Consider the following 57671-nt stretch of genomic DNA (forward strand, 5'->3'; position numbering starts at 1 on the left):
CGGGTGCGGGTGCGGGTGCAGGTGCGGGTGCATTTTGCAAGGTTCAGGGTGCAAAAACCCTCATCGGTATGTGACATCTCATGTAATGTATTTGTTTAGATATGAAGCATTTCCGGCTTTTTGTATTAAAAAACCCTTGGGATTTCTCCCAAGGGTTTGACTGTGTAACTGAGCAAATTTTTAGAATCCTATACGTCGAAGTACAGGGAGTATTCATGCGGATGAATACGGATGGCAACTGCTTCAGCTTCGGAACGTTTCAAGCTGATGTAGTTATCGATGAAGTCTTTAGTGAATACGCCGCCTTCTGTCAGGAACTCATAGTCAGCTTCCAAAGCGTCAAGCGCTTCGTTCAAGCTGCCTGGAACGCTGCGGATTTTCTCTTTGTCTGCATCGGATAGTTCATAGATGTTTTTGTCGAGTGGACCGTAACCCATTTCTTCAGGGTTGATCTTCTTCTTAATTCCATCCAGACCAGCCATCAGCATTGCGGAGAATGCCAGGTAAGGGTTAGCTGTGGAGTCCGGAGTACGGAACTCGATGCGACAGCCCTTAGGTGTTACAGCAGCTACAGGGATACGAACTGCAGCAGAACGGTTACCTTTGGAGTATACAAGGTTAACTGGAGCTTCATATCCAGGAACCAGACGTTTGAAAGAGTTGGTACTTGGGTTTGTCAGCGCGATCAATGCTGGTGCATGATACAGGATACCGCCGATGTAGTGCAGAGCCATTTCGCTCAGGTTAGCATATGCGCCTTTTTCGTAGAACAAAGGAGAATCGCCATTGAAGATCGATTGGTGAACGTGCATGCCGCTACCGTTATCTCCGAACAATGGTTTTGGCATAAAGGTTGCTACCTTGCCATATTGGCGTGCAGTGTTATGCACAATATATTTATAAGTCAGAAGGTTGTCAGCTGTTTTCTTCAGGGTATCAAAACGGAAGTTGATCTCCGCTTGTCCTGCAGTAGCTACTTCGTGGTGATGACGCTCTACGCGCAGTCCTGCTTCACCAAGCAAACGGCACATTTCACTGCGGATATCCTGTTGGGAATCCACTGGTGCTACCGGCACGTAACCGCCTTTAACGCCTACTTTAAAGCCAAGGTTGCCGCCTTCTTCTTTGCGTCCAGTGTTCCATACAGCCTCTTCGGAATCAACGGAGTAGAAGGAGCTGTTCATGCCGCTCTCATAACGTACATCGTCAAAAATGAAGAACTCGGACTCAGGAGCGAAGAATGCTGCTGTACCTACACCGCTTGTTTGCAGGAACTCTTCAGCTTTTACTGCAATACCGCGCGGGTCGCGCTCATAACGTTCGCCGTCTGGAGTGAAGATATCACACATGATATTAAGCGTTGGGTGAGCCGTAAAAGGATCAATATATGTAGAACTTGGATCCGGCATCATAACCATGTCGGATTCTTCAATACCGCGGAACCCTGCAATGGAGGAACCGTCAAAAGCTACACCATTTACAAAAGTTTCATCTTCTACTTCAGTAGCCGGTACGGAGATATGGTGGGCACGACCCGCCAAATCAACAAAACGAAAATCCACCCACTCAATATTGTTTTCCTTAATCGTTTGCAACACTTTTTCAACCGACATGAATTTTTCCTCCCCAGGTTCTGAACATTTAGGCCGTTCACAGTATGCAATGTTCTTGTTTTGTAATGTTTTTGCTGTCGTCATTATAAATCCCAAACCTGACATCGTCAATCCTTATGTAAGGTATTTCTTGCTTCAATGTGAGATATTCTGACGCTTTGGTGAATTTCTCAGTCAAGCTCTGATTTACTTTCGTAATGTCCCTGTATGACAGCAAAAATAATCCTCTCCACCCGTTTGCTTTCGGATGAAGAGGCATTGAATTTAATGGAAAACGTCGTTTAGGCAGTAGGTACCGCCTGCTCAAATGAAGAGAATTTACGGCCGACAAGCGGCGCGAGCTTCTCCAGATCCCGCAATAAAGCATCGAATTGATCCGGGAACAGCGATTGCACTCCATCACCTGTCATGGAGTTGTCTGGATCGGTATGCATTTCAATAATGAGACCGTTGGCGCCTGCGGCTACCGAAGCTTTCGACATCGGAGCTACCAGCTCCCGGCGTCCAGTCCCGTGACTCGGATCAGAAATAACAGGAAGATGACTCAAGCTTTGAAGTACAGGGATTGCCGAAAGATCAAGTGTATTACGGGTGTAGGTCTCAAAAGTACGGATTCCGCGTTCGCAGAGCATGACATCACGGTTGCCGCCTGCCAAGATGTACTCTGCAGCATTCAGCAGTTCGTCATAGGTTGCACTGAAACCGCGCTTCAGCAGCACCGGCCGGCCACAGGTTCCAAGCTTACGCAGCAGATCAAAGTTCTGCATATTACGCGTGCCCACCTGTAAAATATCCGCGTGTTCAGCACAAATATCTACGTATTCCGGTGTCATAACCTCAGTAATGGTAAGTAACCCGTGACGTTTTCCAGCTTCCGCCATCATTGTCAGACCCTCTACCCCCACGCCTTGGAAGCTGTAAGGTCCGGTGCGGGGCTTAAATGCGCCGCCACGCAGTACCTGCGCTCCTGAAGCTTTGACCAGCCGTGCGATGTCATCGATTTGCTCCGGCGATTCAACAGCGCAAGGACCTCCCATAATGACAAGATTCTCTCCGCCGATCTTGACGCCGCGAATATCAATGATCGTATCCTCCGGGTGGAAGTCACGGCTTGCCAGCTTATAGGATTTAGAAATCTTAACGACATTCTCTACACCCTTCATTTGGCGCAAATGCTCGGCAAGCTGGGGAGGAACGCTTCCTACTAATCCGATAACTGTATGGTCTGCCCCGCGGGACAGATGCACCTGCAACCCTTCTCTTTCAATAACGGAGATAATCTCCTGTACACGTTCCTCCGGTAATTGGTTAGATGTAACAACGATCATATTTAATTCCTGCCTCTCTATACTGTATGATTTGTTGAGATTAATTATAGCTTTTGCTATTTCACTAAAACGCTTTTAAGCTTCTACGCTTTTAATCACTAAAGTAATTTTACCGCAAAACTTCCTTTTAGTCAACCGGAAATGTCCTGGCTAGCGCACGCATCCAGCTACCGAAACACTGTTTCGGAGCTGCATTTTATCGACAAACGGCCTAACGCAACATCTAAAAAGCACTCTCACCTCCCGGTATAGGGGGTGAAAGTGCTCTCTTGTTCAAATCGATGCAAATTATAAAGTGCTCTCGGATTTCACCTTGCTTTTGACCGGGGGAAGTAATTTAGACATGTTAACCGTACGTTTGATTTCCCATGTCTCTGGCAGCGCTGGATCATATTGCTCCAGATAAGCGATAACTTCCTTCGTAATCGGGGTAGGTGTGGATGCGCCCGACGTCACACCAACCTTGGTAACCCCTTGCAGCCATTCGATCTTCAGCTCTGACACATCGGCTATGCGGTGAGCGGGTACGCCTGCAATCTCTTCTGACACCTGCGCCAGACGATTGGAGTTGTTGCTGCGCGGATCGCCAACTACAATGACCAGGTCAGTCTGCCCCGCCTGCTCAGCTACAGCCTCCTGCCGCACCTGAGTCGCCATGCAGATTTCATTATGCACTTCAGCTCCCGGATAGGTCTCCAGCAATTTTTTCATGATATGCTTAATATCCCATTGGCTCATCGTCGTCTGATTGGTAATAACAATCCGGGATGAATGGATCGACAGCGTGCTGATCTCCTCTTCCTTCTCAATCAGATGTACATGCTCAGGAGCAATGCCAACAGCACCCTCAGGCTCAGGATGGCCTTTTTTGCCGATATAAATAATCTCGCAGCCTTCTTCAACCTTCTCTTTGATGAGATCATGCGTCTTGGTTACATCCGGACAAGTGGCATCCACTGTAGTCAGACCCTTCTGCCGGGCCAGCTTACGGACTTCCGGTGACACGCCGTGGGCGGTAAAAATAACAGTTCCGCTGTCCACTTTATCCAGAATATCCAGACGGTTGTGACCATCCAAGGTAATGATGCCATCGTCTTCAAAAGAATTAGTGACGTGGCTGTTATGGACAATCATGCCCAATATATAAATCGGCCGGGGCAAATCAAGATTCTGGGCCGCCTGTCTGGCCATAACCATGGCATCGACGACTCCGTAGCAATATCCCCGGGGAGAAATTTTGATGACTTCCATGACTTCACCCACTTTCTGCATTTCTAAGTTTGGAATAATAGAATTCGTCTAATTATACCCTACTCGAGCGGCGGAGCAAAGAGAAGCGGCAGCCAGATGACAAAAGTCGTACCCTCACCCTGACGGGTAAGCACCTCAACAGAACCTCCATGTTCATCAATAATCCATTTGGCTATCGACAATCCTAGACCGATTCCTTCCGTAATGCCACGCGACTCATCTGCCCGGTAGAACCGGTCGAAGATATGAGGAACCTCGTCTTTGTCCATACCAATGCCTGTATCGGAAATACGGATACCCACCTGGCTCTGATAAAATACCGCATTCAGGGAAACCTCGCCCGAAGGCGTGTATTTAAAAGCGTTATCGATGAAAATAAACAACATCTGCTGCAGATAATCCTTATTGCCGACGATATATTTGCCGTTCATATGCGACATATCGCCCACAATCCACTCCGCCTGATGCGGCAGGAATGAAGCGCGTCTTGCTACTTCTGTCATCAGCGGCTCCAAAGCCACCGGTTCCTTGTCAAAGGTGCGTCCGGTATCTGCACGGGCTAGGGACAACATGTCGGCCACCAGCCTGCTCATTCGTTTAGCTTCGTCCGCGATATCACGTACAGACTCTAAGGACATTTGACGGATGGCGGCATCGTCCAGCACAGGGTTCTGCCCCGGCTCAAGCTCCCACACCTTTTGCAGCAGGTCGATATTCCCGCGGATCGTTGTTAGCGGCGTCCGAAGCTCGTGGGAAGCATCCGATACGAAACGGCGCTGGGCCGCATACGAATCTTCAAGCTCCTTGTAAAAGCCCTCCATCCGCCCGAGCATGCTGTTCACCGTTTCAATCAACCGTCCAATCTCATCCGGCGGCCCATCATATTCGATCCGGGAGCTCAGGTCTGTCCCTGTCTGGATCCCGTTTGCCGCCTCAATAATATTACCGATTGGACTCATAGATTTCCGCGCCAGGAACAGGCCAAAGGTAAAAGCAGCCATAAGCGTTGCGAAGGAACCCACCAAAAGGATGTTTTTCAGCCTCTCCATCAGCATATCTTCCTGACTGGTAGGTGCCGCCACCTGCAGAACAGCTACTGGTTGTTTATCCAGGTTATAGAGTGGAATCTGATAAATCATGAAATGATATCCGCCTACGTTTGTTTGTACAAATCCCTTAGACTCCTCCAGATTTTTCAACTCTGGTACATCGAAGGTAATATCTGAATTTATCATATTATCTGTCTTCTGTGTAATCCCACTATCATAAATGTGAGTTTGTGCTACATAATTCGCTTCTTCCAAGCGGCTGGCCTGAGAGAAATTCATGGATACACTCTGCAACGTTCCGTCATATCCCCAACGTGGAACCAATTGAAGCTGTTCTGCCTGTGTTTGTACGCGGTCTTTTAAATCCCCATACGTATTAATGTATACAAAACCGTAAATCGCGGCTGATAAGGCCAGCAGCATAACGGCCACAATTCCTGAGTACCACGCGGTCAGCCGCAATCGTATGGACATATTAATTATCTCCTCTTAAAATATATCCGGCTCCCCGGATCGTCTGAATCAGCCGTTTACCTCCATGTTCCTCCGTTTTTTGGCGAAGCATGGCGATATAGACCTCAAGCACATTGGATTCTCCGCTATAATCGTAACCCCATATTTTGTCCATAATGAGATCGCGGGACAGCACTCTTTTCGGATTCTGCATGAACAAATGAAGCAGCTCAAACTCCTTGGCAGTCAGCTCCAGCCGTTTGCCCTGGCGGGTGACCTCACGCGAATCTACATCTAACGTAATATCCTCAAAGGAAACGGATTGATCGTGACTTCCGCTCTGTTCATTTTTTCGGCGGAGCAATGCCCGCACACGTGCGAGCAATTCTTCTAGTGCGAACGGCTTCACCAGATAATCGTCCGCCCCCATGTCGAGACCTTTTACCCGGTGCTCTACCTCGTCTTTAGCCGTGAGCATCAGCACAGGCACATTGCTTCCGCCTTCACGCAGCCGCCGGCAGACCTCGAACCCGTCTACCTGAGGCATCATCACATCGAGGATAACCACATCCGGATCGCCGCTGATAACTGCACGTAGTCCATCCGCTCCGTTAGCCGCTGTTTTGACGTCGTAACCTTCAAAAGCCAGGCCGCGTCGAAGCATGGAGATTATTTTTTCATCATCATCAATAATTAGTATATTTGGTCGCATCAAGCAGCCCCCATTGTCCTATTTAAGTTATCTCTATTGTACCAGTGAAATCAGCGATTATCATCCGCATGCACCAAAAACGGAAGGGTTGCCCCTTCCGCATCGGAGTTTGCTGCCGCCTTGTTTATTGCTGCTGAGTTTGGCTTGTATCAAAATCGTTCCGGTTGCCGATGGTAACAGGAAGATCCAGTGTTTTGCCATTGCGGACTACGTTAAGTGTTGCCTTATCGCCGATCTTAAGTGTTTTGATGAAATCGATCAAATCCTGGCTGGTTGCATATTTCGTACCGTTAATTCCTGTAATGATATCATAGGGGCGCAGATCGGCTACATACGCAGGAGATTTATAGATGATCTCGGCCACCACAGAACCTTCTTTAATATCGGTGCCCATTTGCTTGGCAACCTCGTCTGTAATCGTCATAAGGGATGCGCCAATGAATGGAACCGGTTCTTTCGGAATCTCCTGGTTTGCCTCAAGCTTCTCAACAACTTCTTTAATCGTATTCACAGCGATTGCGAAGCCAATCCCTTGTGAATCGGTACTTACAGCTACATTCATACCGATAACCTGACCATTCATGTTCAGCAGAGGGCCGCCGGAGTTACCAGGGTTAATGGAAGCATCGGTTTGCAGTAGGTTTTTATAATTGCGAGTTCCGCTGCCGTCTTCTTCATTAATATCGATGCTGCGTCCTTTGGCACTTAGTACACCCGCTGTTACGGTATGGTCAAAGCCCTGCGGATTCCCGATCGCAATGACTTCCGAGCCAACCTTCAGACTATCTGAATCACCCAGTGACACTACCGGGAAGTTATTGTCTCCTTCAATCTTCAGTACAGCCAAATCGAGGTCTTTGCTGGAACCCAGCAGTTTCGCTTCATATGGCTTGGTGCTGCCCTCCACCGTAACCTGTATCACATCCGCACCATTAACAACGTGTTGGTTGGTCAATATATATCCAGCTTTATCATAGATGAAACCTGTTCCGATTCCGTAAGGCACAAGCTGCTTATCCGAATTGGAAGGAGACTTGGTCTCCGGCTCAGTCTGCTCTGAACCACTTCCGCCGAACTGGTCACCGAAAAAGAATTGGGAGAATGGATCACTTAGATTCGGATTCGATTGTCCCCGTGAGTTCGAGTCAACCAATGTCTCGATTTTGACAACAGCCGGCCCCACACCGTCTACTACACTCGATACATCGCCGGAACCGGTTACCAGTGAAGTTGTACTCGCGGATGGCGTTACATTTGCACTTTCATTGGCAGTCTTGGCTGCAGCCGATATCGCCGGGCTGTCTGCAGTCTCAGAAGTGAACCAATTGCCCCGGTCGGCTGCGAACATCGATCCCGACAAAACGATCATCCCGGCGAGGAATGAGATCAGCACGGTCTTGAAGGAACTTTTAGGCTTACGGTTATACTGCCATCCGCCGTTCCCATCCGAGCCGTTCCCGCCGTTGCCATTACGTCCACCGCCATTGCCATCATAACCTGTGGTACGAATCGCTGTACTGTAGGGAATCGGCTTCACCGGCTGAGGAGGCGTAATCTCCACACGTTCCGGTTCCCGGCGGTTATAACCTTGAGGCCCTTCGGTTTCTTCACTATTAAAAGATTTAAATGGTCCATAAGAATAGTAGTATGATGAGCCTGATTCGGAAGATTGACCACTGCCATGTTGACTGTCATTTGCGTTGCTGTTCCAATCCCGATCCGGTGTCTGTTCGTTATCCCGAGTGAATCTGTTTTTGCTGTCGTCCATGTTCTTCATACCTCCTGCACCCTGTCTGCCTGACAAGGGATGATTTGTTTTCTTGTCTTTATTTTGTACTTTAAACCTTAAGGTCACCTTAAAAACAATTTAAGCTTAGATAAAAAGTAGGTGAATAAGATAGAATGCTGTTGAGCGGTCCGGGGGTTCGGGCTCCACCGCTGTTGAAATCGTGTTCCCTGAATTGACCCTGCGGGTGGAACACGATTTCAAAGGCGGCCGTAAACTTTCCGCCCCGAACCCCCTCCCCTTTATAGCTCAACTCAAAAAAGCCTGTCCGAGCGTGTTTGTAGCACGCCGGGCAAGCTCTATAAACTCGCGGCTCAAGGGAAGACAGGTCTTCCTTCAGCTCTGAGTGGATAATTAACTGCACTTTTACACCTTATTTCCGACATTCCATCCATGCTGCTTGATTCAACTACACTTTCATACTTTTTTCCGATATTTGCACGATCGGACGAGCACGGTCAGAACATACAGTTATTCGCGAGACAGATAACAGCGTAGCGGCTACACAAATAAAAATACGCCACCCCGGCACAATGGCTACTGGGGGGCGTATTAACAAAGCTGTTTAAGGTGCATGCAATTAATATCGCAGTTAACACATTAACCTTGCACCCAGCCTTTACGGTGGGCATAGATCGCCAGTTGGGTACGGTCGTCCAGCTCGCATTTCATCAAAAGGTTGCTGACATGCGTCTTCACGGTCTTGATGCTGATGTGCAGCTCTTCTCCGATATCCTTGTTGGTCTTGCCCTCGGCGATGAGCAGCAGCACCTCTTTCTCACGCTCGGTCAGTCCTGAGGAGTCACCCTGAACCGTCCGTTGACGGATTCCGCGGGTCAGCGCCTGAGACACATCACCCGTCATGACCGGCATTCCGCGATACGCGCCTTGCAGCGCATAGATAAGTTCCTCCGCCGATACGGTCTTCAGCACATAACTGACGGCTCCGGCTTCAATAGCATCGACCACGAGGTCATCTTCAAGGAAGCTGGTCAGGATAACGATCTTCAGAATCGGGAATTCCTTTAGTACCGCTCTTGTCGTCTCCACGCCGTTCATCACCGGCATCATCAAGTCCATAAGTACAAGATCAGGCATCCCATCCTCCCAGCCGGCGCGCAGCATTTCAAGTGCGTTCTGACCATTGGAGGCTTCCCCAATCACTTCAAAAGTAGGTTCGAGCATTAAGTATGTTTTGAGACCCATCCGGACCATATCATGATCGTCCACCAGCAGTATTTTAATTATACTCATTTATTCTGCCTCCTCTTCCCCGTCAATCTCCGTTTCTGTTACTTCCGTTTCTGTAACTTTCGTCCCTGCGTCCACGGATTTCCCGTTCTCCACGAACTTGGGAATATGTACGCGAATGGTTGTTCCGGCACCTTTTCGGCTGATGATCTCCACCTGTCCGCCCAGCTTCTCCGCACGTTCTCTCATTGTAATAAGGCCATAGGAGCCATGCTTATTCTGCATCAGCTCGAACCCTTGTCCGTCATCGCTGATGCTCAGCACAACCTGCCTTGACCCTTCGCGCAGCGAAAGAGATACGATCCTCGCTCCCGCATGCTTCACTATATTCGCCATCGCTTCTTGTATGATCAGGAACAGCTGGTGTTCGATCGCCTCTGACAGCTCACCCTTCAGTTCCATCTCCTTCATGCCCTTCAGGCCATTCTGGCGGCAATAATCAGGGAACCACTTCTCGAGTGCTTCAAAAAGATTCCTGCCCTCCAGCTCCACCGGACGTAGCTGCGCAATCAAAGCTCTCATCTGCTTCTGGGCCATCTGTGACATCGAAATCAGCTGTTCCATGACAACTTGTCCATGCTCCGCATTACGCTCTAGCACCTTGGGCAGCGAGGAGGCCGACATATGGATAGCGAAAAGCTGCTGGCTTACCGTATCATGAAGATCGCGGGCCATTCTCCGCCGTTCTTCAAGCACAGCACTTTCCGCAGCTTTCTCCTTCTCAATGACCTCCTGCTCTCCCAAACGCTGCAGCAGCTTCATCTTTTTCTCAACCGAATCCATCATAATGTTGAACTCGTGGTAGACCCGGGCAAAAGACGGATCGTCGCTGAGCGGCATGCGTACCGCCAAATTACCTTTAGCCACCTGTAGCATGTTCAGATCCAAGTGATCAATCGCACGCTGAATGCGCTGACCTGCCATGTATCCAAGCACGATCGTGAAGATGACAACGCCGAGGCACAGATACAGCCACATCCGGTAATCCACAACCTGTATATATCCCAGGCAACTCCCTGCATAAATCAATCCGGCCGTCACAACACCGCTTAGCAGGAAATAAATCAACAGCACCCATTTCGTATTTTTAAAAAGGTTCCCCATGCTAACCCACCGTTTTAACCTTTATATCACCGATGAATGCACTGACATTAATACGGACTTTTTTGCCGGCTTCTTTGTAGTAAGGCGTCTTGCATTGGACACTGCTCATAAATCCGCTGCGCGATTGATCCAGGATTTCCATATCCCCGATAAATGAACTGCTGTTCACCGAGATCCCAAGATCCATGTCATTCGGAACATAAACCTTGATATCCCCGATAAAAGCAGAAATGTTAATCTTGGTTTCACCATAAGGAATTTGAGCATTAGTCAGATCCAGTACCGTGTCCCCGATAAACTGCGAGAGATTCGTGTGTTTCAACTGGAAATGCTCCCGCCCCATATGGATATCTCCGATAAAAGCAGAACGATTCGTCGAATCACGATGACCATCGCTTTCTTCGTAATCGTTAAAACGTCCATGTCTGTGTGAATGCCTGTGGGCATGCCGCTCCATCCGCTCCCGGTGTCTGCGTTCATGTCGCTCCTGCTTCTCTTGCCAGCGGGATTGCGCTGTATAATGCGTACCGTGCTGCTCTGACGACTGCTCTTCAGGCTGGTCCTTGCTGAGATAGGATTCCCAATTGGTCTTTCTGCCGCTTACCGGTTCACTAGCTGAATTCTCTTGATCTCCAGGCAGCTTGCCAAACTTCTGTTCAAACTGTTCGTCCAGCGTAGATTCGAGTGGCTTCGGTGGCTGAACATGTAGATTTTCCTTATCCGAAGAATAGAACGGCGGTGTAGGCGGCATCGGTGGCATCGGTGGTACCGGTGGTGTTGGCGGTCCTGAATGACGCGGTTTAAAGATTACATAGAGCCCCCCGCCAATCAGCATGACTGGAAGGAACAGCTTGAAGAAATCCCCTGCTGAAAAATCAAACCATTCCAGATTCCGGCCCAGAAAATAAACGCCAATCGCCAGGAATATCATTCCACCAAAGAACGAGGAACCTTTAGAGCTATAATCCTCCGTCGCGAGCAAACGCTGCAGGCCCATTATAATGAGGATAGCCGGCCAGTAGGTAGTGAACACATAACCTATACTGAAATCCGCATATCCAATTTGTCTTAGCAAAAACATTACGCCTATCCCGATCAGAACTAATCCGCCGAAGATCTGGCTCGTTATTCGTCTCTTCATGTCCATTTCTCCTTAAATGTAATGTTACAGTCTCTTCTGCTATCTTATGTCCTTAGTGTACAGGATTTAAGGTACAAGAAACAGCGGCGTGAGAAGGAACCTCATCTCAGTCCCTGGACCGAGACCGGTGGAATAAATAGTATGATTCCTTAAAAATACCGTGCAACTGGCTGTTCAGCCGAAAAACGCCCTCACCTTATAAAAGGTGGGGCGCTTCTCTGACCAGTGATATCTGCAGCATTATTGCTGCGGTTTTTGGACCGGTTTAGCAAACGTATTTCCACTTTGCTTAGTTACACCATCATTCTCGACAGCAAACTCAGCATTGTATTTTTCATTTGGCGTTTTATAGTTTTCTTGAACCTTTGGTTTCTTGGCCACGGAGATCACCTCCCATCAATCCCATTCTTCGAGGGCATATCATTTGCCCCAGTCCGTATTATGGGAAGAGGAAGACAATATTATACACGGGCAAGTGAAATATATATCGATTGCCCCAAAGGCTGACGTCAGCCCGCTAAATGATATCCTCCAGTAAGGATTGCGGTACGGTCTTATAGGTCTTAATGGCCTTACTGAGATCCTTCAGCATTCCTTCGGTACATTTCCCGGTGCCCCGCTTAATCAGTTGGATCTCGACCGTTTTCTTGCCCCACTCCTTATATACCTGCTTCGTCGTGGAGAAATACAAATCGATTTTCCGGCCTTTGATGGCTGAGCCCGTATCCGCTACTACCGCGTATCCGTAGTCCGGTATATAAAGGATGCTGCCGAGCGGCAATACCTTGGGATCCGCAGCAATCGTCGAGAGGGAATTTTTGTCCCTCCGAACCTTGACTCCGGAATAGGTGATGCCGTATTCGGGATGATTAGGCTTTTTACCTGTTGATTCATAACCTGCGGTATACCCAGTTGCTGTTACCTTCAGTGTACGGATAATCTGCTCCGGTTCAGGTGCCATTACCGGGATGGACGCAGGCAGCTTCTCTTTTTTAGCCGAAGATGCTGCGGCAGGTTTTGGTGAGCTGCTGGGACGCGGCGTCTTCACCGTTATAGGCTTGTTCTTCTGAGCTGCTGGAGCTGGTGCCGGCTGCGGCGACGGAAACAGCCATAGCTCACCAGAAGCCGTGATTGCACGGCTTGTGAACGGGTTTTGCTCTTTTTTCCCGGATATCAATGTTCGTGCTGGTATAGTTGAAGTGGTTGCCTGATGGCCGGAATTCATGCCTGCCGCAAGCGCCTTATATTCCTTATTCTCCGATGTCCCGTAAATGCCTAGTAAAGACAGAAACAGCGTTATCGTCACGAAAACACACCAAAGCCTCTGCCATATACCAATTTTGTTCATTTGTTAAACCTCCCCCTACTAGCGAAGGTTTCCCGTTTCCCAAAATTTTATACATGAAGCGTTATTAAAAACACTTCACGGGTATAAGTCAGAGGCTATCTAATGCCGTTCATACTATAGAATTGTTGAGTTTAGATCACACGCGCTGCAATATCAGCAGTTAAGGCTTCAATAACCTCTTGCAGCGGTTTCGCACCGATGTCGCCTTCACCGCGTTTGCGGATCGACACTGTGCCTGCGTTCATTTCGTTCTCGCCGACTATGAACATATACGGAAGCTTCTCCAACTGGGCTTCGCGGATTTTGTAGCCCATCTTCTCGTTGCGAAGATCCGCTTCAACCCGGATACCACTGCGGAGCAGTTTATCAGTAATTTCCTTGGCGTAATCATCGAAGGCCGACGAAACCGGAATTACCTTCACTTGCTGCGGTGACAGCCAGAGCGGCAGAGAACCAGTAAAGTTCTCCAGCAGGAAGGCTACGAATCGCTCCATTGTTCCGAGAATACCGCGGTGCAATACTACAGGACGGTGTTTCTGTCCATCATCGCCTACGTATTCCAGCTCAAAGCGTTCTGGAAGCAGGAAGTCGATTTGTACAGTGGAAAGAGTCTCTTCCTTGCCGAGCGCAGTACGGATCTGAACATCAAGCTTTGGACCGTAGAATGCTGCTTCACCCTCTGCTTCGAAGAACGGCAGACCCGCTTCTTCGGCAACCTCGCGCAGCATCCGCTGTGCAGTCTCCCACATTTCATCATTCTGGAAGTATTTCTCAGTATCCTGCGGATCACGATAGGACAAGCGGAACCGGTAATCGTGTATGCCGAAATCACTGTATACCTGCTTAATCAAATCCAGAACCCGTTTGAACTCGCTTTTGATCTGATCCAGACGGCAGAAGATATGGGAATCATTCAGGGTCATGGAACGGACGCGGTGTAGACCGGTTAATGCACCAGACATTTCATAACGGTGCATGGTACCCAGCTCGGCAATACGGATTGGCAGATCGCGATAGCTGTGCATGCTGCTCTTGTAGATCATCATATGATGCGGACAGTTCATCGGACGAAGCACAAATTCCTCGTTGTCGATGGACATTTTAGGAAACATATCTTCCTGATAGTGCTCCCAGTGTCCGGAAGTTTTGTACAGTTCCACGTTACCGAGTACCGGAGTATATACATGCTGATATCCAAGACTTGCTTCCAGATCAACAATGTACCGCTCCAGAATGCTGCGCAGTTTAGCACCTTTAGGCAGCCAGATCGGCAATCCTTGGCCCACCAATTGGTTAAAAGTAAAGATCTCCAGCTCTTTGCCAAGCTTACGGTGATCGCGTTTCTTCGCTTCTTCGAGGAAATGCAGATATTCGTCAAGCTGTGCTTTTTTGATCCAGGCAGTTCCGTATACGCGCTGAAGCATTTTGTTCTTTGCGTCTCCGCGCCAGTATGCGCCAGCAACATTCATCAGTTTGAAGATTTTGATCTTGGAAGTGGATGGCAGATGCGGACCACGACACAGGTCAAAGAATTCACCCTGCTCATAAATCGAAATCACGCTATCCTCAGGCAAAGCTTCGATTAATTCCAGCTTATACGGATCGCCAAGTTCACCGAAAATGTCCAGAGCTTCCTTGCGGCTAACCTCTTTACGGACGATCGGCAGGTTCTCGGAGACAATGCGCTCCATTTCCTTCTCGATCTTCAGCAGATCCTCGGGATTCAGCGGGTGCTCCAAATCCATATCGTAGTAAAATCCATCCTCAATAACCGGGCCCACGCCAAGCTTAACCTCCTTGGCTCCGAATAATCTTCTAGTAGCCTGTGCCATAAGGTGAGCTGTACTATGACGCATAACCTCCAGGCCTTCAGGAGAGTCCAGGGTTACAATCTCGATCAAGGCGCCTTCCTCAACCGGAGTGGAGAGATCCACCACAACCCCGTTCATTTTTCCCGCTGCGGCATTCTTGCGAAGTCCGCTGCTGATAGAGGCTGCTACATCATCGATGCTGCTGCCCTCCGCGTATTCCCGGACCGATCCGTCCGGAAGCTTGATACTTACTGCCATGTAGAATTCCTCCTCTTATAGTCGCGCTTTATCGTCCAGCGCCGCTTTTTATTTTGCGGAAACGGTAAAATCCACGCATAAAAAACACCCGTCCCGCAAAAGGGACGAGTGATTGCACCCGTGGTTCCACCCAAATTCGATTCCTCCATGTACACCGTAAAGACGCACAGAGACAAAATCCTTCGTCAGCATGAGGATAACGGTCATGAACCGGCGGTTCTTACTGTCCCATAACCTTGGGAGTTCAAAACCGCAGCTACAAAGGGGTAAATCATCACCCGGATACCGGAGGAAATTTCAGCCTATCGTTTCCTCTCTCTGGACGGTCCTAATGTCGATTCATGTCTTTGTCGAAGCTGTTAACGTGAATTACGTGTAATTATAAATCTGTCCTTCGCTTCCGTCAAGTCGTAAGAACATCCATTGGTTAGCGCCAAGCCGCCGCCCACTGTCCCAAGTGTTACCTGGTTTATGCAAATAGATGGTTAATCCTCGCGGCGTTTCCTTTCAGGCAAGCGGCCTGCACGCTTCAATGACTCGCGCAGCAAGTACTCAATATGTCCGTTTACGCTGCGGAATTCCTCACCCGCCCAGCGCTCCAGCGCCTCATGCAGCTCGGGATCAATACGCAGCGGAAAGCTCTTCTTGGCCGCCATGATAAATCATCCTCAGTACAACGAGCCAGCGTTAATGACCGGGCTCGCTCCACGTTCGGATACGATGGCTACCATGAGATTGTTAATCATGGCTGCTTTGCGTTCTTCATCCAGTTCGACCACCCCATCTTCTTTCAGCTTCCGGATAGCCATATCCACCATCCCCACCGCACCTTCAACAATAATCTGGCGTGCGGACAGAATTGCGGAAGCCTGCTGCCGCTGAAGCATGGTGCTGGCGATTTCCGTCGAATAAGCAAGGTGTGTCAGACGGGCCTCAATAACCTCCACCCCCGATAAGGACAGGCGGTCCTGAAGTTCACCGGCCAATTCCTTAGCAATTTCGTCTGCATTCGCCCGCAGGGACATGCCAAGCTCATTGAAGTTGTCGTATGGATATTTACTGGCCACATGACGCAGCGCAGTCTCACTCTGAATCTCCACGAACTCCATGTATTTATCGACATCGAACAGTGCTTTAGCGGAGTTAATCACTTTGAAGACGATCACTGCTGCAATTTCAATCGGATTCCCTTCGACATCATTAACTTTAAGTTTAACACTGTTGAAGTTCCGAACTCTCAGTGAAACGGTTTTGCGTCCACTGAATGGAATAACCGCAAATATTCCGCTTGTTGAGATGGTACCGATATATTTTCCGAAAAAAGTAACAACTACCGATTTGTTGGGCTGCACTACGGTAATACTCGTAAGAAGGACGGATGCTGCCACAAACAGGATCGCTGGAACTGTGACATAATCCTGTACAGCGCCATAAATTCCGCCAGCTACCAGGATGGCAAACAAAGCAAGAACCCAGAAACCGCTGACCGGATGAAGTGTTTTCTCTTTCATCATAAACCCTCCAATAAGATATATATTTGATATGAATATGATATCACTTTTGGATATCATTGTAAATTGGTGAAACATTGAAGAACTCGTGAACATTCGAAAAAAATCACTGCATCTTTCAGGTATTCTTTTATACTAATAACCGTGCGGGAATCACAGATTCCCGAGTTTGAGAGGAGGAAGAAAAGCGATGAGCGTCAAGGAAGAAGTACTGGAATGCATGAAAAGCGCGGGTGTGCCTGTCAGCGCAGGCGAAGTGGAGAAGCTCTCCGGCCTGGACCGCAAAGCCATTGACAAAGCATTCACCGAATTGAAAAAGGAAAATGCTATTGTATCTCCAATCCGCTGCAAGTGGGAACCTGCGAACTAGAAGCGGATTACCTTCAATACGGATTTTGAACAAAATAACAGGCCGGCTCACCCTTTGCTGGGAGAGACCGGCCTGTTTTTCACTCTATGAAGTGTATTAGTTCTGCATAATGAAATCATGGTCAATCTTAACGTCCTTGTCGTCGAACGTCCGCAGGATATCATATCGTGTGTTGCGCTGCGCCGGGATTTTGCCAGCCTCGCGGATAAGCTGCAGGATGGATTCGATGTTAACCTTGTAGGTCGCGCCTGCCGAGGATACAACATTCTCCTCAATCATGGTGCTGCCGAAATCGTTGCATCCGTATTGTAATGAGAGCTTGCCGACCTCAGGTCCCATCGTTACCCAGGAGGACTGGAAGTTCTTGATATTATCCAGAACCAGACGGCTGACCGCAACGGTCTTCAAATATTCCTCTGGTGTCTGTCTGTCCAGTTTCAGATTGGTATTATCCGGCTGGAACGTCCATGAGATAAATGCCAGGAAGCCTTCGGAATCATATTTATTCGCGATGCATTCATCTTGGGCTTCACGTACACGCAGAAGATGCAGCGCTCGCTCTTCCATGCTCTCACCTAACCCGATAACCATGGTAGCGGTTGTGTTCATACCCACTTTATGCGCCATCTGCATAACATCCATCCACTCGCGCCAAGACCCTTTAAGACGGCTGATTTTGCGGCGAGTCCGGTCATCCAAGATTTCAGCGCCCCCACCCGGCAGTGAATCAAGGCCAGCAGCGTGAATCTCACGCATCACTTCCTCCAGGGAAAGGCCGGATACTTCCTTCATCTTCATAATCTCCGCAGGAGAGAAGGAATGCATCGTAATCTCAGGGAAACGCTGTTTGATGCCGCGCAGAATGTCGGTATAATAGCTGAACGGCAGATTCGGGTTCACCCCGCCCTGCATGAGGATTTCTGTACCGTTCACATCAATGGTTTCCTGAATCTTTTGATAAATCGTCTCATCCGGCAGCACATAGCCTTCTTCTGAACCCGGTCTGCGGTAAAAAGCACAGAAACGGCAATATACATCGCATACATTCGTATAATTAATATTCCGGCCGATAACAAAAGTCGCCAGCGGATCGGGATGCCAGCGTTTCATTATAATATTGGCCGCAGCACCCATCTTTTCAATTTCATTGCTCTCGAATAGCCTTACGGTATCTTCAAGTTGCAGGCGGTCGCCCCGCAGCGCTTTATCAAGAATAAGATCAATCGAACTCATCGCTCGCTGCCTCCTCTATGTCCATACTGTGTTTCATCGTAACACAATCTGTTCTTATTTTAAAATAAATTAAGAATTCCCAAGCCTATTACAAGCCCGGGAATTCTCTGAGTGATTCTCATTTGCGATTATTGCTGCGCGATAGCCTCTTCCACTTCAATCCTTGCGGCTTCCAGTGCATTGCCAAGATCGGCAATCAAATCCTTGATATGCTCAATGCCTACTGAGAAGCGCAGCAGTCGGTCATCTACACCCACTGCATCACGGATTTCCAATGGAATATCGGCATGAGTCTGCACAGCAGGATAGGTCATCAGCGATTCCACGCCGCCAAGACTCTCCGCGAACGCAATAAGCCGGATATTCCGGAGTACCGGGTCTACGTACCTGGCATCTTTCACTTTAAAGGAGAAGATCCCTGTGTTTCCTGAGGACTGGCTGTTCTGAATGTCATGGCCGGGGTGATCAGGGAATCCCGGATGGAACACTTCAGCAATCGCCGAATGATCTCTAAGGAACGTTGCGATAGCCAGCGCATTACTCTCATGCCGCTCCATGCGCAGCGCCAGTGTCTTCATCCCTCTCATCAGCTGGTAACTATCTGAAGGGCTAAGCACTGCTCCAATAGAATTATGCAGAATGGCCATCTCCGCCGATAAAGCTTCACCTTTGGTTACGATTAAACCTGCCAGCACATCATTGTGACCACCCAGGTATTTGGTTGCGCTGTGAACGACAATATCAGCTCCAAGCTCCAGCGGCCGCTGGAAGAAAGGGGTCAAAAGCGTGTTGTCCACAATGGTGAGCAGCTCGTGACGGCTGGCCCAGGTACAGACCGCGCGGATATCTGTAATCATCATCAGCGGGTTGGTCGGCGTCTCGATGAAGACCGCCTTGGTATTCGGGCGGCGAACGCTTTCCAGCGCATCCAGATCATTGGTATCTACATAAGAGGCGGTAACTCCGAAGCGCGAAAGTATACGTTCGAGTAGCCGGTATGTACCACCGTATAAATCAAGGGACACAATGAGATGATCCCCCTGGCTGAAGTAGGCGAATACCGTCTGTAGCGCTGCCATCCCTGAGCTGCAGGCAAATCCGGCATCACCAGATTCCAGCTCAGCCGCGGCTGTCTCAAGGATCGTACGCGTAGGATTCTTGGTGCGGATATAATCAAAGCCAGTGCTCTGCCCGAGCCGCGGATGGCGAAAGGCTGTGGATTGATAAATGGGATAATTCACTGCACCGGTAGCCGGATCATCCTGTGAACCGATTTGAGCCAATCTGCTTTCAATCTTCAATTTCTCGTCCATGTTAACCCTCCTGAAATGTGCGGATCGCGTAGTTTCTCTAAATCATGTGACCAATATCGTAAGGAGTCTCCTGATATACATAATAGTTCAGCCAATTGGCAAATAATAGGTTGGCATGAGCACGCCAGACTGCCGGAGGTGTCTTTGAAGGATCATCATTAGGATAGTAATGCTTCGGCAGTGCGATATCCATACCCTTGGCGATATCACGGTCATATTCCCATTTCAGGGAGAATGGATCATATTCAGAATGTCCGGTAACAAATATCTGTCTGCCGTCTTCTGTGGCTACCAGGTACACCCCGGCTTCCTCGGACTCCGCAAGGATACGAAGCTCCGGTGATGCCAGAATATCCTCCCGTGAAACATCGGTGTGCCGGGAATGAGGAACATGGAACACCTCATCAAAGCCGCGCAGCAGCTTAACATTACTGGAGCTTAAAGTATGAGGGAATACGCCGAAACATTTCTCTTCCAGACTGACCTTGCGGACGCCGAAGTGATGATAGAGACCCGCCTGTGCCGCCCAACAAATATGAATAGTTGAAGTCACATGATCCTTGCTCCACTCAAAAATCTCCTTCAGCTCTTCCCAGTAGGTGACATCCTCAAACTCCATCTGTTCCACGGGTGCACCGGTAACAATCAGCCCATCCAGACGGCGGTCCCTGATTTCATCGAAGGTTTTATAGAAGCTTTTCAGATGCTCCGCCGAGGTATTCTTGGAGGTGTGGGAAGAAGGATGGAGCAGCACCACATCCACCTGAATCAGCGAGTTCCCGATTAAGCGCAGCAGCTGCGTCTCCGTCGTCTCTTTCGTAGGCATCAAATTAAGAATCGCAATGCGCAGCGGACGAATGTCCTGATGGTACGCTCTGCTTTCATCCATCACAAAAATATTTTCTCCGGACAATATTTCTTTTGCCGGCAAGCTGTCGGGAATTTTAATCGGCACTGATACTCCACTCCTTCTTGGGATGTTTAATCGTACACTTTCACTTCCTGAATACTCAAAAAGACCCTTCCCGGTAACGAGAAAGGTCATATTGTACTGTCATATGCGCCTCTCTCATCTGCCAGAAAATCCCAGTCTGACGATTCACGTCAAACAAGGTTCCGCAAGAATTAGCACCGTGCGTTCACACGCCGGTTGCCGGGTTTCATCGGGCTAGTCCCTCCACCTGCTCTTGATAAGATTTAGCTTTATTTAATTGATTTTTCTTTAAAAATTACTTTAAATCATGAACCTAACTTTCGTCAAGTCCATACAATGATCTCGAGCCCTGAAAATGAAAAGAATTTGTCTTGAAAGGTGCATAACCCGGCGTTATACTAGACAAGTGTTTGCATACCTGAATAAACCAAAAGAGGTGAGATGAAGAATGGAAGGCGACCCGAGCTCGCATATAAGTGCCAAGAACGATCAACCGCATAGGATTAACATCAGCTTGCCGGCGGCCGGAATAACATTTCTTCATGCCCCTCAAAGTTTATTCTGCCCTGTCTCTCTTTAGTGACCCGGCCAAGCTGATTTTTTTCTGTGCTTTTATTAGCACTCCCTGGTAAAGACTAGGGACAGAAGGAGTGAAATCAGATGAAAATCCGGCTGGTTAACGCGGGAGTTTTTACACAAATTGATGACATTGAACAAACCCTGACCGCCCCGGCGGAAGGGTTCTATTGGATTGACGCCGATGTGGAGGATCTGGAATCCATTCAGCCCTTATTTAATCTTCATGATCTGGCCGTAGAGGACTGTCTAAGTGAAGAGGATCAGCGTCCAAAGATTGAGATTTATGAAAGCCATTATTTTATTGTGGTCAACAGCATCCGTTTTGACGATGAAGAAATTTTCCTTCGCGCGCTAAACGTCTTTCTTGGAAGACATTACATTATAACTGTAACCAAGCAGAAGATTCATGAACTACGCGTCCTGAAGCCAATGCTCTGGGAACAGGAGGTCAGTGAGCCTGACCGGTTCCTGTATCTGCTGATTGACCTTGTTGTCGATAACTTTTTCTCCGTCGGTGACCGGATTGAAGCCCGAATCGAGAAGCTCGAAGAAGATCTGCTCATGCACACCAAGAAATCACATCTCAGTGAAATCATCGGTCTGCGAAGTGAAATTCTGTGGCTGAAGAAGATGCTTGGGCCGCAGAAGGAAGTTATCAATACACTGAATAAAAAGGATCTTCGCCTCATCGACGATCAGCTGCAGAAATATTTCAGCGACATCTACGAGAATGCGGTCAAGATTTCTGAAACGTTTGAGACCTATCGCGATCTTATGGGAAACTTACGAGAGGCATACCAGTCCAGTATCGCCAACCGTGCCAATGAGATCATGAGAGTGTTTACGGCGATTACGACCATATTCATGCCGCTGACCGTCATTACAGGTATTTATGGCATGAACTTTGACAATATTCCCGAGACACATTCCCAATATGGATACTATGGCGTAATCGGCGTGATGGTAACGCTGGGCTGCGGAATGATGTATATATTCAAAAAGAAAGACTGGCTATGAACGGAGATATAGAACGATCCCTTATAAAAAGACGAAGGCGCCCGGTGCAGACTGCTGGGAAGACCTTCGTCTTTTTCGCATTTATCTATCCGCCCTGCCGCTCAAGATGCTAAGAGCTTGAGGCTATGTCCAAAGCTTCCGTATGGCTACGCCGGTAACGGATCCGGATCAGGCGCAGGCGCTCATAATAGAAATCAAGTCCTCCTGGAGCGGAGAAATCTTCTCCATACACTTTGAACAGCACAGGTTTCAAAAAAGTATCCCCTAGCTCCGTATATGCATTCCACACCTTATCCTTTTCACTCTGCGGCATTCCGGCAAGCTCATGGGATATCAGCTTCTCGGCGGTATAGCCTTCTCGCTCCAACTCCTCGACGGCTTCCAGCAGGTCGCGGCGGCTTACGCCACATTCTTCCTTGAGCTGCTCCATATTGAGACCCCGTTCGATGCCCTGCAGGAGTAGTCGCCGGAGCCGCAACCGTTCCAGCTGTTTCTTATATTTCAGCTCCTTCTGCCGGTACATCCAGGAGACGAAGGCTTCCTCATCCACCTCTTTATATACCCAGCCTAGCGGGAAACCATGCTCTCTTGGAGCTTCGGCGGTAATCGCCAGCCAATCGGCTCCGAACTGGGACGCTTTGCTTTCACCAACCCCAGGGATCTGAAGCAGCTCCTCCGGGGTCTTTGGTACAAATGCGCTGATCAGCTTCAACAACCGGTTGCTGGCCAGGATGTATGGTGCCTTCCGTTCACTGGATGCCCTGCCCCGCCGCCAGGCGCACAGCTCCTCATATACCTTCTCATTGCTGTGTTGTTCACTGTAATACTGCAGCTTCATATGCTCTATGTTCCGGCTGGGAAGACTGTCTTCTTCATGAAAAGTGCCGTCAAGCAATGGGCGGTAGCCCTCTCCCATCTTAACTGCAAGCTCATGCCGGTACACACAGATCATTTCACTCCAGGAGCCCCCTTCGTACCAGATGCTTCCCCGGCTCTCTCCGCTATCCCCGGTATCCGGAAAATCTCTCCAGCCCAGACTCCATACTTCATCTTCCTCGCCGATCCACAGCTGCGCGAACACCTCCTCATCTCTTCCAGCATTCTTCGACAAGCGGTTCATAAATACAATTTGCATATAACGATCCCTGCCTTCTATGGTCTTACAGTATAACTTCCGGATTTTTCGCACATAAAAAAAAGCACCCCTTTCACGTGAAACGCGAAAGAGGTGCTTCCTCAACAAACCGTTATACTGTTAAACCCTACAATACCATATATTACCGAACAGTCAATCCCTTTTAGACTATTTCGGACAAAGCCAGCTTGGCCAATCCTAGAGCTCCAGCAAGTCCCGCATTATCCCCGAGCTGAGGTGGAACCACATAGCTGTCAATATCAATATTCAGTGATGAATGCTGTACATAACCCTGAAGCAATTCCTGCAGCTTCTTGCGGATCAGCGGGAACAGATGGCTCTGTTTCATTACACCACCGCCCATGACGATCTTCTGCGGGGACAGGATCAGAACATAATTCATAAGCGCATGCGCCAGGTAGTGGGCTTCGATCTCCCAGGCCGGATGATCCGCTGGCAATTCGGCTGCCGGCTTGCCGAAACGTCCGCCGATGGCCGGACCTGCGGCAAGACCTTCCAGACAATCTCCGTGATATGGACAGAAGCCCTCATAAGCATCTTCCGGATGACGCCGTACCAGGATATGGCCCATCTCTGGGTGCGACAATCCATGGATCAGCTTCCCGCCTACTACAGCTCCTGCTCCGATTCCCGTGCCAACCGTAATATACAGACAGCTGTCTAAGCCTTGTGCAGCTCCCCATGTGTATTCTCCAAGGGCAGCTCCGTTCACGTCGGTATCAAAGCCGATGGGCACATTAAAATGTTCGGACATGGTACCAACTAGATTATATTGACCCCAATAGGGTTTCGGTGTTGTAGTGATATACCCGTAGGTTGGACTGCCCGGAACCGGATCGATAGGTCCAAAGGAACCGATTCCAATCGCTTCCAGATCCTTGCCCTTAAAATAATCCAAAACCTGTCCCATGGTTTCTTCCGGAGTTGTTGTCGGAAAGCTGATACGGTCTATGATGGTTCCGTCCTCTGTCCCGATTCCGCAGACAAATTTGGTTCCGCCGGCTTCAATTGCTCCAAGTAGTTTCATATACAAGTCATCCCTCCCGTATGTAGACGGGAAAGGTCGTTTCCCGCGATAGTAACCCATTTTACAATAGCATTTTTCCACGCGTCAGACTATTGTAACTTCCTCCGAAATACAGCTTCTCCCGACACATGTATTTCTTCCGAATCAAATGGCTCTCCCGTTCCGGTAAAGCCGGCAGGCTTCTACAAAACGGTATGCAGATGGAGCATGGGAAGCCAGATGGGCATGAAAATAAGCACCCAGCAGCTGTCCCTGCATGTAGCCTTCAGGCTCCTTGCCGCTTCTGCCTTGGCTTATATAGGCGAAGCTACGGGGTAATTTTTCCTCATAATGCATAACGGAATAATGAAACTCATGGCCGCGAAGCCGTTCCCCTTTGCGGAGCAACAGGCAGTCCTCCATGGCTGTGACTTCACGGTATCCAAGCGCAGCCCGACGCTGCTGCATGACAGCATGCGCCGGAATCAGACCGGCCATGTTATATGTGAGTCCATTTCTGTCGGTAAGTGTGCGGGCAAGCACCATATAGCCCCCACACTCCGCATAGATCGGCATGCCTTTATCCGCTGCTGTCTGCAATCCCTGCATAAAAACTGTATTTTCCGAGAGGGTTGCAGCGAATTCTTCCGGGAACCCTCCGCCCAAGTATAGGCCGTCGGTTTCTTCAGGCACACCATCACCGTTGAGAGGACTAAACTCTATAATCCGCGCTCCCGCCCGAACCAGTTGCTCCAGATTATCTTCATAATAGAAATTAAAGGCGGCATCACGGGCTACGGCAATCACAGGCGCAGCGGCAATATCAGGGGCAAGAATCGCTGGAGCATTCAATGCGGGAGGGGAAAGGGGCAGTTGCTCACTAGGAACTTCCTTAGTTCCAGGCCCGAAGTCAACTCCCGCGTAAGGAGACTTCATCGCCGGAGCAGAGCGGGCTATCTCAAGCAAAAGCTCCAGATCCGTGCCTTCAGCAAGACGCTCTGCGGCAAGCTCAAATAACGGTTCTAGCTCTCCGCGCTCAACTGCCGGAAGAAGACCCAGATGGCGTTCAGGAATATTCAGTTCAGATTCACGGCGCAGCCAACCAATGACAGGAACACCACAGGCAGACTCGATAGCTTGCTTCACCGTCTTGTAATGACTGCTACTTCCGCAGCGGTTAACAAATACGGCAGCAATATGAACACCGGGTTCAAGCTGCTGAAAACCGAGGACAATGGCTGCGGCGCTGCGGCCCATGCTACGAACGTCAACGACGAGAAGTACAGGACTACCTGTCGCGATGGCAATTTCGGCGGTAGAACCGAGCAATCCTTCTGCCTCCTTGCCGTCATACAAACCCATGACCCCTTCAATGATGGATATATCGGCAGATTCCGAATGCCGCAAAAAGCTCATCTGCATGTACGGAATATCCGTCATCCAGGAATCCAAATTGTATGAGGTACGGCCTGTTGCAGCAGCATGGTAAGCCGGATCAATATAATCCGGGCCGCATTTAAAGCCTTGGACTTGCAGCCCCCTCTTCGCAAAAGCCCTCATCAGGCCGAGTGTTACTGTGGTTTTTCCTGATCCGCTGCCTGTTCCGGCTATAATCAGGCGGCTTCTTCGCTGCTCATTGTTCATCGTTCTTGCTCCATTCCTCAGATGGAATTCGCGCTATAGAAAGGGTTACATTTCCACTCTTTCTCTTAGGTAGCAGCCATTCTTTCGCTCCGGAGAACAGTAGCGCCGCCGGTTCACACACTCCATAGGCTCCAGTGACTCTGAACACGGTCTCTGAGGGCTGTGGAACAGGTATAGTATTCAGCTGTTCCGCAGTATACACTGTCAGTTCCCAGCCGTGATTGCGGCATAAGGCCAGCAACCCCTGCTCATCTGCCTTGAGGTTAATAGTGGCAACGCCGAGGACACTTTCCAGTGCGAGATTAAGCTCGCTAAAAGTGTCCTCAAGGACGGCTTCCAATTCCTCAAGTGTTGTCCCCCGGTTGCACCCTATTCCCAGCACCAGACTTTTGGGCCGGTAAAGAACACCGTTTGTTAATAATCTGTCGTACTCTTTCTCCTCTAAAATCCGGTCGGTTACAAGAATTACTGCATGCAGCGGAATGCCTGCCGTTTCTTCAGCATGATTGTACAGCTTCACGTGCTCCGGCAGAGCAGAACCAGAGGGCAGCCAGTTTCTCTCCCCGCACTCCTGGATAAAAGCGACTTCTTCCCCGTTCACTATTGCAGAGCTCACCAACTTCATATGTTTATAGCTTTCAGCCGTCCAACCGAACTCCTGTCCAAGCAAATCGGCGGCAATCGTCCCTTGCACATCGGATGCTGTGGTGATCACCGGACGGCTGTTCAAGATTTCCGCGACACGCAGGGTCAGTGTATTCGCTCCGCCTAAATGTCCGGACAACACACTGATGGCATGCTCCCCGCGCTCATCAACGGCCACAATAGCGGGATCTGTACGTTTATCCTGGAGCAGCGGAGCAATAAGCCGAACCACCGCACCGAGCGAAAAGAACAGAATCAGTCCTTCATAACGGCTGAACAAAGCAGGCAGAAGTTCTTTAACTGGGCCGGAGAAGAAATGCCTGCCCTCCTCCTCACACAAACCGTCAGTGTATTTTGATAATAAGTAGAGATCCGTATGTTCCAGATGCTCCCCCAGACGTAAAGCTTGTGTTATGCCATTTCTGGTAATCGCGACGGCGGCATACTTCTTAGTCACGGTGATCGGTCCCTTCCAGGCTGCGGCTACCGCTCCCCTCCTCAACATTCATATCGGTTCCTTCCCGGCAGCCATGCGTAAAAGCTTTATCATAGAGCTTCGAGCGGTGGCTATCACGGTCAACCAGTGACGGATCAAGCGCCCAGCCAGCCAGTATCATCGCATGCATGGTAATCCCCGCAGACTTCAGATCATCTTCCAGCTTCTGTACCGTAGTCCGTATAATCTGCTGATCCGGCCAGGTAGCCCGTTTCACAACTGCGACCGGCGTATCCGGGCTCCAGCCTGCCGCAAGAAACTCGTCCGTGACATGACCAGCCAGCGAAGCGCTGAGAAAAAGTGCCACCGTGCAATGATGGGACGCCAAGTGGCGCAGCTGCTCGCGCTCCGGGACGGGAGTGCGTCCTTCGGCGCGGGTCAGAATAACGGTCTGGGTCAAATCAGGTACGGTCAGTTCCGCGCCAAGCGCAGCCGCCGAGGCGAATACAGAGCTGACACCCGGCACGATTTCATAGCTGATACCCGAAAGCTTCAACAAAGCCATCTGCTCCAGAATAGCCCCGTACATCGCGGGATCACCTGTATGGACGCGGGCCACGCTTTGGCCGGACCGGACAGCTGTGGCCATAATTTCTACCTGGCTCTCCAGATCCATTCCTGAGCTTTGTAGTACCTCCGCTCCGGGCTTGGCACTACGGATCAATTCCTCATTAACGAGAGAATCGGCGTACAATACAACATCTGCTGAACGCAGAATACGGCTTCCTTTTACCGTGATTAATTCCGGGTCACCAGGGCCTGCACCGACGATATAGACTTTCGCTTCCAGCTGCGCCGTCATTTGCTCACCACCATCAGACTTAAATATTCCAGGTCGGTCCCGCGCAGGCTGCGGGCATCCCGCCATACTTTTTCAGAAGATGAGGTCACTTTGGTGACGATAGAGGCTTGCCCGCTGAACTCCAGCTCGTCCAGTACGTCCAGCACAATATCCAGTACCTTAGCCACTTTTAGAAAAACAACCGTATCATGATTAAGCACCGCCGCCTTTAAGACCTCGCGGTCATCCGTAGCCGGGATAATTCCCACATGCTGGTTGCCATCCGCCAGAGGTGTCTCCAGTGCAGCAGCTGCGCCAAGTACAGAAGAAATACCGGGAACGGATATAATCTCAATATCCGGGTTCATTTCACGCATGAGCCGGGCAAGATGAATAAAAGTGCTGTACAAATTGGGATCGCCTTCCGTTACGAATGCAACATCCCTGCCCTCGTTCAGGTGAATAGCGCACAGTTCCACAGTCGTTCTCCAGCCATTCTCCAGAAGCTGAGGGTCCCGGGTCATTGGAAATACCAGATCCAGAAGTATTTTCTCATCGGCTTTCACATACCGCTCTACAATTTCATGCGCGTAGGATTTCGCGCCTTTGCGGGCAGCCGGATAAGCAATAACAGGACATTCCTGAAGCAGGCGGCAGGCTTTTACCGTGATCAGCTCCGGGTCACCCGGCCCGACACCCACACCATACAAGGTGCCTGTCTTCATGTGTGGTTTTCCTTCAGCAGTTGCGTCTTGCCCCGCCTGCCTGTACCGATGATCCTCTAATTTCAGTTGCTGATTCATAGTTTAAGTTCCCCCTGCTGTCCATCAAACTCTATTGGATTGTCATCTGTTGATCTGCCTGTAACGATATATACGGGATTCATCCCTTCAAAGCGGGTCATTCCAAGAATCGGTCTGCCGCGTGATGCCTGAAGCATAGTTACATCAACGTCAAGCCCTGACTGGCGAAGCCCCTCCATTCCTCCATGCAGCGTCTCAATCGTAATGGCGCCGATCACGATGCGTCCTCCCGGACGCAGGCGGGCGGCGCATCGCTTCAGCAATACGGACAGCTCCCCGCCGCTGCCGCCGATAAACACCGCATCGGGATCGGGAAGCTGCTCAAGCCCTTCCGGTGCCTTGGCATGCAGAATCTTGTAATCGGCGCGGAATTTGCGGCGGTTCGCTTCCATGTTACTCAGGTTCTCTTCGCTTTTCTCAATGGCATAGACCCTTCCACACCGGGCCAAGCGAGCACATTCCGCCGCCACCGCACCTGAGCCGGAGCCAATATCCCACACCACGGAATCCTCTGCCAGATTTAATTCCGACAGGACAAAAGCGCGTACCTCGCGTTTGGTGATCAGCCCCTTATCCGGCCGCCGCTGCATAAATTCTTCATCAGGGTAGGCGAACCCGCGGCGCTTCCCTCTTTCAGGCTTAAGTCGCATGATGATGACATTAAGCAGCGCAAACTCTCCGTGCTCCATGTCCGCAAGCTCCCAGAAGCGGCAGACCTCCTCCGGGCCACCCAGCCGTTCGCAAACAAAAATCTCATATTCCGTAATGCCGAAGTCCTGGAGATAGGCTGCGATGGCCTGCGGCGTATTCTTGTCGTCCGTTAAAAGTGCAACCTTACTCCTGCCGTCGATCCGCTGTGCCAGTCCGGCCAGCGGACGGCCGTGCAGGCTTACCAGCTCCGCATCATGCCAGCTGTCACCCAGACGTGCAAAAGCCAGCTGCACGCTGCTGTAATGAGGAATAACCTCAACCCGCCCCGCTCCAAACCGCTTGACCAGGTATCCGGCAATGCCGAAGAATAGCGGATCGCCCGAAGCCAATACGACGGCTCTGCGATGAGTCGCTACATCCGCCAGCTTGTCGGCAAAAGCTGCTAAGCCACCTTTCATGACAATCTTATCCCCTGTATATCCGCTGAAGAAGGCCAACTGCCGTTCTCCGCCTAGCAAGACATCGCTGTGCCCGATTCTTCGCAGACTTTCCGGCGACAGTCCTCCGGCTCCGTCCTCTCCGATCCCGATAATTACAATTGGATTATCCACTCACTTCCGCCCTTCCCAGCACTCTGCCTTTCATTGTGGTCAATATCATTTCTACCGTCATGCCTCCTCCCACATGATCCACGCAGTGGCGGCAGGCATACAGGCAGAGCAGCTCAAAAAACTCATCACAGCCTGCCTCTGTCATAAGATCCACCACCTGCGAAGCCGTGTTCGCGGCGCCCACAGCTTCAGCCAGTTCCTCGCCAGCACCCGCTTCCCGGGACAGTCTGGATAGAAACTGAAAGTCCACCGGCGCATTTTTGGAATGAATGAGCATGGCACCCTGGGCCACCTTCGAATATTTCCCAGCCATTCCAACCAGCGTAACCTTATGTATACCGAACGCCTTGGCATGCTCCAGAGAGAACCCGACATATTCACCCATCTGGACAAAAGCCTCCTCTGGAAGCTCCCTGAGCATAGCCATCGCGTATTTCTCGCTGCTGCCGCCTGTTGTGAACACAAGTTGTGTATTGCCGGAAGCAGCAGCAACGGAAATTGCCTGGCGCACGCTGGCTTTGTAGGCCTCCGTTGAGAACGGAGTCACTACACCGCGTGTTCCAAGTATAGAAATTCCCCCGATAATGCCGAGACGAGGGTTAAGCGTCTTCAGTGCAATGGTCTCACCCTCCGGCACGCTGATCACAACCTTGACTCCGCGTGCTGCACCATGCTCCGTCAGCACCTCTAATACGGCCTCCTGAATCATTGTTCGCGGAACAGGGTTAATGGCTGCCGCACCTACCGACATGGGTAGACCGGGTTTGGTTACCCGCCCTACACCGATGCCACCGTCAATTTCTACTCCCCCGCTACGGCTCCAACAGACTGTCGCTTCGATCCGCGCCTTGTGTGTGGCATCCGGGTCATCTCCGGCATCCTTAATCGTTGCACAGGTAGCTGATTCCGCGCCTTCCAGCCACCCTCCGGCCAGCTCAAAGGTGTGGGAGAATCCGGCGGGAAGCTGCAAGGTTACATGCTTGTGAAGCTCACCCGTCAGGAGCAGCAGCACTGCCCCTTTTGCCGCCGCAGCAGCACAGGCACCTGTCGTGTAACCCCGGCGTAAAGGAGCTTCGGTCTCCAATGCCGAATTTTCAAGGTCTGCACTGCCATTCCCGTCCTGTTCCGTTGTATCTGCCGACATACGCAGCCTCCTTATCCGGATAATTATTCGCCGCTATTTGCGGACAGCAAGCAGACTTAAGGCATTCACGGCAGCAACCACTACCGTACTTCCGCCTTTGCGCCCGATATTTGTGATATAAGGGATATCCAGCTTGCGCAGCTCATCCTTGGACTCTGCGGCGGATACGAAACCCACCGGCATACCAATAACGAGTCCAGGCGCTGCCGCACCTTCCTTGACCAGCCGGATGAGCTCCAGCAGCGCAGTTGGGGCATTGCCGATAACGTAGATGCCGCCCGGTGCTTCCGCGCAGGCTTTACGCATGGCAATAATAGCCCGCGTTGTTTCCAGCTTCTTCGCTTCCTCCACGACTTCTGGATCAGAGATATGTACCCGCACCTCTCCGCCAAAACGCTGAATCCGCTCTTTGGCGATCCCTGCCTCGACCATCCGTACATCGGCAATGATCGGTCGTCCTTGCAGAATAGCTGCTATACCTGACTCGATTGCACGGGGATGAAAAATAAGACTCCGTCCCAGCTCAAAATCGGCAGAAGCATGAATGATCCGCTGCACAATAGGGTACTGCTCTTCGCTGAAAGAATGACTGCCGAGTTCTTCCGTAATCATTGAGAAGCTGAGTCCTTCGATTTCCTGCGGCTGCACGGTCAGCGGCTTAAATTCGGTTCCGAAATCCATGTGTCGCCCTCTTTTCCAGATATATTAAAGTACGGTCTTCAATGCGGTTATTATCTCTCCGGCAGAGTGGTATACGTGGGTGCCCTCTACTTCCGGACGGGTGATCAGAATAACCTGAATCCCCATATCCAGCGCCGGGAGGAGCTTCTCATCCACTGAGCCTTCCGCTCCGCTCTCCTTGGTGATCATAACGGTAGTGCCGTACTGCCGGTATAAAGCTTCATTAAGCTCCCTCGAAAAAGGTCCCTGCATGGCGATAATATCGCGCTGCTCCATGCCCAGGGACAGGCATTTCTCCAGATTCTCCAGACAAGGCAGCAAGCGGACGGACATTCTGATCTCCGGGACTCCCAAAAGCTGCTCTGCAAAAATCTCCAGCGTCTTGCCACCGGTGGTCAGCATGATGGAACCCTTCAGTTCTTTAGCCCTCCGGGCTGCCTCTTCATAGGAATGAACAATCGTCAACAGTGGATGGTTCTCATAGGCAATGCTCGCCCGCTCGTAACGGATATACGGTAGGCCGAGAGCCCCGGCAGTTGCTATGGCAGTGGCATGAGCTTCCTCTGCAAAAGGATGGCTCGCATCAACAACCGCTCGGTAGTTTCCATCCCGCAGCACTTCCGTCATGCCTGCCAGATCCAGCCTGCCGACACGCGTTGCTACACCGGACTCTCTCAGGCGCTGTGCCGCACTTTCAGTAACGACGGATGCAAGCAGCGTCACATCCTGCTGCTGCAATTCAAGCGCCAAGCCCCTTGCATCGCTTGTACCACATAACATCAATATCATGGGAGCTGATGCTCTGAGGAACTGGCAGCCAAAGCGTTCCCCCCAGGGGGTTGCTTCTGCCTCGGCTCCGTCTGTGAACCGTCCATGTGTTCAGCTTCTATCTGATCACGCTGATGATGCCCATGATTATGATTATCGTGCTCGTGATGGTGATGCCCATGATTATGATTATCGTGCTCGTGATGGTGATGCACATGACTATGACTGTCATGATCATGCCCGTGATCATCATCCCCGTGATGGTGGTGATGATGGTGTCCGGCTGCATCTTGGCGATACTTGCAGCTGTCACAGTTAGCAAAAGATTGACCTGCCAGCGTCTCTTCGATCCGCTCGATCATCATATCTCCCAGCAGCGGGTGGAAGCCCAGATGACTGCCAATTGCCACCTCCACCTCCCGGTGGGCTGCTGCGAACTGGGATACCATTTCAGCGAACTGCTTGATTAGCACACCCGTAAACAGAAGATAGGGCAATACTATAATTTTGCGTGCCCCTAAAGAGAGACACCGCTCCAGTCCTTCTGTCAAAGATGGCTTAGCGATAGCGATGAAGCAGCTCTCCACGCTTTTATAAGGCGTTCTCTCCCAGAGAAGCCGGGTCATTTTGCAGAAATCGCTGTTCGCTGATGGATCACTGCCTCCGCGCCCCATAACAAGCACAATCGTATCTTTATCATCAATTCGGGATTGTCTGGCTTTAGCATCCGGGAGGTCAGGCTGGGTCAGCGGCACTGCCTCCGCAATGCGGTCGATCAGAATATCCACTGCTTTCTCATGAACTCCGATTGGGTTTCCGTAGATAAATTCAACCCACGGATACTTTTGTTTGGCACGGTCGATGGCACTTGGGATATCCAGCTTGGAGTGACCCGCGGCAAACAGGATAATCGGCACCACATACACCTTAGTCGCTCCTCCGTTAACGCAATTCGCAATGCCTTCTGCCATGGATGGCTGCGCCAGCTCGATAAAGCAGGTTTCAAACTTAATCTCAGGTTTGCGTGCTGCAAGCCTGTTCGCGAATTCCCTGAGCTGATCATTACCTTCCTGTACTCTGCTGCCATGTCCCACAAGCAATACGGTTTTCATTGTCTTTCCTCCTGCTGCCTGGTCATTGCTGTTTCTATGCCATATACCGCTATTCGCACCGCCGATCCGTTCAAAAAAGGCGTGAAACCGCTCATTAGCATATCCCTGTTCACGGTAATTCTCTACGATATTCAATACGGCTGTAAGTACCTCATGTTCATTCAGTCCTTGGTGGACAAGAATACCGGGATACGCAAGCTTACCTGTTCGTTTACCGCCTATATAAATCTCAAAACGTCCCTTTGAGAGGATTACACCGATATCCGCCAGCACAGCTCCACCGCAGGCCATTCCGCAGCCATTCACTTGAATGGAGAGCTCCCGCGGTACAGGCAGTCCTTCAAATTTCAATAGGAGACGCTCTGCTGCTCTGAGGCCTTCCTCTTTCTTCAGCTCGCAAAAATCACAGGTACTTACCCGCACAACCTTACCCGGGCGGCAGATACGGACTCCTGAGGCTTCCAGCCTCTCCAGCATTCCTTCGACTCTCGACGCCGTACTCCGAAGCAAATAATGTCCGTTACGCAGGCTTTGGAGCTGTCCGTTTGTACCTGCCCATTCTGCAATCAGCATCAGTTGTTCCCCGCTAAAAGAATGACTCCCCAGCGCAGGCGAAATTTCCACTTCAGCAGGTTCTTCATTTCCCTTAGCCGATCCTGTACTGATAATGGCAGAGGCGGCTAATGACCAAGGCTCCGACGATGTCCGCAGCCGTTCATGCGGCTTTAGAGCTTGGGTCTCTGCGGTTAGATTGTATTTGCGGTCATACCCGCGTGGGGTGACCATAATGCCTTCATATACTGCCGTTGCGGAATTACCTACGACTACAGTGGATAACATTCCGATCTCATGCTCCAGCATATCCTGAAGCGTGGTTACCACCGTATGCTGCCGGTCTCTGTAGGCGCTTTTGACGATACCAACGGGTGTAGAAGGATCACGGTAACGGAGCAATATCCGCCGTGCTTCTTCGATCTGCTGCGTGCGCTTTCCGCTGCGCGGATTATAAAAAGCAACCACGAAATCGGCGGAACCCGCCGCATCAATGCGTGCTGCAATGCTCTCCCACGGTGTCAGATGATCACTTAGACTAATTGTGCAGGCATCATGCATAATAGGTGCACCCAACAGCGAGGAGCAGGACTGGATCGCCGAAATGCCGGGAATCACCTCAACTTCCACACCTTCGTCACGCTTCCATCCGCGTTCAATCAGCACTTCATAGACCAGCCCTGCCATACCGTAGACTCCCGCGTCACCACTGGAGATTACGGCAACAATCTGCCCTGCTTCTGCTCTGCGTACGGCCTCCTGTGCCCGGCTAACCTCTTCAGTCATTCCTGTACCGACAATCTCCTGATGCCGCAAAAGCGGTTGAATCAGCTCAACATACGTGTTGTAGCCGATGACAGCTTCACTCTCGTCCAGCGCCGCCAGCGCCCGGCCGGTAATATGCTCCAGTGCACCAGGGCCAAAACCGATAATCAGCAGTTTTCCTCGTGTGTTCATATTTGTTCCCCTATCGTTTGTTTGCCGTTTCAGGCTATATTTGTCTGTTTATTCACAATGTCTCACTGCATCTCCGCCCAGTAGCACGTTCAACCGCACTTTGAACTCTCCGTTACTGCGTGGTGCAGGGATACCGGCTGTGAGCTGCTGCGGCAGACTTTGCCACAGATCAGCAAGCATCGGCAGCTCAAGCCCTAATGCTCTCAATTCTTCCGGTGAAGCAAAAATATCCTCCGGTGTTCCTGACGCCCGGCAGCTCCCCCGGTCCATTACAATGATCCAATCCGCCCATCGGTAGGCAAGATCCATATCATGGGTAGCCATCACGAGCGTAGTACCCTTCTGGTGTACGGCCTCCAGCCCTTTAAGCAGCAGCGCTTCCGATAAAGGATCCAAATACGAGGTCGGCTCATCGAGCAGGATCATTTCCGGCTCCATCGCCAGAATACCTGCAAGTGCGGTACGCTTCTTTTGCCCCAGGCTAAGCTGATGGATCGGCTGATCTCCGAATTCACTCATGTTAAGCATTTCAAGTGCCGCCGCACATTTCTCGCTAATGCTTGATTCATTCATTCCGGTGCCGCTCAGGCCAAAGGATACATCCTCCAGCGGCGTATTCAGAATGAGCTGCTGCTCCGGGTCCTGAAAGGCGAGACCGATTCTGCTGCGCAGCACAGCCAGCTCTTTTCGGGCATAGGACAGCTCTCTTCCATCCTTGATTACCACACCGTTCTGCGGCCGCAGAATTCCCACCATATGCAGGAACAATGTTGATTTGCCCGATCCGTTATGACCCAATACCGCCGTTTTGCAGCCTTTAGGAATCGATAAGGATAACCGGTCCAACGCAGGGTTCTTGGCATCGGGATATCGAAAAATCACATCTTTTAACTCCAGAATACTGTCCTTAATCATCTTGATCTCCTTGTCACAATCTGTGGCGCCAGATAAATAACTGTACCAACAGAAGCAGTAAAATTCCGCTGTAAGCCTCAATCCTATACCTGCGAGGAACCAGTCGGGCTTTATAAGGAGGCAGGATAATCTCACCCGTAAAACCCCTGGTTTCAAGTCCCTGTGAAAGCCCGTGATACCGGTGCATGGTCTTGGCGAACAAGCCGCCTGCCATTCCCGCCGTTTCCTTTAGCTTCATGGCAAATCCCCGCCTTCCCCCGCGCAGCTTCCGGGCAAGCAGCATTCCATGTGCCGTATCGCTAAGCAGGAACAAAAAACGGTACATGATTAGCATCAGCTCCAATACGATTTGGGGCACACGAAGCCTCCGGAGAACCTGCAAGAGTTCAGCGAAAGGAGTTGTGAAGATAATAAAGAACATACAGGTTAGGCATGCCGCCATCCGCGACAACAGCAGTCCCGCCGTGAACAATCCATCAAAGGATATATAAGCCGCCTGTGCTGTACCCGGAAGGGCAATGGAAATAACAGCTTCACCGGAGGAAGGACTCCCTACTTCAATGAGCAGCGCCGGAAGACTCATACCGTAGAACAATAGTGCTGCCCCGAGCAGCATGCCATAGGCACGTACCGGAATCCTGGCATAACCGACACTCCATACAATCATCCATAAGGCAATGACAAGCTGAAGGGCAGGATGAAGGATGTAGGAGAGCAGGAACATGGATGCTGCGAACATGCTTTTCCACATCGGTGATACCTGCCGGAACCGATTGCTATAGGCTAAAGCGTCAATCCTTCTGATCATGAGATTTCTTTCCGCCATGTCTTCCTCTGAGGAACCCGAGTGTATAGCCGATTACTCCAGCGCCGATGGCCGCCTGCAAAGCGAACAGCATGCTTTCTGTTTCCCCTGGCAGTTCAGCCAAAGGCTTAAACCAGGGTGAATACGAAGGATTAATGTCACTAATTGCACTTTCAGCCGCATCGTCGGCTCCGCCGAATTCACCCTTCACGAAGAGCAGCGGCAATACTACGAGCAGGATCACAGCGAGCAGCATCCATCCGTTTTTCCATTTGGTGCTCATTCCGGTCCCGCCCCTTTCATATTCCGTTTAAGCAGCGACAGCTCACCCGGGCTATAAGCCTTTAACCAGTTCCACAGCAGCACCGTCAGCAGTCCCTCACTGATCGCCAGCGGAATTTGTGTGATGGCAAAAATACCTCCGAACTTCAGAAAAGAAGCCAAGATCCCGCCATTCGCTGCCGGAAAAGCAACTGCGAGCTGGAGTGAAGTAACGACATAGGTCATCATGTCAGCGACGAACGCTGCACTGAATACCGCCCAGCTCTCGCGGCCCGTGAATTTCAATACCAGCTTATATGCTGCATATCCGGCAAAAGGACCTGCCACCGCCATCGAGAACGCGTTCGCTCCAAGTGTCGTAATCCCGCCGTGTGCTAACAGCAGCGCTTGAAACAGAAGCACGATGGAGCCGATAACGCTCATGGGCAGCGGCCCCAGCATCACTGCGCCAAGCCCCGTACCCGTAGGATGGGAGCTGCTGCCGGTGACCGACGGCATTTTCAGCGCTGACAGCACAAAGGTGAACGCGCCCGACAGGCCAAGCAGCAGCTTCAACTCCGGGTTCTCCTGGGTCATTCTTTTCAAGCGAACCATGCCAAGAAAGAACAACGGCAGAAATACCGCCCACCAGAAAGCAGCCCAGCCTACCGGCAGAAAACCTTCCATAATGTGCATGGCTTCAGCGGTTCCCGGCTCATTGAGCGAGAAATATACAGTAAATCCGCCAACCAAGGCAGTAAGCTTCAATATCCTTCGCCTGTTCATTACATCTCCTCCAGCTTTATCATTCGACATCCCGGAAACTGCAAAAAACCCACCCTGTATGGGTGGGAGGTATATGTACTCTTCATCCGCAAAAAAATCCCGGCGTTAAATCTGCCCGCAGGCACCGCCCAAGGAGCTGTAACATCCGAATTCCGCCTGGCTTCCGAATGGTTGCTGCACCTCTTCGCGGAAAGGACAGACTTTCCGCTTCTTTTGCTATGTTCGTACACCACTCCTATCCGCGTAGAGTCCTGGTGTGCGCCAACAAGGTAGGTCTCCTGGCTTGGGATGCTAACGCCCGTTCTTCGTCTTCCCCGGCAAATGCCAAGTGACATGTTGAAGACAAGCTCTCCATTACAGTGGCGGGACCGCTCGGGACTTTCACCCGATTCCCTGTTATCCCTTGGCTCATGCAAGGGCACCTTGTTGTTCGCTATTTTATCCTGTACATCATAGCGGACTTGGCATGGGGTGTCTGTGATAAAAGTGGGAACTGGACCTGTCTCTGGGCACTCCTTAAGCCGGGATGAATATACTGATTTCAAAATCTTAATCATGAAAGGAAAGAGAAATGAATCCACTTTACCCGTATATCGGCAAAGAAGTCCGCTGCGAAGAAGTGCCAATTGCTTTTCCCGTCCAGCATCAACCCGGGCAGCCGGGGCTGGAATATCTGGTTGTTCCGCGCCCCCTTTATGACAACCCTAATTACAGAGGCAGCGGCAAGCTGCTAAACAAGGTTGCAATTATTACCGGCGGTGATAGTGGAATTGGGCGGGCGGTGGCAGTCGCTTTTGCCAAGGAAGGCGCTGATGTAGCCATACCTTATCTCAACGAACACCGTGATGCGGAGGAGACCCGAGAGGCCATTCATAACTTGGGTCGCCGCTGCCTCCTGATTCCGGGGGATCTGAGAAGTAAGGAAGCTTGCTGCCGCGCCGTTCAAATGACAATAGATTGCTACGGTACAATTGATATCCTTGTCAACAACCACGGTATACAATTTGTCCGAAACTCATATCTGGAGATCAGCGATGAACAGCTGTACAACACATTTAATACGAACATTATCTCCTTCTTTCATCTGACGACCGCTGCCCTGCCTCATATGCGCGCAGGTGCAAGCATTGTCAATACAGCTTCTGTCACCGCTTATGTCGGAGAAGAAACACTCATTGATTATTCCGCTTCCAAAGGGGCAATTGTCAGCTTTACCCGCGCTCTGGCGAACAATGTCGTCGGGCAGGGCATCCGGGTGAACGCGGTCGCTCCCGGCCCGATCTGGACACCGCTGAACCCGGCAACACAACCGCCGGAAGCCATCCGCACGTTCGGAACGAATGTACCTATGAAGCGGGCAGGACAGCCCTATGAGCTGGCACCCGTCTACGTTCTACTTGCTTCGGATGACGGATCCTATATCACAGGCCAGACCATCCATGTTAATGGAGGACAAATGGTGGCCACCTGAATTAGCGGAGAAATAAAAAAAGAAGTACTCCTCAGGTCTGTATAACCCGAGGAATACTTCTATACCTATTCTTAACCCAAATCCCCCAGCTCGATCTGTACGATGCCTTCTTCTTCCTGCACCGCGGAGATCAAATACATCAGGCTGCCGAATTCCAGCTCCTTGAATTTACGTGCCGCTGAATCTCTTGGCAATGCCCAGAGGCATTCAGTCAAGGTGCACACAATCGGCACATCGCAGCGGATCGATGCAAGCTCGCGGGATAAATGCAGCATATCGATATCGGCCTCAATCTTGGCTCTTACACCTTTCGGCAGCAGGTGCAGGTTCTCGATGACACCTTCCACGGTGCCGTAATCGGTCAGCAGCTTCAGCGCCGTCTTCTCACCGATCCCGCGGACGCCGGGATAATTGTCACTTGTGTCCCCCATGAACCCTTTCAGGTCGATGACCTGTGCGGGAGTCAGACCCTTGTCCGCTAACAGCTCCGCCGGATCATACACTTTATAGTTGGAACGGCCTTTTTTCATAATAACGACCTTAACGGTATCATTGACGAGCTGCAGCATATCGTGGTCTCCGGTCAGAATATAGACCTCGGACTCTTCACTAAAGCAAGACGCCAGTGTGCCGATGCAATCATCAGCCTCATAACCAACAAGACCCACGTTGGGTATCCCGAGCTCAGCAACGACCTCTTTGACCAGATCGAACTGCGGGATCAATTCCAGCGGAGGCTCAGCACGGTTCGATTTATACCCGTCATATTTCTCGGTGCGGAACGTGCCTTTGCCCATATCCCAGCAGCACACCACATGAGAAGGCTCAAAGGTAGATACTGCGTCGAAAAAATACTGCAAAAATCCATACACCGCATTCGTCGGCAGTCCCGCACTGGTCTTACGGATGTATCCGCCGTAGGCGGTGGCATAATAGGCCCGGAACAGCAGCGCCATTCCGTCCACGATCATAATCCGGCCCGATGTTTCTGCTGCCATGTGCAACCTCTCCCTTAGTTGTGATTGGCCAGGTGCAACTCTCTGCTCCAGGCTCCAGTATACAAATCTTCCTTGAATCCAACAGTAACCTGTCTACCGTCAGTGACTACGGGACGTTTAATCAGCATGCCATGACTTGCCAGCAGCTCCAACTGCTCCTGCTCATTTAGTTCCGGCAGCTTGCTCTTCAGATCCAGAGCCTTATACACTTCGCCTGAGGTATTAAAAAACTTCTTCAGTTCCAGTCCGCTGTCCGCAACCAGCTTGCGCAGCTCTTCCACCGTTGGCGGCTGCTCGGCTATATTCTGCTGCTCAAGCTCATGCCCTTGGCTTTCAAGCCATTTCACGGCGCTGCGGCAGGTGCTGCATTTAGGATAAAGATATATTTTAAGTGTGGTCATAGTCTCTCCTTACTTAGTCGTGATACCGGCCGCTTCACCGGCGAATTATTCTTCCGATCGCTGTTATCCTCAGATTTCCTGATTTTAACCGCTCTCCGCGGTAGAAATCCGAGGATGGCTTATGCTTCCGATGCGAGCTTTCCTACGGAAAGCTTTCGGGCGAACGCTACGCTTCTCCAGTTCCAAAATTCCTCTTCGTTGTTTCATCGCCGTATTAAATAATAGCCTATTCCCGCTCTGTGTTGCGGGAAAGTAAGGCCTCCAGCGCTGCCATGTCGGGCGGCAGCGGGGCTTCGAAAGTGATCTCACGCTGCAGAATAGGGTGCTTCAGCGTCAGGCGCACGGCGTGCAATGCCTGGCGCGGGATGGCTGCGTCAAGGGCGGCTACGTTTTCCAGCTGGTGAGTTTCCGCTTCGGACAAATCCCCCCGGCCATAAAGCTCGTGGCGGTACATGCCATCTCCAATCAGCGGGCAGCCGATAGAGGTCATGTGAACGCGGATTTGATGTGTCCGGCCGCTCTCTAGCTTCAGCTCAACACGAGCTCCGTAAGCACCGAATTCTTCTTTGACCATATATCGAGTGAGTGAGGGATAGCCGCTTGGTGTTACGATGCGCCGATGCGGTTCTTCCGGGTCACGGTCAATCGGGCCGTCTATATCTCCAGAAGGGCTCGCGGGTACCCCGTGAACAAAGGCGGTGTAACGCTTATCTACAGTTCCGGCAATCATCTGCTCCGAGATGTGCTGATGAATATACGGATTCTTCGCAATCACTAATACGCCGGAAGTCTCCTGGTCCAGCCGGTGGACAGGGCGAAAGCGGTACTGTTTATTCTGCTGCTCCCAGTAATGAACGACCCCATTGGCAAGCGTGCCGGTATAATGTCCATGAGTGGGATGAACAATGATCCCTGCCGCTTTATTGACGACGAGCAAATGCTCATCTTCATAGAGGATTTCAATGGGAACCGGCTCAGGCAAAATATCTGCCGACGTCTCAATCTCCATACGGATCTGGACAGTATCTCCGGCGCGGACCCGTACACTGATATAGACCCGTTCACCATTCAGCGTAATTCCCTGCTCCGTCATTTTTATGCGGGACAGTAATTTGCGCGAAACGTCCATCCGCTTCTGCAGGATCGTCTTCAGAATCCAGTCGTCTTCTTCAGGCGGTACAATATAAGTAATGGGTGCATAGTAACTGCTCATCTCAGTTGCGGAACACCTTTTTGCTTCGTACATACTCTACGTCAGCAATTCCTTCGCGTGTATTGACTGCCCGGGCAAGGGCGAAGAAATAATCCGAAAGCCGGTTCAGATACACTACGGCCTCCCAGTTAATATCCGCACTACGCGAGAGTGTCACCGCGCGCCGCTCTGCGCGGCGGCAGACGGTGCGGCAGACATGTACCACTGAAGCAAGCTGACTGCCTCCCGGCAGGATAAAGCGCTCAAGCTTGGGATTTCCCTCCTGAAGACTGTCAATCCAGCCCTCCAGTCTCTCTGCCATTTCCGCTTTTACTTTATATTTGCTTTCACTGAGCTTCACAAATGCCAGGTCCGATCCGCAGTCGAACAGCTCATGCTGAATTTCCAGCAGCTGTTCACGCACATCCGCAAATTTGTCGTCATCCATTAGGCTATGGGCCTGCCCTACAAAGCTATTCAGTTCGTCGATTGTGCCATATGCCTCAACCCGTACATCATCCTTGCTTACCCGGCCGCCAATAACCGAGGTCTCCCCTTTATCACCTGTTCGTGTGTAGATCGCCATAGGTTCATCCTCCTGTGTATGAAAGTCTGGGCCTTATTCCATCATGGCCTTAATCGCCGCAGCGCTATGTTCCAGGCTGTCTGTGGATACAGCCACCGTGACAAATAAATCGTCAGGTGCGAATCCTGCGTCCTTGAACATTTTCAGCTTCGAGGCGGGTATGGCATAAAGATGCTTCTCCTGCCGCAGTTCTTCTTCACCCTCTACGCTAACTCCGCCTTCAAAGACGCCTTCCGGGAATTCTTCTGCGGAGAAATAATCATCGAGCGGCAAGTTCGCGCCACTTTTCCCGAAATTCATTACATCTTCTTTGTTTAAAATCATAATGTCGTTCATACCCGCAGCGTACTCCACAACTAACTTCGTATTGTTGTACATGGCGCTCTCGATAAATTCCACTTTCAAATCAGGGCCCAGCTTGTCCTTCAGTTGCTTCCCCAGCGTCTCCCCAATGGTTCCCGGGCTTCCCGCTTGGTCCATCATAAAGATCGTTACCGTATTCTTGTCATTGCCTCCGCTGCAGCCGGACAGCACCGCCACCAGCACCAGTAGCAGGGCAATACTCATTCCTTTCAACTTTCCGCTCAAACAGACTTCCCCCTTAAAAAATCACATAATAATAATGTACCATACTCGACTCTGTTTGTAAGGCAGTCTCTTCTTTCCAGCTTATATGTCCATACAAAAAAACCGGCTGAGTTGAGCTCAACCGGGTGTGAATTTACTTATTTATGTACGTACCTCTATACAATACGGGTATTGCCGCTGCTACAAGGATCATCCCCATAAAGGCTGGCGCGGAATGACCAACCGATACATAGATTTGACCTCCGATAATAGGCCCTATGATTCTTGCTAATGCCTGAATAGATTGGCTGCCTCCTTGAATCCTTCCTTGCTCACTGGAATCCGCAGACTTGGAGAGCATGCCATTAAATGAGGGTCCGAAGATCGAATCACCAAAACCAAAGATAAACATTCCGGCGATAACCAGAGGATAGAAAGAGAATAAAGCAGATAGCGCAATAAGAGTGTACCCTATAATCTCCGAAGCCATTCCAAGAATCGCTATCTGTGCATCACTCAGTTTCTTAAGTAGCTTGGGCATGATGAAGCCTTGGGAGATGATATCTTGGACGCCCATGATTGAGAACATAAGTCCGATTAGTGCCGGCGCCCACTTAAACGTATCTACTGTAAATTGTGAAAAAACCGCCTGTAAAGATCCGTTAGGTATCCAAAGCAGGAACGCCGAGACCAGCAGTCTCTTTAACTTTTTCACGGAGAGTACGTTTACAAGCTGTATGAATGGATTCAGTCTTACTAGGGTAATCTTCTTCAGTCTATGATTCTGATCAAGGCTCTCAGACATAAACAAGAATCCAAAAACAACATTCAATAAAGTTATGGCTGCTGCAACAAACATGGGTACTGAATAACCAAACTTGGCTAGTAATCCACCCATAGTTGGTCCAATGGCGGAGCCTACACCTGCAACCGCACTCATCCACCCAAAGTATTTGGTGCGCTGCTGGCTAGGAGTGATGTCTGCAAAATAGGCGAAGAGGGTGCTGATGACCCCGCCTGCTATCCCCTCTATGATGCGCCCGGCAAACAGTACCCATAGCGCTCCTCCGATACCGAAAACGATGTACCCGATTGCGGAACCCAAAAGGCACATTAAGAGCAACGGACGACGGCCATATCTGTCACTCAAAGCTCCAAGCCCGGGAGCCGCAAAAAACACGCAGAATGCATAAACAGAGGTCAGCAGTGTAACAACTACAGCTTGATTCCCCGGATTAGTATAAGGCTGCACCAGGAATGGGACGACAGGTGCTATGATACTGAAGCCTATTCCGCATAGAAATACAGACATAAGACCAAATATTAGAGCCTTTTTATCTACGGCTTGTTCTGTCTTCTGTTCATGATGTGATCTAGATTTAAACACTTGAATTCTCTCCTTACATCATCATTTTCCTTCCATGGAAACAAAAATATCATATCATCATTTTGTTTCCTTGGCAACAAAAAATGACCAAAAAAAATGCAGCCTTTCTCAAAAGAGCCTGGCTGCCTGTGGTTAATCTTCATTATTTACATTAATTTCAGACTTCAAATCAAGTCCCTGCTTCTTTATTTCTGCATCCAAGTGCCTGCTATACTTTTCTATGAAGCGAAGCATACTGTCATATTGTGCCTCGGTTACCTGCTCAAATACGGCTTTATCCCGCTCCCGAAACTCCCTGTGCAGATCATCATGGATTTGATAAATGACTTTCCCTTGCTCAGTTAGCCTAAAATAGATTTCTTTCTTGTTATCCGGCTTTTGGTAGCTTTCGATAATGCCTTTTTGTATCAGTTTTTTCGTTATTTTACTGATCGCACCACTGGTCATATAAAGGGACTCCGCCAGTTTCGTCACGTTGGAGTCTACATTTCGTTCAATGTATTCGATGCAATGTACTTCAGAAGACTTATAACCCTTAAGACTATCTTCCATCTTGTATTTATTAAGCCAAGCCATCTTGTTGAATAAGTCCCTGAAACTCGTCATGACCTGATCTTCTTTGTTCATGATCTGCCCTCCCGCCGCTGTCGCATTAACAAGATTATTGTTCTTATAAAAAAGAGGGCCCAGTGGACCCTCCCTGTCATCCCCAATTATTTATTACAGAAACGCAACTTCATATACTCATTTATTTTCAAATCCAAAAGACTGCTTATCTCAACGACGATGTCCGAAGTAAATGACTTTTCCTGTACAAATAATTGTTCCATTCTGCCTCGAAGTACCCTTATTTCATCTTCTAGAGAGGGACCGCGCAGAGGGGTGTCTCCCTTGGCAGTTCGTTTTCCGTTTCCCGAAAAATATTCCCTGCCAAATGAAGGTACATGATAATCGGCAATCAGCACAATCATCCCTCCTATAAAGTTTAAGAAGTACTTTCCGTCTCAATACTTTACACTAGTACAAGTCTGGACTTACTTCCGAAGTAAAATTATACCATAAAAAGTATAAATTCGCCACTGTTTAAAGGAAATTTATTCTCGCTCCAGCTTAAGCTGTTGTACGAAGCTGCCGATACGTTCCAAAGCCTCGTTCAATTGTGCGACAGAGGTGGCGTAGGAACAACGCAGGTATCCTTCGCCTCCCAAGCCGAATACACTTCCGGGAACTGCAGCCACTTTATATTCACGCAGCAGCCGCTGTGCGAATTCGTCAGAGGTTAGTCCTGTCGCCTGAATACTTGGAAATGCGTAGAACGCCCCCTGCGGCTCATGGCAGACCAATCCGGCATCCCGCAGCCCTTTAACGATCAGCCGCCGGCGCTGGTTATAGGAATCTGCCATCCGGTCCTTTTCTTCCAAGCCGTTAGTCAACGCTTCAAGTGCTGCCACTTGACCCATCGATGGTGCACACATAACAGTATATTGATGGATCTTGAGCATTGCTGAAATAATCTCCGGATGACCACAGGCATAACCCATTCTCCATCCTGTCATAGCAAAAGCTTTGGAGAACCCGCTGACCAGAATGGTACGGTCCATCATACCCGGCAGCGAGGCAAAACTCACATGGTTGCTGCCGTAGGTCAACTCCGCATAAATCTCATCGGAGATCACGATCAGATCATGCTTCTCGACCACTTTGGCAATCGGCTCCCAATCCTCCCGGGTCATGATCGCTCCTGTCGGATTGCTAGGATAACACAGGATCAGAATTTTGGAGCGAGGGGTAATCTTGGCTTCCAGCCCCTCGGCTGTCAGCTTGAAGTTATTCTCGCCAAACGTTTCAATACCTACCGGTACTCCTCCGCCTATGGATGTAATCGGTGAATAGGAGATATAACAAGGCTCCGGAATCAGGATCTCATCACCCGGGGCAATCAGCGCACGCAGGGCAAGGTCAATCGCCTCACTGCCGCCTACAGTAGCAATAATCTGATTGGCCGGATTATAATCTACTGCGAACCGGTTATGCAGATAATTGGCAATCCCTTCCCGAAGCTCCGGCATTCCCGCATTAGAGGTATATCCAGTGAATCCTTTTTCAAGTGAATACACACATGCTTCTCTGACATGCCAGGGTGTTTTGAAATCCGGTTCCCCTACACCCAGAGAAATAATATCTTTGCTGCCCACAGCCAAATCAAAAAACTTGCGGATACCTGAAGGCTGAATCTGCTGCACCAAGGGGGCCAAATAGGAATTCATCGATTTCGTATTCTCTCCGGCAAGCTGTCCTTTATTCGTGATCATCGTTCAACTTCCTTTACGGAGAGATCATCAGACGGTTGTCTTCCTCGTGTTCCTCGAAGATAATTCCGTCCTGTTTGTATTTTTTAAGCGTAAAATTCGTTTTGGTAGACAGCACTGAATCGATAGGCGACAACTTCTCGGAGACGAAGTTAGCGACCTCTCTCAGATTGCGGCCTTCCACTTCAACCAGCAGATCATATGCACCGGACATGAGATATACGGATTTCACCTGCGGGTACAAATAGATCCGCTCGGCAATCCCTTCAAAACCCCGTCCGCGTTCAGGTGTGATCTGAACTTCAATCAGTGCGGTTACTCTTTCATCGTCTACTTTATCCCAATTGACGACCGTCGCATATTTGACAATGACATGATCTTTCTCCATCTGTTCAATCACGGCTTTGACGTCGTCTACTTCCGCTCCCAGCAGGGTGGCCATCAGCTCCGCAGAGCTTCTCGCATCTTCCTTAAGCAGTTCCAGCACTTTCCTCTTCAACTCGTTCATATCTTCCATGCCTTCCCTCCGGGATAGTTCGCAGCTGCCGCAAATGCTTTTATGCCGCCCGCGAAAAGATTTAATACTAATATGACATGAAAATGGCAACTCTGCAAACAAGTTCTGTTTATAAATATGCAAAAAAACCGCCCGTTTTCCGCAGTATCCGGCATGAACGGGCGATTTATATCAGATGTCCTTAGGTTTGTGTAATTCTGACCGCAGACGGCAAGCCTGCCGGCTTCATCCGGTGCGGATCGGGGTTACATATAATAAGGGTTTTGCACGTTGGCCTGATGCAGCGGAACGTTGCTCTGTTGAGTGTACATACCGCTTCCGCCTGTTTTTTGCTGCACGAACTGCTGGCATTTTTGCTGAGTCTGCTGGGCGCTTTGAATTTGTTTGTCCACGTCCTGGCGAAGCGCCTTGCATGGAGCGGTATACATATTCATCTGCGACATATGGGTATACAGCTCCCCTTGAAGACGGAGAGTATCCATTGTCAGGTCATTGAATGCCCGGCGCACAGTCGGACAATTCGACTCCGTTGCAGCTGTAGTATACTCGCGGACTGTCCGCTTCAAATCAGCCAAAATAGTATTAAGCAAATCTTCATCCGGCATAAATGCCGATGTATTTTGTGCGTACACGGTTAATTACCTCCCTGAAGTATAATTTAATTCTATTTGTTGTATGGCCTATTGTTGCGGCTGTGTCGGAGCGTATTGCTGGTGGTGCTGGAGCAATTGGATCAATGTGCCCATATGGTGGGTATGGCTTTGAAGATGCTGCATACAGATCTGGCGCACTGCTGAATTCTGCGTGGTTCCCGCTGTTGCTGCAAGCTGTTTGATGAGAAGATCCTCGTTTGAAATGGAATCAGAGATATACTCCAGCTCTTTTCCGCTTAGCGGCTGCATTTGTGTAGATTGCATGTTTCTTGTTCCCTCCTTAGATTTCGTGGTCCAAACAAGGTTTAGTATGGCGCATTGTCCATTCGTTTATGTGTGATAATGCACAAGAGATATCGATGATTCTTAGTTCCCCGCACATCAGCAGCAGTATTCCTGCCCATACTAAAGGCCAGAGCCCATAAAGGAGAGTACCCATATGAACCTAATCAGCGGACAATCACCCTGGAGTCATACTTTGCCGAATCCCCCTGCCTATGGCACTTTACAAGCTGATGCATACTGTGATTGTCTTGTCATCGGTGGCGGAATGGGAGGTGCTATGGCCTCTTACCGGTTGTCCTCAAGCGGGGCCAATGTGATTCTTATTGATAAAAGAACCGTTGGCGGCGGCAGCACCCATGCCAATACCGGTCTGCTGCAAATCGCCAACGACAAATCGCTCACTTCCTGCATCAATACCTTCGGGAAAGAACATGGGGTATTGTTCTATAACCTTTGCCGCAAAGGGCTGCAAGCCATTCTTGAACTACCTGGCAAGCTGGATATGGATCCGCAGATCTTCCCGCGCAGCAGCTTGCTGTATGCGAGTGTGCCTGAAGATGTCCCTGTCTTGCGGATGGAATATGAGAATCTGGTGGCTAACGGCTTTGAGACCGCGTTTTGGGAGGAAAGTCAGGTAGCTGCTCATTATTCTTTTACTAGACCTGCAGCGCTCTATTCGAATGGTGATGCAGAGACCAATCCGTTCCGGACCGTACACAGCCTGATCCATAAGGCACACTCTCAAGGCCTACAAGTCTATGAGCACACAGAAGCGAAGCATTTGGAGTTTAAAGAGGACGAGGTAATCTGTCACACGGCGAATGGTCGGATCTTTGCAAAGAACATTATTTTTGCGATGGGCTATGAGACACAGGAGATGAAGAAAGACCGGGGGGCTGAGCTGATTAATACGTACGCCATAATGACCCGCCCTTTAAAGGTATTTCCCAAATGGCATGAACGAACCCTGATCTGGGAGACGGCACGGCCTTATCTGTATTTCCGGACGACTCCGGATGGACGTATTATCGCCGGAGGCAAGGACGAACCGCTGACCGATAAGGAACGCCGCGACGTAAGAGTTATTTCCCAGGGCCAGAAACTTCTGTTGGAAATAGAGAAATTATTCCCTGAAACCCGGGGGTTGGAGCTGGAATATGCCTGGGGGGCAGTGTTCGGTACATCCCGGGACGGGCTTCCGTTCATCGGGCCGCACCCGAAGTATCCGCATTGTTATTTTGTCGAGGGGTATGGCGGTAACGGCACTGTCTACAGTATGATCGCCGCCGAGCTGCTGGCAGATACACTAGCCGGTCGTCACAGGCCGGAGCTTGATTTGTTCTCACTGACCCGTTCCTCAAAGCCTTCACCAGCAGAATCGAATTCTTAACAAAAGGCACCCCCAAGTGATTTGGGGGTGCCTTATATTACGCCGGATCAATCCAGCGCCTGAATTATTTTGCTGTTACGAATTCAGCCGATTTAATCCCTGCTTGACGGCCGAAAATAATAATTTCTGCAACGGAGTTGCCTCCGATGCGGTTTTGACCGTGCAGTCCGCCAGTGATTTCTCCCGCCGCGAAAAGACCCGGAATAGGTTTGCCGTTCTTATCGAGAACTTCAGTATTCGTGTTAATCTTCACTCCACCCATGGTGTAGTGAACTCCGGGACCGATTTGAATGGCGTAATAAGGTGCGCCTGACAGATCGTTGTCCATCCCTGTTGTTCTGCCGAATTCGGCATCCTTTTTACCTGCCACACTGCTGTTCCATGTACCCAGTGTCGCTTTTAATTGATCCGCAGGAACATTCATTTCTGCAGCCAGCGCCTCAATCGTGTCGGCTGTTTTGACAAAGCCCATTTTCTCATATTGCAGAACGGCTTTAACACGGGATTTCACGCCGGAATCAAATACAAGATACGCTGATTTCTCAGGAAGTGTATTGATTGCAGCGGTAACTTTATCGCGGGTATCCAGTTCATTGGTGAAACGGGTGCCTTCACTGGAAACAAGGATTGCACCTTCTCCGCGGACAGCTTCCCCGATCAGATAAGATTTCTCCTGTTGCACGGTCGGGTGAACCTGGATTTGATCCATATCAACCGTTGTTCCACCTACTTGTTCGATCATCCGGATTCCGTCGCCGGTGCTACCGATCTGGTTGGTGGTTACGTACCCCTTCAAATCAGGTCTTACTGCCTCAATCATTTCCTTATTGGCACCGAAGCCGCCGGTAGTTACAACGACTGCTTTGGCTTCAATCGTTTTCTCATCAGTTTGGTTGAACAACACTTTGACGCCGTTCACTGTGCCGTCTTTTTGCGTGATTTCCTTCACGTCGGCATTTACAAACAGAGGAATACCTTTTTCTTGCAGGTTCTTAACCAGACCTTTAACCAGATATTGTCCAACCGCAGAGCCATCTTCAGGACGGTGTGTCCGTTTCTCGTTCATTCCGCCTGTGATGGTGATATTGTTCAAACGGATGCCGATGGAATCCAGCCAATCAATGGCGCTCGCTGAATTATCAACGAAGAAACGGAGCATTTCTGTGTCGTTCGTATCATGTCCGCCTTTTAAGGTCTCTTCATAAAACAAATCATTGCTGTCTTCAATGCCTTGTTTCTTCTGGAACTTCGTCTCCGATGCATTCATCCCCGAAGAAGATTTGGTCGTATTCCCGCCGGCAACCGGCATTTTCTCGAGAATAACCGGATTCAAGCCTTTGGCTTTGGCTTCGAGTGCGGCCGACATACCAGCACCGCCACCACCGACAATGATGATATCATATTTATCTTTAAGCTGATCATACGGAGTATAGCTTGCTTCGGATGCTCCCGAAACGGCTTCTGTTTTAGTCTCAGTTCCCTTGCTCTTGTTCTCATTGCTGCTGTTACTGTTGCTGCTGTTACTGGTGCTGTTGCCGCATCCTGCGATAACGAGCATAAATGTAAGAACGAGAATAAGAGCAGCTGCTGCTTTATTTTTCATGTTAAACCCTTGCCCCCTTGTGCATATTTTCACAATTATCATAGCGGCAAAGGCAGTACTCTTGGAAGTTTACGTAATTAAAGAAAACGTTTTGTAACTAAAGTAACTCATAAATATTTAGTGATGATTTCAGGACCCTCTGGGGTAATGCTGTATTTATATAGCGGCCTGCCTATCGCACCATAGTTAATATCCATGGCAAGAATTCCGGCATCACTTAAAAAAGCGAGATATTTGCGCACGGAAATACGAGAAATCGGCGCAACAGCAGAAATCTCCTCCGTGGAAAAGGAGTTCCCGGGCAAATTCCGGATCAGCTCCCACAGCGTGAGCAGCGTCTTTCCCGTCAAGCCCTTAGGAAGCTCGGGGCCAGGTGCCGGGCCATCGTCCCTGCGGTGTCCGACCAGCTTGTCCAGCTCTTCCTGCGAAAGATACTCCCTGCGGCTCATCATGGAATACTGCTCGCGATAAGCGGTCAAAGCCTCCTGAAAGCGTGAGAATTCGAACGGCTTAATGAGGTAATCCACCGCACCGAATTGCAGCGCCTTACGGATGCTCGCCTGGTCGCTGGCTGCCGATATGATAATCACATCTACAGTAGAACCGGACTCACGGATGTCTGCCAGCAGCTTCAAGCCATTGGTATGCTGCATGTATATATCCAGCAGAACGAGATCCACCGAATCTTTACGGAGCAGTTCTTCCGCTTCATCTCCTGAGGCCGCCCAGCCTGCATATTCAAAACCTTCAACCTGCTCCACATAATGCCTGTTGAACTTCGCAACCATTGGATCATCTTCAACAATCAGCACTCGGATACTCATCCCGTGTCCTCCTTTGCAGCATAAGGCACAACGGCCTGAAAATGTGTGCCGGATTCCGGTCCGGTGATAAGCGTTAGCGTTCCGTTCAAATGGTCTACACTTCGCTTCACCAGATACAATCCGATTCCCCGGTTCGTACCTTTCGTAGAGAAGCCATGCGTGAAGATATGCTCGCGCAACCTCTCCGGAACTCCGCCGCCTGAATCCTTAACGGTACAAGTCAACTGACCCTGCTCAACTTGAAATGACAATCTGATTTCTTTGAGCGCCCTGTCCTGCAGCGCTTCGATGGCATTATCTAATAAATTGCCCACAATGGTTATCAGCTCGTGGGTTATTTCAGGGTAATCTTCATCCGCTTCAGGCAGGAAGCTGTCCTCCTCCAGAATTAGCTGCACTCCGGCTTCACGGGCTCTGCTCAGCTTGCCGAGCAGAAATCCGGCCATTACCGGGTCCTTCACCTTACGTGTAAGGGAGCCGATATCCTCGTTGTAATGACCCACCGTCTCTGAAACATACTCTACCAGTTCATCATGTAATCCCATATGCGACATTCCCATCACAACATGCAGTTTGTTCATGAATTCATGCGTTTGGGCGCGGAGCGCCTCCGCATACAAGCTGACCCCGGACAGGCGCTGCGCGAGCTGGACCATTTCCGTCTTGTCACGGAATGTGATTACCGCGCCGCTGATAACTTCGTTCACGTGGATGGGCAGGCTATTGGCCAGCAGGCTAATACCGTTCAGGCTGATCTCCTCATCTTGCAAGGCCTGACCTCCCTCCAGTACGTCTCCCAGCCGCAGGTCCGGCCAATAATCCCTGATATCCTGATCTTTGAGGAATCCGCTGCTGTGGGCTCCATACCTCAGCAGCCGTTCGGCTTCCTGGTTCATCAGCGTTATTCTGCCTTGGTCATCCACAGCGATAATTCCCTCTCGCGTGGACTGCAGCATCGCACTCCGTTCTTCCAGCAGTTCCGATATCTGTACAGGTTCCAGTCCGAACATCAGATTCTTAATCTTGCGGGCCAGCAGCATGGCACCAAACGCACCAAGCACCGCACCTAGTGCGAGCGCAGCGGCAATAATCCATTTATTCTGCCCTACATTCTGTTCAACCTTGCTCAATGAGATACCTACTACTACTGCACCGAGCTGAACTCCCCGGCCCGAATAGACCGGCATAAAGGCCCGCACGGATTTACCGAGTACTCCTTCCCCCTCGGAGATGAACATTTCTCCGCGAAGAGCCGCTCCCTCATCACCGCCACGGAATCGCTTGCCGATCTCAGACGGATTCGGATGGGAATAACGGATGCCTTTCATATCGATGACGACGACAAACCGCACGTCGTTAATCCGCTGGATTTTGGCAGCGAACGTACTGATCTCACGGCTCTCCCCCGCTTGAAGACCTTCCTGGACTACAGGTGTGAGTGCTACCGTTCTCGCAATCGCAATCGCCTTGTCCTCCAGACTCCGCCGGGTCTGAGTACCGGTTCGAACACTGAAGATCACATATAACATGAGCAGGATAAGCACCAATACCGCGCAGAACATCAGCGTAATCACCGTACGCAGCCGGTATATCCGTTTTTTTCGATTCACAATAAGTTCTCTCCCAAGTTGTTCCCTATGCTTTAGCCCTTTTAATGCTGCGGTTGTTTCTTCTTGTTGTCAAGTAAAAGCCGGCGCATAAAGAACCATCCCCCAAGCGGCGCAGCCCCTAATCCCAGCATTAATAAGGTAATCGTAAGCGGTGTGCGGCTGAATGAAAGCACGGCAATAAAAATAAGCGTACCTGTGATTCTGCCTGTCATTAAACTGAGCTCACGCAGAACTACAAGCTCTACACGTTTATCTGCGCTTTCGTCGCTTTCCCCCATCAGGTCAAAACTCGCTGAAACCATCGGCAGCATGTATAACGGAATAAAGAGCGATGTGCCGATACCCATAATGAGCAAGGTGCCATAATTGACCTTCCACAGGAGAGGTGTAATGACAGCTACCAGCAATATGCTGCCCGTAAGCATCCCGGCCGAACGATATTTTGGTTTTAACCATTTGCCGGCAGCCCAGTAGCTGAGAAGTGATACCGCCGAAGTGATCCAGATATATTGTGCAAGCCGGCTTTCTTCGCGGGCAGCTATGTATACAAGAAGTCCCAGCAGAAACGAGAATACGCCTTCTCTCAGACCTTGCATGAATAGGCCTGCGGAAGCCTTCCGCCAGTGTCCCCGTTTCATCTTCAACTGCGCCCATGGTTCAAGCCAGCGGTAGACACCCGGACTTTTACGTTTTCGCAGAAAAAAACTTAGGACTGCTGCACCCCCATAAACGCTAAGAGAAAGTATAAAAATAACGCGGTATCCACGGCTTCCCGGCATTCCTGACAGAATCCACCCCGACACCACCGGACCGGCAATCCCGGTAAGCGAACCGAGCAGACCCATCCATCCGTTGTAATGGTCCCGGTTCCCGGCATCCGTAATTTCAAAATATACAATATTAAACGCCAGCCAGAACAGCCCGGATGCGATTCCGAGCATGATTCCCAGCGGCCAAATATAATGTACAGCGTTCTTTTGAAGAAATAATACCGCCATATAAAAAAGGCCCGATACGGCTATTCCTAGCCGCAGGGCATTCATTTTGTTATGCTCTTTCACCCACTTACCGGCGATCCAGAAGCTGAGGCCGAGCGCAAGCTGCTGCGCCAGCGTGAACCAGCCGATCATAAGGTAATCCTGGCGGCTTTTCCACAGGTATACGTTCAGAAAAGTGCCCGACAACGCGCTTGCCAGCACAAACAACCCGTTTGCTGCGAGCAGCAGCAAAGCTTGTCCCTTCTGAGAGCCTTTCATGATATCCCCCTTTGTCCAAGTAACATGCACTTGCTTAACATGCCCTGACAAAGAGAATCCTATCAATGGACTGGAGCATGGGTTCGCACGTTTGGTCCGGTTAGTTCCGGCTGCTTAAATTGCGAACCAGTTGAAGCCGGTCTTCTCTCGCGAGGCTCTGCTGCACATGGAAGCAGGAAGGACATACATATACGTTCAGGGAGAACGGAGCCTTCAGGACCGGACCGCCCAGGGCTTCCGGGGTTTGCGGATGAAAGGCACTGATCTCCTGGGTACCAGACAGCAGCAGCAGCTCATGGCATTGAGGACATTCCGGCGCTTCCTCCTGCTCCGTAAGAATAGCCGATACATTGGCATCATAACTACTCAGATCATATTCATCCCGATACTGCTCAAGAGTGTTATAGATCGGCACTACGCTGACATCATCATCGTCCCATAAATTCTCAGCATCCGCCGTCTCTTGCACGGGTTCATCGAACTCAACAGCTTCATCCTCCAGATTATCCATACTGATGTTGACCGTACGGTACCCCTTCAGCTCATTATTACAATGTGGACAGGTATCTTCCGGCCCAAATTCTTCATCCCATACAATTTCCGTATCACACCAAGGACATACTGTCGTTTCCATCATCATGTTCTCCTTCTTGTCTTACAATAATTTAGTTCAACGTTAAATAAATAATACCGGCACCTATAAAAGCGATAGCGAATATAAACAGGACGCGGATCAAAATCTTCATGAATTCCTCCTAAAGGATAGCGGCACCTATAACATATGAAAGTGAGACCGAAATAAGCATAGCGGTCATTCCAACTGCACGATTGTCTGCAGCAATCTCATCGTCAATAGAGAAGACGGGCGTGAGAAATTCGAAGAGGAAATAAGCAAGCAGCAGCAGCAAAAAACCTACAACCGACCATTTCATCGTTTCGTAAATGGAGACTCCGGATTCAATACTGAACCGCAGTATGTTGCAGATTCCGAATATTTTCCCGCCCGTTGCCATGGCAGCCGCCAAATTGCCTTTGCGGATCTCTTCCCAGCAATTATATTTGGTGACCAATTCAAAAAAGGACAAAAATACAACCAGCCCCAAAACAGCCACAGCAAAATAACCTAGCAGAGACCCCAGCGGATAAGCCAGCCACTGATCAATACTGTCTTGCATAACATTTCCCCTTCTTTCCGCCGGACAGAAAGAGCGCTACTGCAGCTCTGCTACCGTTACGCCTGCTCCGCCTTCATTGTAATTTCCAAGCCGGTAGCTTTTGATATACCGGTGCTTGCGCAGATAATCCTGGATGCCGGAGCGCAATATCCCAGTACCTTTACCATGAATAATATAGATTTGACCCAGATTGCCGAGGAATGCTTCATCAATAAACCGGTCAGTCGCCATAATGGCTTCCTCAAGGTTAGCGCCCCGAAGATCCAGCTCGCTGCGGATATTCTCGTCCCGGGTCCGTTTCACGGTAGTCGCGTGACGTATGGACTCAAGAGCCGCAGGTTTCGCCGGTTTCAATAACTCCAAATCATCCATGCGTACCTTCATCTTCATAATGCCGAGCTGGACGAGAGCTTCCTTACCGCCGCTGAGTTCAACCACATGCCCTTTTTGGTTCAGGCTGTATACCATGACCTCATCACCAGGCTGAATTTCCCGCGGAGGTTTCGCCGCTGTACGTGAGACTTCTTTCTTGCGCTGCTCGGGAGCCGCTTCATCCAGTCTCCGTCGGGCTTCGATGAGCTTATGCTCCTTAACGGAGGCACCTTCCTCCAAGGCGAGCTGACGAAGATCCCTGATAATCTCTTCGGCTTCCTTACGCGCCTTGTCGAGAATAGCGGCAGCATCCTTCTCCGCTTTCTCCAGCCGTTTGTCGCGCTGGCTCTCCAGCTTCTCGATCTCCTTCTGTTGCCTGTTGCGCAGCTCTTCGGTTTCACGCCGTAAACCCTCAGCTTTCTCACGCTCAACTTCGGCGGTCAGCCTGTTCTCTTCCAGGGAAGCAATCATATGCTCTACACGCATGTCCTCTTCCTTAACTTCTCCGCGGGCATGCTCAAGGATCGCTCCAGGCAATCCAAGACGCTCGGCAATGGCGAACGCGTTACTCCGTCCGGGAACGCCGATGAGCAGTCGGTAAGTCGGGCTTAAGGATTGAACATCAAACTCCATGCTAGCGTTAATGACGCCTTTGCGTTCATAAGCGTAAGCCTTCAGCTCGCTGTAATGAGTGGTAGCAACCATCCGGCACTCAATGCGGTGAATATGCTCGAGTATGGCGATCGCCAGTGCAGATCCTTCCGCAGGATCAGTACCTGCACCCACTTCATCCAGCAAAATAAGGCTTTTGGGCGTCATTTTCTTTAGGATGGAGATAATATTGGTCATATGCGAGGAGAAAGTACTTAAGCTTTGCTCTATGCTTTGTTCGTCACCGATATCGGCGTAAATAGCATCAAATACGCACATCTGGCTGCCTTCCTCTGCCGGTATGAATAATCCGGACATCGACATTAAGCTTAGCAGGCCAATGGTCTTGAGTGTAACCGTCTTACCTCCGGTATTCGGTCCAGTCACGATAATAGAGCTGTATTGATTCCCCAGTTCTACATCGAGTGGAACGACCTGTTCAGTGGCAATCAGCGGATGCCGTCCTTTGCGCAGCTTCAGATAACCTCGGTCATTCATCCGGGGCTGAGAAGCTTTCATATCTCTGGCAAGCCGTGCTTTGGCAAAGATGAAATCCAATTCACCCAGAATATCGAGATCGTATTTCAT

Annotated in this window: 55 protein-coding genes and 2 riboswitches (1 of these 57 only partly in view); of the genes, 4 read left to right on the plus strand and 51 right to left on the minus strand. The window is 50.2% G+C overall.

The window, feature by feature from the left end; all coding sequences use genetic code 11:
• Positions 1-188: 188 nt before the first annotated feature.
• From glnA to ACAN55_RS12920, 14 genes are all read right to left on the minus strand, one after another.
• Positions 189-1613 (minus strand): type I glutamate--ammonia ligase, encoded by a 1425-nt coding sequence (gene glnA, locus ACAN55_RS12855; protein WP_379133054.1) that lies wholly within the window; start codon positions 1611-1613, stop codon positions 189-191.
• Between the two features lie 281 nt (positions 1614-1894).
• The gene (gene aroF / locus ACAN55_RS12860; protein WP_379133057.1) at positions 1895-2941 is read right to left on the minus strand and encodes a 3-deoxy-7-phosphoheptulonate synthase; all 1047 of its coding nucleotides are present in this window, start codon (positions 2939-2941) and stop codon (positions 1895-1897) included.
• 288 nt (positions 2942-3229) lie between these two features.
• Positions 3230-4192: a 4-hydroxy-3-methylbut-2-enyl diphosphate reductase gene (locus ACAN55_RS12865; protein WP_379133291.1), complete on the minus strand. Its 963-nt coding sequence runs from the start codon at positions 4190-4192 to the stop codon at positions 3230-3232.
• Between the two features lie 59 nt (positions 4193-4251).
• Entirely contained in the window at positions 4252-5715 is a 1464-nt protein-coding gene (locus tag ACAN55_RS12870) for a sensor histidine kinase (protein WP_379133060.1), read from the minus strand.
• Between the two features lies 1 nt (position 5716).
• On the minus strand, positions 5717-6406 hold the full coding sequence (locus ACAN55_RS12875) for a response regulator transcription factor (protein WP_379133062.1): 690 nt from the start codon (positions 6404-6406) through the stop codon (positions 5717-5719).
• A gap of 124 nt (positions 6407-6530) precedes the next feature.
• Complete coding sequence (locus ACAN55_RS12880) at positions 6531-8174, minus strand: S1C family serine protease (RefSeq protein ID WP_379133066.1); 1644 nt, start codon at positions 8172-8174, stop codon at positions 6531-6533.
• 618 nt (positions 8175-8792) lie between these two features.
• Complete coding sequence (locus ACAN55_RS12885; protein ID WP_379133068.1) at positions 8793-9446, minus strand: response regulator; 654 nt, start codon at positions 9444-9446, stop codon at positions 8793-8795.
• Positions 9447-10547: a HAMP domain-containing sensor histidine kinase gene (locus ACAN55_RS12890; RefSeq protein ID WP_379133071.1), complete on the minus strand. Its 1101-nt coding sequence runs from the start codon at positions 10545-10547 to the stop codon at positions 9447-9449.
• 1 nt (position 10548) lies between these two features.
• The gene (liaF, locus tag ACAN55_RS12895; protein ID WP_379133074.1) at positions 10549-11688 is read right to left on the minus strand and encodes a cell wall-active antibiotics response protein LiaF; all 1140 of its coding nucleotides are present in this window, start codon (positions 11686-11688) and stop codon (positions 10549-10551) included.
• 240 nt (positions 11689-11928) lie between these two features.
• Positions 11929-12069, minus strand: a complete 141-nt coding sequence (locus ACAN55_RS12900) for a hypothetical protein (protein WP_379133077.1) — start codon at positions 12067-12069, stop codon at positions 11929-11931.
• 136 nt (positions 12070-12205) lie between these two features.
• A complete protein-coding gene (locus ACAN55_RS12905) occupies positions 12206-12742 on the minus strand; it encodes a 3D domain-containing protein (protein ID WP_379133293.1) in 537 nt (178 codons plus the stop codon).
• A 425-nt stretch (positions 12743-13167) separates the two neighbouring features.
• The gene (gene thrS / locus ACAN55_RS12910) at positions 13168-15105 is read right to left on the minus strand and encodes a threonine--tRNA ligase (protein WP_379133080.1); all 1938 of its coding nucleotides are present in this window, start codon (positions 15103-15105) and stop codon (positions 13168-13170) included.
• A 485-nt stretch (positions 15106-15590) separates the two neighbouring features.
• On the minus strand, positions 15591-15761 hold the full coding sequence (locus ACAN55_RS12915; protein ID WP_379133083.1) for a type II toxin-antitoxin system antitoxin: 171 nt from the start codon (positions 15759-15761) through the stop codon (positions 15591-15593).
• A 12-nt stretch (positions 15762-15773) separates the two neighbouring features.
• Positions 15774-16616 carry an SPFH domain-containing protein gene (locus ACAN55_RS12920; protein ID WP_379133086.1) on the minus strand — a complete coding sequence of 281 codons (843 nt, stop codon included), beginning with the start codon at positions 16614-16616 and terminating at the stop codon, positions 15774-15776.
• Between the two features lie 190 nt (positions 16617-16806).
• On the opposite strand from ACAN55_RS12920, the gene ACAN55_RS12925 reads away from it, so the two are divergent.
• Positions 16807-16986: a transcriptional regulator gene (locus ACAN55_RS12925; protein ID WP_379133089.1), complete on the plus strand. Its 180-nt coding sequence runs from the start codon at positions 16807-16809 to the stop codon at positions 16984-16986.
• A gap of 96 nt (positions 16987-17082) precedes the next feature.
• Here ACAN55_RS12925 and mqnC read toward each other — a convergent pair whose 3' ends face one another.
• The 3 genes from mqnC to metA form a co-directional block, all read right to left on the minus strand.
• Positions 17083-18219 carry a cyclic dehypoxanthinyl futalosine synthase gene (gene mqnC / locus ACAN55_RS12930; protein WP_379133092.1) on the minus strand — a complete coding sequence of 379 codons (1137 nt, stop codon included), beginning with the start codon at positions 18217-18219 and terminating at the stop codon, positions 17083-17085.
• Positions 18220-18347: 128 nt separating this feature from the next.
• Complete coding sequence (locus ACAN55_RS12935; RefSeq protein WP_379133096.1) at positions 18348-19532, minus strand: PLP-dependent transferase; 1185 nt, start codon at positions 19530-19532, stop codon at positions 18348-18350.
• Between the two features lie 37 nt (positions 19533-19569).
• Positions 19570-20487, minus strand: coding sequence for a homoserine O-acetyltransferase MetA (gene metA, locus ACAN55_RS12940; protein ID WP_379133098.1), 918 nt, complete (start codon positions 20485-20487; stop codon positions 19570-19572).
• A 111-nt stretch (positions 20488-20598) separates the two neighbouring features.
• A riboswitch (SAM riboswitch) is annotated at positions 20599-20729 on the minus strand.
• A 397-nt stretch (positions 20730-21126) separates the two neighbouring features.
• Here metA and corA point away from each other — a divergent pair.
• The gene (gene corA, locus ACAN55_RS12945) at positions 21127-22062 is read left to right on the plus strand and encodes a magnesium/cobalt transporter CorA (RefSeq protein ID WP_379133101.1); all 936 of its coding nucleotides are present in this window, start codon (positions 21127-21129) and stop codon (positions 22060-22062) included.
• Between the two features lie 109 nt (positions 22063-22171).
• Here the strand turns inward: corA and ACAN55_RS12950 are convergent, their stop codons facing one another.
• The 15 genes from ACAN55_RS12950 to ACAN55_RS13020 all read right to left on the minus strand — a co-directional run bounded on the left by ACAN55_RS12950 (position 22172) and on the right by ACAN55_RS13020 (position 37836).
• The gene (locus ACAN55_RS12950; protein ID WP_379133104.1) at positions 22172-23197 is read right to left on the minus strand and encodes an HRDC domain-containing protein; all 1026 of its coding nucleotides are present in this window, start codon (positions 23195-23197) and stop codon (positions 22172-22174) included.
• A 163-nt stretch (positions 23198-23360) separates the two neighbouring features.
• A complete protein-coding gene (locus tag ACAN55_RS12955; protein WP_379133295.1) occupies positions 23361-24245 on the minus strand; it encodes an ROK family protein in 885 nt (294 codons plus the stop codon).
• Positions 24246-24389: 144 nt separating this feature from the next.
• A complete protein-coding gene (locus ACAN55_RS12960) occupies positions 24390-25868 on the minus strand; it encodes a cobyrinic acid a,c-diamide synthase CobB (protein WP_379133108.1) in 1479 nt (492 codons plus the stop codon).
• Positions 25858-26970 (minus strand): cobalt-precorrin 5A hydrolase, encoded by a 1113-nt coding sequence (locus ACAN55_RS12965; protein ID WP_379133111.1) that lies wholly within the window; start codon positions 26968-26970, stop codon positions 25858-25860. Before ACAN55_RS12965 ends, ACAN55_RS12960 begins: the two co-directional genes overlap by 11 nt.
• Positions 26963-27811 carry a precorrin-4 C(11)-methyltransferase gene (cobM, locus tag ACAN55_RS12970; protein WP_379133114.1) on the minus strand — a complete coding sequence of 283 codons (849 nt, stop codon included), beginning with the start codon at positions 27809-27811 and terminating at the stop codon, positions 26963-26965. Before cobM ends, ACAN55_RS12965 begins: the two co-directional genes overlap by 8 nt.
• The gene (cobI, locus tag ACAN55_RS12975; protein ID WP_379133298.1) at positions 27808-28515 is read right to left on the minus strand and encodes a precorrin-2 C(20)-methyltransferase; all 708 of its coding nucleotides are present in this window, start codon (positions 28513-28515) and stop codon (positions 27808-27810) included. Before cobI ends, cobM begins: the two co-directional genes overlap by 4 nt.
• Before the next feature lie 74 nt (positions 28516-28589).
• Positions 28590-29855, minus strand: a complete 1266-nt coding sequence (cbiE, locus tag ACAN55_RS12980; RefSeq protein WP_379133117.1) for a precorrin-6y C5,15-methyltransferase (decarboxylating) subunit CbiE — start codon at positions 29853-29855, stop codon at positions 28590-28592.
• Positions 29848-30939 (minus strand): cobalt-precorrin-5B (C(1))-methyltransferase, encoded by a 1092-nt coding sequence (locus tag ACAN55_RS12985; RefSeq protein WP_379133301.1) that lies wholly within the window; start codon positions 30937-30939, stop codon positions 29848-29850. The genes cbiE and ACAN55_RS12985 overlap by 8 nt, the downstream gene beginning before the upstream one ends.
• 93 nt (positions 30940-31032) lie before the next feature.
• Entirely contained in the window at positions 31033-31680 is a 648-nt protein-coding gene (locus tag ACAN55_RS12990) for a precorrin-8X methylmutase (RefSeq protein WP_379133120.1), read from the minus strand.
• A 24-nt stretch (positions 31681-31704) separates the two neighbouring features.
• Complete coding sequence (cobK, locus tag ACAN55_RS12995; RefSeq protein ID WP_379133123.1) at positions 31705-32469, minus strand: precorrin-6A reductase; 765 nt, start codon at positions 32467-32469, stop codon at positions 31705-31707.
• Complete coding sequence (gene cobJ, locus ACAN55_RS13000) at positions 32466-35069, minus strand: precorrin-3B C(17)-methyltransferase (RefSeq protein ID WP_379133126.1); 2604 nt, start codon at positions 35067-35069, stop codon at positions 32466-32468. Before cobJ ends, cobK begins: the two co-directional genes overlap by 4 nt.
• 48 nt (positions 35070-35117) lie before the next feature.
• Positions 35118-35984, minus strand: coding sequence for an energy-coupling factor ABC transporter ATP-binding protein (locus tag ACAN55_RS13005; RefSeq protein ID WP_379133130.1), 867 nt, complete (start codon positions 35982-35984; stop codon positions 35118-35120).
• A 13-nt stretch (positions 35985-35997) separates the two neighbouring features.
• On the minus strand, positions 35998-36810 hold the full coding sequence (gene cbiQ, locus ACAN55_RS13010) for a cobalt ECF transporter T component CbiQ (protein ID WP_379133132.1): 813 nt from the start codon (positions 36808-36810) through the stop codon (positions 35998-36000).
• The gene (locus ACAN55_RS13015) at positions 36776-37072 is read right to left on the minus strand and encodes an energy-coupling factor ABC transporter substrate-binding protein (protein ID WP_379133134.1); all 297 of its coding nucleotides are present in this window, start codon (positions 37070-37072) and stop codon (positions 36776-36778) included. The genes cbiQ and ACAN55_RS13015 overlap by 35 nt, the downstream gene beginning before the upstream one ends.
• Positions 37069-37836: an energy-coupling factor ABC transporter permease gene (locus ACAN55_RS13020; protein ID WP_379133304.1), complete on the minus strand. Its 768-nt coding sequence runs from the start codon at positions 37834-37836 to the stop codon at positions 37069-37071. Before ACAN55_RS13020 ends, ACAN55_RS13015 begins: the two co-directional genes overlap by 4 nt.
• Positions 37837-38087: 251 nt before the next feature.
• Positions 38088-38277: riboswitch (cobalamin riboswitch) on the minus strand.
• A 130-nt stretch (positions 38278-38407) separates the two neighbouring features.
• Between ACAN55_RS13020 and ACAN55_RS13025 the strand changes: the two genes are divergently transcribed.
• Positions 38408-39307, plus strand: a complete 900-nt coding sequence (locus ACAN55_RS13025; protein ID WP_379133136.1) for an SDR family oxidoreductase — start codon at positions 38408-38410, stop codon at positions 39305-39307.
• A 71-nt stretch (positions 39308-39378) separates the two neighbouring features.
• Here ACAN55_RS13025 and ACAN55_RS13030 read toward each other — a convergent pair whose 3' ends face one another.
• From ACAN55_RS13030 to ACAN55_RS13085, 12 genes are all read right to left on the minus strand, one after another.
• Complete coding sequence (locus ACAN55_RS13030) at positions 39379-40305, minus strand: 5'-3' exonuclease (RefSeq protein ID WP_379133138.1); 927 nt, start codon at positions 40303-40305, stop codon at positions 39379-39381.
• Between the two features lie 14 nt (positions 40306-40319).
• Entirely contained in the window at positions 40320-40706 is a 387-nt protein-coding gene (locus ACAN55_RS13035) for an arsenate reductase family protein (RefSeq protein ID WP_379133141.1), read from the minus strand.
• Positions 40707-40932: 226 nt separating this feature from the next.
• The gene (locus ACAN55_RS13040; RefSeq protein WP_379133143.1) at positions 40933-41919 is read right to left on the minus strand and encodes an RluA family pseudouridine synthase; all 987 of its coding nucleotides are present in this window, start codon (positions 41917-41919) and stop codon (positions 40933-40935) included.
• A 1-nt stretch (position 41920) separates the two neighbouring features.
• Complete coding sequence (locus ACAN55_RS13045; RefSeq protein WP_379133146.1) at positions 41921-42484, minus strand: cob(I)yrinic acid a,c-diamide adenosyltransferase; 564 nt, start codon at positions 42482-42484, stop codon at positions 41921-41923.
• Between the two features lie 33 nt (positions 42485-42517).
• Positions 42518-43072 (minus strand): type 2 periplasmic-binding domain-containing protein, encoded by a 555-nt coding sequence (locus ACAN55_RS13050; RefSeq protein ID WP_379133149.1) that lies wholly within the window; start codon positions 43070-43072, stop codon positions 42518-42520.
• A 133-nt stretch (positions 43073-43205) separates the two neighbouring features.
• On the minus strand, positions 43206-44438 hold the full coding sequence (locus ACAN55_RS13055; protein ID WP_379133152.1) for an MFS transporter: 1233 nt from the start codon (positions 44436-44438) through the stop codon (positions 43206-43208).
• A gap of 132 nt (positions 44439-44570) precedes the next feature.
• Positions 44571-45065 (minus strand): MarR family transcriptional regulator, encoded by a 495-nt coding sequence (locus tag ACAN55_RS13060; protein WP_379133155.1) that lies wholly within the window; start codon positions 45063-45065, stop codon positions 44571-44573.
• Positions 45066-45151: 86 nt separating this feature from the next.
• On the minus strand, positions 45152-45403 hold the full coding sequence (locus ACAN55_RS13065; protein ID WP_379133158.1) for an aspartyl-phosphate phosphatase Spo0E family protein: 252 nt from the start codon (positions 45401-45403) through the stop codon (positions 45152-45154).
• Between the two features lie 129 nt (positions 45404-45532).
• Complete coding sequence (locus tag ACAN55_RS13070) at positions 45533-46750, minus strand: aminotransferase class I/II-fold pyridoxal phosphate-dependent enzyme (RefSeq protein WP_379133161.1); 1218 nt, start codon at positions 46748-46750, stop codon at positions 45533-45535.
• Positions 46751-46763: 13 nt separating this feature from the next.
• Positions 46764-47264: an Lrp/AsnC family transcriptional regulator gene (locus ACAN55_RS13075; RefSeq protein WP_379133164.1), complete on the minus strand. Its 501-nt coding sequence runs from the start codon at positions 47262-47264 to the stop codon at positions 46764-46766.
• Positions 47265-47509: 245 nt separating this feature from the next.
• On the minus strand, positions 47510-47896 hold the full coding sequence (locus tag ACAN55_RS13080; RefSeq protein WP_379133166.1) for a spore coat protein: 387 nt from the start codon (positions 47894-47896) through the stop codon (positions 47510-47512).
• Between the two features lie 48 nt (positions 47897-47944).
• A complete protein-coding gene (locus ACAN55_RS13085) occupies positions 47945-48181 on the minus strand; it encodes a hypothetical protein (protein WP_379133169.1) in 237 nt (78 codons plus the stop codon).
• Between the two features lie 175 nt (positions 48182-48356).
• Here ACAN55_RS13085 and ACAN55_RS13090 point away from each other — a divergent pair, with 175 nt between their 5' ends.
• Positions 48357-49592, plus strand: a complete 1236-nt coding sequence (locus ACAN55_RS13090) for an NAD(P)/FAD-dependent oxidoreductase (protein ID WP_379133171.1) — start codon at positions 48357-48359, stop codon at positions 49590-49592.
• Between the two features lie 64 nt (positions 49593-49656).
• Here the strand turns inward: ACAN55_RS13090 and ACAN55_RS13095 are convergent, their stop codons facing one another.
• The 7 genes from ACAN55_RS13095 to ACAN55_RS13125 all read right to left on the minus strand — a co-directional run.
• Complete coding sequence (locus ACAN55_RS13095) at positions 49657-51195, minus strand: flavocytochrome c (protein ID WP_379133174.1); 1539 nt, start codon at positions 51193-51195, stop codon at positions 49657-49659.
• Between the two features lie 107 nt (positions 51196-51302).
• The gene (locus ACAN55_RS13100; RefSeq protein ID WP_379133177.1) at positions 51303-52019 is read right to left on the minus strand and encodes a response regulator; all 717 of its coding nucleotides are present in this window, start codon (positions 52017-52019) and stop codon (positions 51303-51305) included.
• Positions 52016-53629, minus strand: coding sequence for a DcuS/MalK family sensor histidine kinase (dcuS, locus tag ACAN55_RS13105; RefSeq protein WP_379133180.1), 1614 nt, complete (start codon positions 53627-53629; stop codon positions 52016-52018). Before dcuS ends, ACAN55_RS13100 begins: the two co-directional genes overlap by 4 nt.
• Before the next feature lie 41 nt (positions 53630-53670).
• Positions 53671-54885, minus strand: a complete 1215-nt coding sequence (locus ACAN55_RS13110) for an MFS transporter (RefSeq protein ID WP_379133183.1) — start codon at positions 54883-54885, stop codon at positions 53671-53673.
• A 100-nt stretch (positions 54886-54985) separates the two neighbouring features.
• The gene (locus ACAN55_RS13115; RefSeq protein ID WP_379133186.1) at positions 54986-55519 is read right to left on the minus strand and encodes a hypothetical protein; all 534 of its coding nucleotides are present in this window, start codon (positions 55517-55519) and stop codon (positions 54986-54988) included.
• Positions 55520-55640: 121 nt separating this feature from the next.
• Complete coding sequence (locus tag ACAN55_RS13120) at positions 55641-56060, minus strand: DUF350 domain-containing protein (protein ID WP_379133189.1); 420 nt, start codon at positions 56058-56060, stop codon at positions 55641-55643.
• Between the two features lie 36 nt (positions 56061-56096).
• On the minus strand, positions 56097-57671 hold the 3' portion of the coding sequence (locus ACAN55_RS13125; RefSeq protein ID WP_379133191.1) for an endonuclease MutS2. Its footprint extends 792 nt past the window's final position; the window shows 1575 of its 2367 coding nt (coding positions 793-2367); its start codon lies beyond the right edge, outside the window; it ends in the stop codon at positions 56097-56099.

The sequence above is a fragment of the Paenibacillus oryziterrae genome (assembly GCF_042610485.1).
Taxonomy (GTDB): Bacteria; Bacillota; Bacilli; order Paenibacillales; family Paenibacillaceae; genus Paenibacillus_AQ.

Excerpts from the sequence above, each read along its gene's own strand:
- glnA (WP_379133054.1), bottom strand. The coding sequence starts at position 1,613 with ATGTCGGTTGAAAAAGTGTTGCAAACGATTAAGGAAAACAATATTGAG.
- aroF (WP_379133057.1), bottom strand. The coding sequence starts at position 2,941 with ATGATCGTTGTTACATCTAACCAATTACCGGAGGAACGTGTACAGGAG.
- ACAN55_RS12865 (WP_379133291.1), bottom strand. The coding sequence starts at position 4,192 with ATGGAAGTCATCAAAATTTCTCCCCGGGGATATTGCTACGGAGTCGTC.
- ACAN55_RS12870 (WP_379133060.1), bottom strand. The coding sequence starts at position 5,715 with ATGTCCATACGATTGCGGCTGACCGCGTGGTACTCAGGAATTGTGGCC.
- ACAN55_RS12875 (WP_379133062.1), bottom strand. The coding sequence starts at position 6,406 with ATGCGACCAAATATACTAATTATTGATGATGATGAAAAAATAATCTCC.
- ACAN55_RS12880 (WP_379133066.1), bottom strand. The coding sequence starts at position 8,174 with ATGGACGACAGCAAAAACAGATTCACTCGGGATAACGAACAGACACCG.
- ACAN55_RS12885 (WP_379133068.1), bottom strand. The coding sequence starts at position 9,446 with ATGAGTATAATTAAAATACTGCTGGTGGACGATCATGATATGGTCCGG.
- ACAN55_RS12890 (WP_379133071.1), bottom strand. The coding sequence starts at position 10,547 with ATGGGGAACCTTTTTAAAAATACGAAATGGGTGCTGTTGATTTATTTC.
- liaF (WP_379133074.1), bottom strand. The coding sequence starts at position 11,688 with ATGAAGAGACGAATAACGAGCCAGATCTTCGGCGGATTAGTTCTGATC.
- thrS (WP_379133080.1), bottom strand. The coding sequence starts at position 15,105 with ATGGCAGTAAGTATCAAGCTTCCGGACGGATCGGTCCGGGAATACGCG.
- ACAN55_RS12915 (WP_379133083.1), bottom strand. The coding sequence starts at position 15,761 with ATGGCGGCCAAGAAGAGCTTTCCGCTGCGTATTGATCCCGAGCTGCAT.
- ACAN55_RS12920 (WP_379133086.1), bottom strand. The coding sequence starts at position 16,616 with ATGAAAGAGAAAACACTTCATCCGGTCAGCGGTTTCTGGGTTCTTGCT.
- ACAN55_RS12925 (WP_379133089.1), top strand. The coding sequence starts at position 16,807 with ATGAGCGTCAAGGAAGAAGTACTGGAATGCATGAAAAGCGCGGGTGTG.
- mqnC (WP_379133092.1), bottom strand. The coding sequence starts at position 18,219 with ATGAGTTCGATTGATCTTATTCTTGATAAAGCGCTGCGGGGCGACCGC.
- ACAN55_RS12935 (WP_379133096.1), bottom strand. The coding sequence starts at position 19,532 with ATGGACGAGAAATTGAAGATTGAAAGCAGATTGGCTCAAATCGGTTCA.
- corA (WP_379133101.1), top strand. The coding sequence starts at position 21,127 with ATGAAAATCCGGCTGGTTAACGCGGGAGTTTTTACACAAATTGATGAC.
- ACAN55_RS12950 (WP_379133104.1), bottom strand. The coding sequence starts at position 23,197 with ATGCAAATTGTATTTATGAACCGCTTGTCGAAGAATGCTGGAAGAGAT.
- ACAN55_RS12955 (WP_379133295.1), bottom strand. The coding sequence starts at position 24,245 with ATGAAACTACTTGGAGCAATTGAAGCCGGCGGAACCAAATTTGTCTGC.
- ACAN55_RS12960 (WP_379133108.1), bottom strand. The coding sequence starts at position 25,868 with ATGAACAATGAGCAGCGAAGAAGCCGCCTGATTATAGCCGGAACAGGC.
- cobM (WP_379133114.1), bottom strand. The coding sequence starts at position 27,811 with ATGACGGCGCAGCTGGAAGCGAAAGTCTATATCGTCGGTGCAGGCCCT.
- cobI (WP_379133298.1), bottom strand. The coding sequence starts at position 28,515 with ATGAAGACAGGCACCTTGTATGGTGTGGGTGTCGGGCCGGGTGACCCG.
- ACAN55_RS12990 (WP_379133120.1), bottom strand. The coding sequence starts at position 31,680 with ATGGATTTCGGAACCGAATTTAAGCCGCTGACCGTGCAGCCGCAGGAA.
- cobK (WP_379133123.1), bottom strand. The coding sequence starts at position 32,469 with ATGATATTGATGTTATGTGGTACAAGCGATGCAAGGGGCTTGGCGCTT.
- cobJ (WP_379133126.1), bottom strand. The coding sequence starts at position 35,069 with ATGAACACACGAGGAAAACTGCTGATTATCGGTTTTGGCCCTGGTGCA.
- ACAN55_RS13005 (WP_379133130.1), bottom strand. The coding sequence starts at position 35,984 with ATGATTAAGGACAGTATTCTGGAGTTAAAAGATGTGATTTTTCGATAT.
- cbiQ (WP_379133132.1), bottom strand. The coding sequence starts at position 36,810 with ATGGCGGAAAGAAATCTCATGATCAGAAGGATTGACGCTTTAGCCTAT.
- ACAN55_RS13015 (WP_379133134.1), bottom strand. The coding sequence starts at position 37,072 with ATGAGCACCAAATGGAAAAACGGATGGATGCTGCTCGCTGTGATCCTG.
- ACAN55_RS13020 (WP_379133304.1), bottom strand. The coding sequence starts at position 37,836 with ATGAACAGGCGAAGGATATTGAAGCTTACTGCCTTGGTTGGCGGATTT.
- ACAN55_RS13025 (WP_379133136.1), top strand. The coding sequence starts at position 38,408 with ATGAATCCACTTTACCCGTATATCGGCAAAGAAGTCCGCTGCGAAGAA.
- ACAN55_RS13030 (WP_379133138.1), bottom strand. The coding sequence starts at position 40,305 with ATGGCAGCAGAAACATCGGGCCGGATTATGATCGTGGACGGAATGGCG.
- ACAN55_RS13035 (WP_379133141.1), bottom strand. The coding sequence starts at position 40,706 with ATGACCACACTTAAAATATATCTTTATCCTAAATGCAGCACCTGCCGC.
- ACAN55_RS13040 (WP_379133143.1), bottom strand. The coding sequence starts at position 41,919 with ATGAGCAGTTACTATGCACCCATTACTTATATTGTACCGCCTGAAGAA.
- ACAN55_RS13045 (WP_379133146.1), bottom strand. The coding sequence starts at position 42,484 with ATGGCGATCTACACACGAACAGGTGATAAAGGGGAGACCTCGGTTATT.
- ACAN55_RS13060 (WP_379133155.1), bottom strand. The coding sequence starts at position 45,065 with ATGAACAAAGAAGATCAGGTCATGACGAGTTTCAGGGACTTATTCAAC.
- ACAN55_RS13070 (WP_379133161.1), bottom strand. The coding sequence starts at position 46,750 with ATGATCACGAATAAAGGACAGCTTGCCGGAGAGAATACGAAATCGATG.
- ACAN55_RS13075 (WP_379133164.1), bottom strand. The coding sequence starts at position 47,264 with ATGGAAGATATGAACGAGTTGAAGAGGAAAGTGCTGGAACTGCTTAAG.
- ACAN55_RS13085 (WP_379133169.1), bottom strand. The coding sequence starts at position 48,181 with ATGCAATCTACACAAATGCAGCCGCTAAGCGGAAAAGAGCTGGAGTAT.
- ACAN55_RS13090 (WP_379133171.1), top strand. The coding sequence starts at position 48,357 with ATGAACCTAATCAGCGGACAATCACCCTGGAGTCATACTTTGCCGAAT.
- ACAN55_RS13095 (WP_379133174.1), bottom strand. The coding sequence starts at position 51,195 with ATGAAAAATAAAGCAGCAGCTGCTCTTATTCTCGTTCTTACATTTATG.
- ACAN55_RS13100 (WP_379133177.1), bottom strand. The coding sequence starts at position 52,019 with ATGAGTATCCGAGTGCTGATTGTTGAAGATGATCCAATGGTTGCGAAG.
- ACAN55_RS13110 (WP_379133183.1), bottom strand. The coding sequence starts at position 54,885 with ATGAAAGGCTCTCAGAAGGGACAAGCTTTGCTGCTGCTCGCAGCAAAC.
- ACAN55_RS13115 (WP_379133186.1), bottom strand. The coding sequence starts at position 55,519 with ATGGAAACGACAGTATGTCCTTGGTGTGATACGGAAATTGTATGGGAT.
- ACAN55_RS13120 (WP_379133189.1), bottom strand. The coding sequence starts at position 56,060 with ATGCAAGACAGTATTGATCAGTGGCTGGCTTATCCGCTGGGGTCTCTG.